This window comes from Klebsiella sp. GG_Kp173 (assembly GCF_040062415.1).
In the GTDB taxonomy this organism is placed as follows: Bacteria; Pseudomonadota; Gammaproteobacteria; order Enterobacterales; family Enterobacteriaceae; genus Klebsiella; species Klebsiella quasipneumoniae.
In genome coordinates, this window is the sequence record NZ_JBEAFZ010000089.1 from 54789 (window position 1) to 111043 (window position 56255).

Consider the following 56255-nt stretch of genomic DNA (forward strand, 5'->3'; position numbering starts at 1 on the left):
CGACGCTGCCCGCTGAACTTCAGCCTGAGCTGGAGGCGATTGCGCTTCACGGTAGCGAAGAACAGTTTTCTACGCTGGATAATCTGACGGCGGATGAATTTATCGCCAGTATCGAGCGTATCACCCCGGCGGCGCTGGCGCTTTACCAGTACTGGATGGCGAATCCGCAGCCGGAGGTGGTCCCGCAGCCGGTAAGAAATGAGACGAAAGTCGGACGTAACGATCCCTGCCCGTGCGGCAGCGGTAAAAAGTATAAGCAGTGTTGCTTAGCGAAATGAAAAAGGGGCCGGCTGGCCCCTTCTTTTATCTATCCCACCGCCGGTAACAGCCCGGCGACGATGCAGAACTGGATCGCCACGATGCCGATCCCGCACAGCAGGACCAGCCACAGCGCCGGGGCGCCGCCGGCCACCCGCCAGGCGGCCTGCGGATGCAGTCGGCGACTCTTCATGACCAGCATGGCCGGTAACATCAGGGCCAGAACGGCCAACGCCACCCCGGCGTAGCCCAGGGCCATGACGAAGCCGCGGGGATAGAACAGGGCGAACGCCAGCGGCGGCAGAAAGGTGATCATCCCGCTCTGCAGACGCCCGCTGACGTTGTTTTTGCGCTGAAACATATCGGCCAGATAATCAAACAGCCCGAGCGAGACGCCGAGGAAGGAGGTCGCCAGCGCAAGGTCGGCAAACAGGTGTACTGCCAGCTCCACGTGCGGTGACGCTACCACTTCGCGGATCGCCTCCAGCAGACCGTTCAGACCGGCATGTTGCGCAAGCAGGGCGGTAAAGGCTGGGGCGTCAATACTGCCCAGCGTCGCCAGCTGCCAGAAAATATAGGCCACCAGCGGAATAAAACTGCCGATAATAAACACCCGACGCAGTTTACGGATATCGCCCCCCAGATAGCTGACGATGCTCGGCACGCTGCCGTGAAAGCCGAAGGAGGTAAAGATCACCGGAATGGCCGACAGAGCCAGGCCTTGCTCAACCGGCAGCGTGAGGAGATTCACCTGATGAATGTGCGGCATCAGCAGGGCCAGCATAATCACCAGGAAGACGATTTTGGCGCTAAACAGGAAGCGATTGAACAGGTCGACCAGCGCGGTGCCAATGCACACCACCGCCCCGCCGAGCAGGGTGAAGATCAGTACGCCTGCGGCCGGCGGCAGCTGCCAGTCCAGCCACTGGTTGAGGCTGGAAGCGAGTAATTCGCCGGCGCCACTAATGTAGGCCGCCGTGAGGGCGTATAACAGAAACAGCATGCACAACCCGGTGATCCACTGTCCGTAACGGCCCAGATAGCGCGCCGCCAGAGAACCGAGCCCCATATCGGCAGGGACATGCTGGTAGACTTCCAGCAGCAAAAGGGCGGTATAGCACATCAATGCCCACAGGGTGAAAAGTAAACCCAGCGTGACGGTAAACCCGACGCCTGCGGCGGCCAATGGCATTGCCAACATTCCTGCACCGATTGTGGTGCCGGCTACGATTAAAATACTGCCCAGAGTGCGGTTCTTCACGCTTTTCGCTATCCCTACAGCAAATCACAATAATTTATGCCGCGCAGAGTAGGGGATATTGCGTCTTTCGTCAAATCAGGGTTACAAGCAGTGTAATCAAAACTTTACGAATTCGAAAGGGCGAAAGCCTGCGCTGGCGCAAGGCGCGGGCCGCCGGTCTGGCCTAAGCTGACGTTTTTTTCCGGAGGGGTTATGTCTTCTATACATGGTCATGAAGTGCTGCAGATGATGCTGGCGTCGGGGGAGTGCTGGACGGCAGCTTCGCTGGAGGCGGCCATACACCGTCGCTTTGGCGCAGAGGCGCGTTTTCACACCTGTTCGGCGGAAAATCTGAGCGCTGCGGAGCTGGTGGCGTTTTTAGAGCAAAAAGGTAAATTTATTGCCAGAGCGACAGGGTTTACCACCGCAGAAAATAAGATTTGCCAGCATTAAAAATGCCGCGACGGAGAAGCGTCGCGGCGCGAGCAATTAATTCTGCGTATCGAGAGTGGCCAGCTCTTTGTCGATAAAGTACAGACCTTCACCGCTTTTCCCGGCGAGGGTCAGTTTGTCAATTACCGATTTAAATAATTTCTCTTCTTCATGCTGTTCGGCGACATACCACTGCAGGAAATTAAAGGTCGGGTAATCCTGACTGGTCATAGCCGCGTGCGCCAGTTCATTAATTTTTTGCGTGATCAGCTGCTCGTGCTCATAGGTCTGGCGGAACAGTTCATCCAGTGACGCATACTCGGCAAACGGGGAGGCGATGGCGTTGATGCGCGGCAGGCTGCCGGTGTCGGTCAGGTAGTCGAACAGGCGCTGCATATGGGTCATCTCTTCCTGGGCATGGCGACGCAGGAAGGCCGCAGCCCCTTCAAAACTATGGTAACTGCACCAGGCGCTCATCTGCTGATAAAGAAGAGAAGAATAAAGTTCAAGATTCATCTGTTCATTCAGTTTGTCGATCATTTCCGTTTTCAGCATCGTCGCGCTCCTGGAATTAAAAAATAGATGTTATCGGCTGCCACTATAATTTGTTATTTAATTATTTGCAAAAAGTAAATTTAAAAATATTTTATTTAAAATGCTAATGGGAATAACACGCATTGGCAATTTAATAATAAATGAGAATAGTTTTAATTTATTATTAGTTTTTTGCGGAAGCGAAACGACGCCCTCTGCGGGTTGCCAGGTGGGGAGCGCCATGCGGAGTCGTCCTGATGAGGGGCGACACGGTAACCTGAGCGGCAGAGGCGGTGAAAGTGTGAAGCGCTGCGTAATTTTTAAAACAACTTTTCATAAAATTTGAAGGTTTGTTTTCCAGGTAGTAGAGTGCAGTCAACGCCAATGACATTCTGCGGGCAGGCCCGCACAGCATTCAGGAGAGTAAACCATGAAGATTGCACTGATGATGGAGAACAGCCAGGCGAACAAAAACGCCATCATCCTCAAGGAGCTTAACGCGGTTGCCGACGAAAAAGGATTTCCGGTCTTTAACGTCGGTATGAGCGATGAGAACGATCATCATCTGACCTATATTCACCTCGGGATCATGGCCAGCATCCTGCTGAATTCGAAGGCGGTTGACTTCGTGGTCACCGGCTGCGGTACCGGCCAGGGAGCGCTGATGTCGCTGAACATCCATCCTGGCGTGGTCTGCGGCTACTGTATCGACCCGGCGGACGCGTTCCTGTTTGCCCAGATCAACAACGGTAACGCGCTGTCGCTGCCGTTTGCCAAAGGTTTCGGGTGGGGTGCCGAGCTGAATGTGCGCTTTATCTTTGAAAAAGCCTTTACCGGTCGTAACGGGGAAGGCTATCCGCCGGAGCGCAAAGAACCGCAGGTGCGTAATGCCGGGATCCTCAACCAGGTCAAAGCGGCGGTAGTCAAAGAAAATTATCTCGACACCCTGCGCGCCATCGATCCGGAGCTGGTGAAAACTGCGGTCTCTGGCCCTCGCTTCCAGCAGTGCTTCTTCGAAAACTGCCAGGATAAAGCGATCGAAGCGTTCGTCCGTCAGATCGTCGGGTAATCGTTATCAGGGCCAGCGCCGCTGGCCCTTCCATCATTCAGGTTTTCTTCGCCGACACGCTGCTGCCTGCCGTTTTAGCCAGATGCAGGCTGTCGATCATCCCCACCAGACAGATCACCGCGATAAACACAAATGCCAGGCGAAAGCTGATCCCCGGAACGGCGGAAAGGTGCAGCCAGTCGCCGACCTGTTCCCCCAGGCGAATGCCGATCGCCCCAAGCGTGATCCCCAGCCCCACCGCCAGCTGCGACGCGGTACTGAACAGGGTATTGGCATCGCTCATCTGCGCGGCGGGGACATCGGCAAAGGCCAGCGTGCTCACGCCTGTGAACTGGACAGAGCGAAACACCCCGCCGAGATAAAGGATCAGCATGATCGCCCAGACCGGGGTTTGCGGCGTGAGCAGCGCGCAGGCCAGCAGCGAACAGACGTTCAGCGCGCCGTTGATCAACAGCAGGCGACGAAAGCCCAGCCAGCGGATCAGCGGCGTGGTGGCGGGTTTAATGGTTAAATTGCCGACAAATACCGCCAGCACCAGCAGGCCGGAGTGAAAGGGATCCATACCGAACCCCACCTGGAACAGCAGGGGGAGCAGAAAGGGCACTGCGCTGATGGAGGCCCGGAACAGCGAGCCGCCGTACATCGTCACCCGGAACGTCGGCACCTGCAGGGCGTCGAGACGAACCATAGGCGCCGCCGCCCGGCGGAAATGACGAATGGAATATAACAGACAACTGAAGCCCAGCGCGGCGAGGGCCAGCGTCGGCCAGATCTGCGGCTGGCGATCGCCGAGCCGTTCCATCGCGGTCACCAGGCTGACCATCGCCACCGCGGTTGTGATAAATCCTGTCATATCGAAGGCGCGCCGCTCCGTTTCGCGGATATCAGGAATGATGCGCAGCGACAGGATAATCGCCGCGACGCCCAGCGGGACATTGATAAAGAAGATCCAGTGCCAGCTGGCGTAGCGGGTAATAAACCCTCCCAAAGGCGGGCCGATAATGGGGGCCACCAGCGCCGGCCAGGTGAGGGTGGCGATGGCTTTAATCAGTAGGTGTTTCGGCGTGGTGCGCAGTACCGCCAGACGGCCGACGGGGACCATCAGCGCGCCGCCGATCCCCTGCAGGATACGCATGGCGACAAAGGTATGCACGTCGCTGGAGAGGCCGCAAAAGATCGAGGCAAGGGTAAAAATGGCCAGAGCGAGGGTGAAGATAGCCCGGGCGCCGAAGCGATCGGCGATCCAGCCGCTGGCCGGGATCAGCACCGCGAGGGTTATCAGATAGGCGCTGATGCCGATATTAAGCTCGACGGCGGTGACGCCAAAATCTCTCGCCATGTCGGGCAGGGCAGTAGCGATCACCGTCCCGTCGAGAAACTCCATAAAAAAGGCGCCAGCCACCAGCAGCGCCGGGGCTGAAAAGGCACGTTCGTTACCGGAAGAGATCGCGGTGTTCATGTTGTCGCTGCCATCAAGGGGATCCTCGGCAAAGCGGCAGCAGAGGCGCCGCCAGCCACTCGGGTGGTGAAAAAAACCTGCCGCGGCAGGTTTTATTATCGTTATCGATTTAGGGTACTATTACGCTCCTGAAAAAAGGAGTAATTAATGTCTCAACATCTTACCGAACACGACGAGCTGGTTTCCGATGTGGTTGCCTGCCAGCTGATTATCAAGCAGATCCTCGACGTGATTGACGTCATCGCGCCGGTGGAAGTGCGTGAAAAAATGACCAGTCAGCTGAAAGCCATCGACTTCGCCAGTCACCCGGCTTCTGCCGACCCGGTGACGCTTCGCGCGGTGCAAAAAGCGATTGCCCTGATTGAGCTGAAGTTTACCCCGCAGGAAGAAACGCATTAATAACCGGCCCCGCGGATTACCGCCGGGGCCTTTTTCTTTAATGAGAAACCACGGTCTGCACTGGCGCAGGCTCAGCGGTTTTAAACAATTTGCTGTTGCCCCAGCACTCTTCGTAGCGATGGCCAACCAGATCCTCTACGATTGCCCGCACCTCCGGCGCAATATCACTGATTTTACCGCCTGCTTTAATCCGCGCGACTTCCTGCAGAACCACCAGATGAGCTTTACGGTCCAGTTTCATCTGCTTACTGAAGACGATGGCGGCCAGGGCTAAGGCGACGACACCGACGCAGAATACCACCGCGATGGCGGTCACGGCGCTTTCCGGTTGGCTGTGCGCTTTTGACTGGAAACCGTAAAAGCTCAGGATGGCTCCCATCGAAAACACCACAATCGAGCGCAGAATTTTCCCTGAGAAGGTCATGGCGCCGGCATAGATGCCTTCCCGGCGGCGTCCGGTGTAGATTTCGTCGACATCGGCGAGGAAGGTGTAAACGGTCCAGGGAATATAGTAAACCCCGCCGGTCCCCAGGCCGAACAGCACGGTAATACCGAACATCAGCACTGTCGCCAGGCCTGACGGCAGATGGAAGAACCACAGCGAGGTATACAGCAGGACTGCGAAAATCACGATCCCCAGCGCGAGGATATAGGGTTTGCTAAAGCCCTTTTTCACACACAGGCCGATAAACAGCGCGGTGGAGATCAGCTGCAGAATCGAGTTCAGGCTGTTCAGCCCGGCCACCATTGCCGGATCGTGCTGCAGAACGAATATCACGAAATAGGTGAAGATGGAGGCAAACAGCCATTCCGCGCCAAACCCGCACAGGTACATACCGAGATGTTTGCGGAACACGCGCAGATAAAAGGTGGAACGCATGTCTTTCGCCAGCGACAGCAGGGTGCTCAGCAGCCCCTTTTTCGCGCTGGTATCCACGGCTTCCGCACGCTCGCGCTCCCAGCTGCACAGCCACAGGCAGGTAATCGCGACGATCAGGATCGCGCCATAGGTCAGCCCGGTGAGGAAGAAAGGGGTGGCGGAATCTTTGCCGTACAGCAGAATGAACTGTCCGGGAATAAACGCGGCGAGGAAGTTGGCCAGCTTGCCGAAGATGGCTTTATAGCCGGTGAGCTTTGAGCGTAGCGAGAAATCATCGGTCATCTCTGTCGCCAGCGTCTCATAGGGCACCATGATGGAGGTATAGATGATCTCAAACACCACATAGGTACACAGGTAGTACCAGAAACTCAGACCCTCTACCCATAGCAGCGGGTAGAACAGCATCAGAGGAATGCCGATCAGCAAAAAGAAGCGCCGACGTCCAAAGCGCTTGCCTAACCGCGTTTTGCCAAAATTATCCGTCAGATAGCCCATCAGCGGGTTGCTGATGGCGTCGATGATGCTGGCGACGGAGAAGATAAATGAGGCCTCGATCAGCGTCAGGCCGCAAAAGGTCGTATAAAAATAGAGTAGCCATGCTCCGCTTATCGCCAGTGCGCCACTCCCTAACAGATTACCGCCGCCGTAGGCTAACTGATGGCGTAACAAGATCGGTCTTCCCTGCAGCCCTTCAGAGGCTGAAGCCGTGTATCTAGCCATAAAAAATAAACCTCGTGTTTTATATTTTTGAAACGCTGTTTTTATATTTCTTTATGACTCAACAAAAAGTGACCGCGCTCACTAATCCCCCCTAAGGGGTAACGGTGACGAGGGAATGGGATCGAGTTAAAACTTTTTTATTCGTTTGAGGAATAAATAGCAGGGGAGAATAGCAAGAACGGATTAATAAACAGGGCGGGGCAGCGCGAACGCGCTCCCCCTGACCGGGCGAGAAAGGCCCGGCGCGTCTGATTAGTGGGGTTTCTGTGACGCTCCGACGAGGGCCATCAGACGGCGATCGGTCTGTTCCATACCTATCCCGGCTTTGTCGGCATTGCGAATTTCCTCGAGCACGCTTTGCAGCAGCAGCCCATCCTGCTGCTGCTCTTCCGCCAGGCGGGTCAGAAAACGCCAGGTGTTGTCATCGCTCTGCGCTTTGGCTTCCTCGGCGAGACCGCTCAGCATACTGCTCCGCTGGCGGTAATCGACCAGGGTTTGGGTAAAGAGATCTTCCAGCGAGGTACATTCGGGATTACAGGCGCGGTCGGGATTGACTATCGGCCAGCTGCCGGCTTTTTTCAGATAGTCAAATACGCGCATGGTGAGGGTGATGCTGCATTGCGCGCGGTTGCGCAGAAATGTCGCGGCGCCGTCGAAGCGATGCCGGGCACACCACTCGCTTAAGTTCAGGTAAACGTTAGAGGCGTGGAACTCAAGGTTCATCTGGGTGTTTAGCTTTTGTGCCATTCCTGGAACTGCCATAAAAATATCCTTATTAACCGGGAAGGGGTTACTGGTGCGCGTCAGCGGTTCCTGGAGCAAACAACAGGATAAAAGAGTGACGCGCTGCACTGTTGCAGAATAATAAAACTCTACACATTCCGTATGAGTCGGGTAATTTTTCCACTTGCCGACAATTTAAGAATACTCGCTGAATGCGATTAAGAAAACTCTCATGATGGATAATTTACGTTTTGTTACACCATTATTCCTGCATGACGACATGCAGTGGGATTGCGGCTCAGGCTGGGGAATGAGTGTGGTGTGTTAGGTATAAGTTATAGATATTTGACTACGAGATTCATCGTATAACTCAAAGCTATAAGTTATTTCAGAGGGCAATGTTTCGTTGTGATGATAATTATTTTTATTTTTTGTTGCAGGCTTTTCTATGCAGCGGGAATATCTTTTATCAATTCGGAATAAATTACGCAAAAGATCCGTTTTATCGCGATATAAAACGGCCGACGCTGGACTGGCGGCGCGCGTCCGTTGCACAACAGCGCCGGTGGGCAGTCGACCGCCGCTGCGACCCCCTTAGTCGCTGATTATAACAGTGCCGTAACCCTCTGTTAAACACCCACTGACATCACAAGGATAAGCCTGCTGGTGGTATAGATGATCCTGCTATTCACTGGCTAAATTGTATGACAATTGAGTCTTTTTTTATGTCTTTTTTTGCTAAATCTATGTACGCAATTACTGTAATTCCGCGATGTGATAATGCTCTCGTATGGAGAAATAATTTCCGGGTATTACTACTCTAACAACGGCAGTAGGGGATGCGATTTTTCTAATGCCTTGTTTTGATGCTGATAAAAAAGTTAATTCCGATTTTTCCCTACATGAAAGCGAATTAAAGCTGGAGTTTACCATGCACAAATTTACTAAAGCGCTGGCGGCCATTGGTCTCGCAGCGGTTATGTCACAATCAGCTATGGCGGAAAACCTTAAATTGGGTTTTCTGGTGAAACAGCCGGAAGAGCCATGGTTCCAGACCGAGTGGAAATTTGCTGATAAAGCAGGAAAAGATTTAGGCTTTGACGTCATTAAAATAGCGGTACCGGATGGTGAGAAAACCCTGAACGCCATCGATAGCCTGGCGGCCAGCGGCGCGAAGGGCTTTGTCATCTGTACCCCCGATCCTAAGCTCGGCTCGGCGATAGTCGCTAAAGCACGCGGCTATGACATGAAGGTGATTACCGTCGATGACCAGTTCGTCAACGCCAAAGGTAAACCGATGGAGAGCGTGCCGCTGGTGATGATGGCGGCCAGCGAAATTGGCGCCCGCCAGGGACAGGAGCTGTATAAAGAAATGCAGAAACGCGGCTGGGATGTCAAAGACACTGCGGTGATGGCCATCACCGCCGATGAGCTGGACACCGCCCGTCGTCGCACCACCGGCTCCATCGATGCCCTGAAGGCGGCCGGCTTCCCGGAAGCGCAAATCTACCGCGTTCCGACAAAATCTAACGATATCCCGGGGGCGTTTGACGCCGGTAACTCAATGCTGGTCCAGCACCCGCAGGTGAAACACTGGCTGATCGTTGGGATGAACGATAACACTGTGCTTGGCGGCGTGCGTGCCACTGAAGGGCAGGGCTTTAAAGCGCCGGATGTGATTGGTATTGGCATCAACGGCGTGGATGCCGTCAACGAACTGTCGAAGGCGCAGCCGACCGGCTTCTATGGCTCCCTGCTGCCAAGCCCGGACATCCATGGCTATAAAACCAGTGAAATGCTCTACAACTGGGTCACCAAGGGCGTTGAGCCGCCGAAGTTCACTGCGGTGACCGATGTGGTGCTGATTACCCGCGATAACTTCAAAGAAGAGCTGGCGAAAAAAGGGCTGTAACAGCCCGGTTGAACTGGCCCCCGCCGCGGCGGGGGCTGAGTGCAGAAGAGCGGAGTCGTTATGCAACAGTCTACCCCTTATCTCTCATTTCGCGGCATCACCATGACGTTCCCTGGCGTAAAGGCCTTGTCCGATATCAGTTTTGACTGCTACCCAGGACAGATCCACGCGCTGATGGGCGAAAATGGCGCAGGCAAATCGACACTGTTGAAAATTCTCAGCGGTAACTACATCCCCACCGCTGGCCACCTGCAGATCGGCGGCCAGCAGATGGCGTTCACTAATACGATGGCGGCGCTCAACGCCGGCGTGGCGATTATCTATCAGGAGCTGCATCTGATCCCGGAGATGACCGTCGCGGAAAATATCTATCTTGGCCAGCTGCCGCACAGAGGCGGCATCGTCAACCGCTCGCTGCTCAACTATGAGGCCCGCCTGCAGCTGGAGCATCTGGGGCTGGATATCGACCCGGAGACGCCGCTGAAGTATCTCTCCATTGGCCAGTGGCAGATGGTGGAGATTGCCAAAGCGCTGACGCGTAACGCCAAGATTATCGCCTTCGATGAACCGACCAGCTCGCTCTCCGCCCGGGAGATCGACAACCTGTTTCGCGTTATCCGCGAGCTACGGGAGGAGGGGCGGGTCATTATCTATGTCTCGCACCGGATGGAAGAAATTTTTGCCCTCAGTGATGCCATCACCGTCTTTAAGGATGGTCGCTACGTCTGCACCTTTGACGATATGTCGAGCGTCAGCCACGACGCGCTGGTCCAGGCGATGGTCGGGCGCAATCTGGGTGATATTTACGGCTGGAAACCTCGTCCCTATGGCGAAGAGCGGCTGCGTCTGGAGGAGGTCAAAGCCCCGGGCGTGCGCACGCCGGTCAGCCTCTCGGTGCGCAGTGGCGAAATCGTCGGCCTGTTCGGGCTGGTGGGCGCCGGGCGCAGCGAACTGATGAAAGGTCTGTTCGGCGGGACGCGGATCACCGGCGGTCAGGTGTATATCGATGGCCAGCCCGTCGACATCCGCAAACCGGCCCAGGCCATCCAGGCCGGGATGATGCTGTGTCCGGAAGATCGTAAAGCGGAGGGGATTATTCCGGTTCACTCCGTGCGCGACAACATCAATATCAGCGCCCGGCGCAAGCATATCCACGCCGGCTGCCTGATCAACAACGCCTGGGAGGCGGACAACGCCGATCAGCATATCCAGTCGCTGAACATTAAAACGCCGGGCCCGGAACAGCTGATCATGAACCTGTCTGGCGGCAACCAGCAGAAAGCGATCCTTGGCCGCTGGCTGTCGGAAGAGATGAAGGTGATCCTGCTTGATGAGCCCACCCGCGGCATCGATGTCGGCGCCAAACATGAAATTTACAACGTGATATATGGCCTCGCCGCCGCCGGTGTCGCCGTGGTATTTGCCTCCAGCGACCTGCCGGAAGTGCTGGGCGTCGCCGACCGCATCGTGGTGATGCGTGAAGGGCAAGTCGCCGGCGAACTGCTGCATGAAGAAGCCAATGAACAGCAGGCGTTAAGCCTTGCGATGCCAAAAGTGAGTCAGGCTGTCGCCTGAGTAAGGAGTAAATGATGTCATCAGTGACTACGTCCGGCGCTACCCGCTCTGCCTTTAGCTTCGCCCGTATCTGGGATCAGTTTGGCATGTTGGTGGTGTTTGCGGTGCTGTTTATCGGCTGCGTAATTTTTGTGCCTAACTTTGCCTCATTCGTCAACATGAAGGGGTTGGGGCTGGCGATCTCGATGTCCGGGATGGTGGCCTGCGGCATGCTCTTCTGCCTGGCCTCCGGCGATTTCGACCTGTCGGTGGCGTCGGTTATCGCCTGTGCCGGGGTCACTACCGCGGTGGTGATTAACCTGAGCGAAAGCCTGTGGCTGGGGATTGCCGCCGGTCTGCTGCTGGGGGCGGTCAGTGGCCTGGTCAACGGCTTTGTCATTGCCCGTCTGAAGATAAACGCCCTGATCACAACGCTGGCCACTATGCAGATTGTCCGCGGCCTGGCCTACATTATCTCCGACGGTAAAGCGGTGGGGATCGAAGATGAGCGCTTCTTCACCCTCGGTTACGCCAACTGGTTTGGTCTGCCGGCGCCGATCTGGCTGACGGTCGCCTGCCTGGTGGTTTTCGGATTATTACTAAACAAAACCACCTTTGGCCGTAATACGCTGGCTATAGGCGGCAATGAAGAGGCGGCGCGTCTGGCCGGTGTTCCGGTGGTGCGCACCAAGATTATTATCTTTGTGCTCTCCGGTCTGGTGTCGGCCGCGGCGGGGATTATCCTGGCGTCGCGAATGACCAGCGGCCAGCCGATGACTTCGATTGGCTATGAGCTGATTGTTATTTCGGCCTGTGTGCTGGGCGGGGTGTCGCTGAAGGGCGGGATCGGCAAGATCTCCTACGTGGTGGCCGGGATCCTGATCCTCGGGACCGTGGAAAATGCGATGAACCTGCTTAACATCTCGCCGTTCTCGCAATACGTCGTGCGCGGGGTCATCCTGCTGGCGGCGGTGATCTTTGACCGTTACAAACAAAAAGCCAAACGTGCGGCCTGATTTCAGGCATAACTTTTAAGTCTACAGAGTAATTGCCGCCAGCGCCCGTTTCGCTGGCGGTATCTATCAAAAATGGCGAGGTTGGTCACACTGTCTATACTTACATGGCTAACATATAATTAACAACCAGCTTCGGCTGGCCATGATAAGGAGGAAACAGGGTGGATAACCAGATATCTGTACCGCCTGCGCTAACCGGAAACTACGCTTTTTTCTTTGACCTCGACGGTACTCTTGCCGATATCCAGCCGCACCCCGATCAGGTGGTGATACCCGACAACACGCTGCAGGCGCTCAACGCGCTGGCCCGGCAGCAGGGCGGGGCGGTGGCATTGATTTCAGGGCGCTCAATGGCTGAACTTGACGCGCTGACCCATCCCTGGCGGCTACCGCTGGCCGGCGTTCACGGGGCCGAGCGCCGTGATATCAATGGTAAAACCTATATTGTCTCTCTGCCGTCGGCCCTGCGGGATGAAATCGCGGCTGAGCTGAGCTCGGCGCTGCAGGCGCTCCCCGGGTGCGAGCTGGAGAGTAAAGAGATGGCCTTCGCGCTGCACTACCGTCAGGCCCCGCAGCAGCAGACCGCGGTGCTGGAGCTGGCGCAGCGCATTGTTCAGCGCTACCCGCTGCTGGCGCTGCAGCTTGGCAAGTGCGTGGTGGAGATTAAACCCCGCGGTGTCAACAAAGGGGAGGCGATCACTGCCTTCATGCAGGAAGCGCCGTTTGCCGGTCGCGAACCGGTTTTTGTTGGCGATGATTTGACCGACGAGGCGGGATTCAGCGTGGTGAATCAACTGCAGGGAATGTCGATAAAAGTTGGCGCCGGGGAAACTCAGGCGCACTGGCGGTTGGCGGATGCCGCCGCCGTAAGGACGTGGTTGCAACATCTGGCGTATGACGCGCAAACCGAAAGGAGGGATGACCATGAGTCGTTTAGTCGTAGTCTCTAACCGTATCGCCTTACCGGACGATAAAAAATCGAGCGCTGGCGGTCTGGCCGTCGGCATCCTGGGGGCACTGAAAGCGGCAGGGGGTCTGTGGTTTGGCTGGAGCGGCGAAATTGGCGATGACCAGCAGCCGCTGAAGCAGGTCTCCCGCGGAAATATTTCATGGGCATCGTTCAACCTTAACGAACGTGACCATGATGAATACTACAACCAGTTCTCTAACGCCGTGCTGTGGCCGGCCTTCCACTATCGTCTTGATCTGGTCAGCTTCCAGCGCGAAGCCTGGGAGGGATATCAGCGAGTTAACGCCATGCTGGCTGACAAGCTTCTACCGCTGATCGAGCCAGATGATACGTTGTGGATCCATGATTACCATCTGCTGCCCTTCGCCAGCGAACTGCGCAAGCGCGGGATCAACAACCGCATCGGCTTCTTCTTGCATATTCCTTTCCCGACGCCGGAGATTTTTAATGCGCTACCGCCGCACGCTGAGCTGCTGGAGCAACTGTGCGACTACGATCTGTTGGGCTTCCAGACTGAAAGCGACAGAACCGCCTTTCTCGACAGCATTGCCATGCAGACCCGACTCTCCGACCTCGGAGACAAACGCTATCAGGCGTGGGGTAAAGCGTTTAGCACCGAGGTTTATCCGATAGGGATCGATCCGGACGAGATTACGCGCAACGCCAAAGGTCCGCTGCCGCCGAAGCTGGTCCAGCTGAAAAACGAGCTCAAAAACGTGAAGAATATCTTCTCGGTGGAGCGCCTTGACTACTCGAAAGGGTTGCCGGAGCGGTTTCTCGCCTACGAGACGCTGCTCGAGAAGTATCCTCAGCATCACGGCAAGATCCGTTATACCCAGATCGCGCCGACGTCCCGCGGCGATGTGCAGGCCTATCAGGATATCCGCCACCAGCTGGAAACCGCAGCCGGACGCATCAATGGCCAGTTCGGCCAGCTTGGCTGGACTCCGCTTTACTATCTGAACCAGCATTTTGACCGTAAACTGCTGATGAAGGTCTTCCGCTACTCTGACGTTGGGCTGGTGACGCCGCTGCGCGATGGTATGAACCTGGTGGCGAAGGAATACGTGGCGGCGCAAGATCCGGATAACCCTGGCGTACTGGTCCTGTCGCAGTTTGCCGGCGCGGCGCAAGAGCTGAACAGCGCCCTGATCGTCAATCCCTACGATCGCGACGAGGTTGCTGCCGCGCTGGATCGCGCCCTAAGCATGCCGCTGGCGGAACGTATTGCCCGTCATTCCGCGATGCTGGATGTGATCAGAGAAAATGATATTCATAACTGGCAGGCGCGCTTTGTCGACGATCTGCAGCATATTTCGCCGCGCAGCGAGGAGAGCCGCCTGCGGGGGAAGATAGCCACGTTCCCTAAACTGGCCTAGTTCAGGAAAAGGGCTAACCGGCGTTAGCCCTTTTCAAGGGAAACCAGCAGGACATCGACGCCGCAGCTGCCGACGATATTTTTCGCCGAGCAGGTGGCGCGCGAAAAAAGGGAATGGTTATGATTGCCGCAGATCACCAGATCGACCTGGTGTGACCGGCAGAAGTCCTTAATATGATGGCCCAGTTCGCCGCAGGCGATGGTCATTTTTTCTATCGGGTAGTCCGCGTGACGCGCCAGCTCGTTGAGAAAATCACGCGTCTCTTCCTGCATCACCTCGCGCAGATTTTCCATCATCGGCGCGGCGAACTGGTTATACAGCTCCGGATCCGTGGCGAGGGTGATAAAGCTCACTTTCGCGTTCACGGGGCGGGCAATTGACACCGCTTTTTTAATTAATACCTGACTCTCCGGCGTTGGCGCGACGGCAACCAGCAGATGTGAATAAGGCATCTGGCCTCCTTGAGATACGCGGAATAACCCTTTCTTTCCTTCTTTACTCCTGTTTACCCGGCTACGCAAGGGCCGCTCCCGTGATTTGCGACGCTCTTCGCCAGTCCGCGTTTTCCCGATAAGATCACATAAATGAACCTGTCTTTTTATTTAAAAGAAATGATGTTTTATAAATGAGTGAAGTTGAGACGTCGTCTCTTTGTCATTTTGCCATCGGCGGTTCTTCCGTGGCAAAAACACAAAGGTAACGTCGTTTCACTGCTTTTAGTGTAGCCAGGTACCCACTCCCTTCCGGTGGCAAATCCGGAAAGATTGTCGGCGTTCTCTTAAAAAAAGACACAGGATCACGGCGATGAAAACACGAAAGATTGGACTGGCTAACTACCTGGCCTACGGCGCGGGCGATTTCCTCGGCGCCGGCACCACGGCGCTAACCGCCGCATGGCTGCTCTACTTTTACACCACCTTCTGCGGACTCTCCCCGATAGAAGCCACGCTTATATTCGCTTCCGCCCGCGTACTGGATGCGGTGGTGAGCCCGCTCATGGGCTTTCTCACCGATAACTTCGGCACCACCTGGCTCGGCAAGCGCTTCGGCCGCAGAAAATTCTTTATTCTGCTCGGCATCCCCTGCGTATTCAGCTACTCGGCGATGTGGGTCGGCGAGATGGGATTCTGGTACTACCTGGTCACCTATCTGCTGTTTGATATGGTCTACACCATGATTCTGGTGCCCTACGAGACGCTGGTGCCGGAGATGACCGATGACTTTAAACAGAAAACCAAATTCTCCGGCGCGCGCATCTCAATGGCGCAAATGTCGGCGATTTTAGCCTCCTTTCTGCCGGGGATCCTCCTTACCTGGCTCGGCAAAGACAATGCCAGCTCGTTCTTTTATGCCAGTCTGGTGTTCTCGGTCCTGTGCGCGGTAATGCTGACCTTCGTCTGGTGTTTCACCTGGGAGCGGCCGCGTGAGGCCTGGTCAGAGGCGGCGCTGCGGGCGGAAGCGGAAAAACAGAACCTCACTCTCGCCCAGAGCCTCAATCGCCTGGTGATTGAGCTGAGCTCTACGCTGCGGATAAAAATTTTCCGCCAGCACCTCGGCATGTATCTGGGGGGGTATATCGCCCAGGACGTCTTCAATGCCGTGTTTACCTATTACGTGGTCTTTGTTCTGATGCAGGAAGCTTCTGTCGCCTCGAATCTGCTGGGGACGATGGCGATTTTCCAGTTTATTGCCGTGATCGCCATGATCCCGCTGTGCATTCGCTTTGGCCCCGCGCCGTCGTACCGCATGGTGGTGGTCCTCTTTGGCCTGAGTTCGCTCTCCTATGCGCTGCTCTATTACGCCGGACTGAGCGACGTCTATTCATTATTGTTGCTCATCTCTGCTGTCGCCGGACTGGGACGCGGCGGGATTAACTACGTGCCGTGGAATACCTACACCTATATTGCCGACGTCGATGAAGCGATCACCGGCCAGCGCCGGGAGGGGATTTTTGCCGGCATCATGACCCTGACCCGCAAAGCCTCGCAGGCGGGGGCGGTGATGCTGGTGGGCATCATTATGCAACTGTCGGGGTTTGTCTCCGGGCAAAAAATACAGCCTGAAGGGGTCAGCCATACCATTCTGCTGATCCTCAGCGTCGGTACATTGGTGGTGTTAGCCTGCGGCTTCCTCGTTTCACTGCGCTTCAAACTCAATCTGCACACCCACAGCGTCCTGCGCAGCGAAACCCTCAGAATGCGCGAAAGCGGTCACGCCCGGCCGGAGCTGACCAGTGCGGAACACCGCGCGGTGGTCGAGATGCTGGCGGGGATGCCCTACGACTGCCTGTGGGGGAATAACAATATTGGCTATCTGAATCGTCATAAACCTGCTGCCCCGGCCCTCACCCAGGGCGGCGCTTTGAATTCGACATATACCCGAGGTTAACAACATGAAAGTTTGGCCGGTCAAACATAGCCCATTACTCTGTCAGCCTGAGCGTTTTATCGCCCGCAGCGAACTGCAGGCGCTGATCCGCAACGTGACGCAAAACCTGGTGAATATTAAGGATGAGAGCGGGCAATTTTTACTGCGCCTGGATGACGGGCGCGTTATCGATACCAAAGGCTGGGCCGGCTGGGAGTGGACCCACGGCGTCGGACTGTACGGCATCTATCAGTATTATCAGCAAACCGGCGATATCGAGATGCGCGATATCATCGACCGCTGGTTTGCCGACCGCTTCGCCGAGGGGGCAACGACCAAAAACGTCAACACCATGGCGCCGTTCCTGACCCTGGCTTATCGCTTTGAAGAGACCGGGTGTAAGGCATATCTGCCGTGGCTGGAGAGCTGGGCGGAGTGGGCGATGCATGAGATGCCGCGTACCGAGCAGGGTGGTATGCAGCACATCACCCTGGCGGAAGAGAACCACCAGCAAATGTGGGATGACACGCTGATGATGACCGTGTTGCCGTTAGCCAAAATAGGCAAGCTGCTTCACCGTCCGCAGTATGTGGAGGAGGCGACCTATCAGTTCCTGCTTCATGTACAAAACCTGATGGACCGGGAAACCGGGCTGTGGTTTCACGGCTGGAGCTATGACGGTCGGCATAACTTTGCCCGGGCGCGCTGGGCACGGGGCAACAGCTGGCTCACCATGGTGATCCCGGATTTTCTTGAGTTAGTGGATCTTCCGGAAGGGAATGCGGTACGGCGCTATCTGACCGAGGTGCTGAACGCGCAAATTGCCGCTTTAGCGAAATGCCAGGATGACAGCGGCCTGTGGCATACCCTGCTGGACGACCCGCACTCTTATCCTGAGGCTTCGGCGACCGCCGGCTTTGCCTACGGCATACTTAAAGCGGTGCGCAAGCGATATGTCGGGCAGCACTATGCCGGGGTGGCAGAAAAAGCGATTCGCGGAATTGTGCAGAATATATCGCCGCAGGGGGAGCTGCTGCAGACTTCCTTTGGCACCGGAATGGGGTCAGACCTCGATTTCTATCGCCAGATCCCACTCACCTCGATGCCCTACGGCCAGGCGATGGCGATCCTCTGTCTGACCGAGTATCTGCGCAAGTATTTCTGAGCAAGAGAGCCCGCTGGCGCGGCGCCTGAAAAAACTAACCCGGCTTTCGCCGGGTTGGTTTTACATACGCTCGACGGTTTCGATACCGAGGGTATCAAGACCCAGCTTGAGGGTTTTCGCCGTCAGCAGCGCCAGCTTCAGGCGGCTGTTGCGGGTCGCTTCGCTCTCCGCGCTGAGGATCGGGCAGTGCTCGTAGAAACCGGAGAACAGGCCCGCCAGATCGTAGAGGTAGGCGCACATCACGTGCGGCGTCCCTTCGCGAGCGACCACGGAGAGGGTCTCTTCAAACTGCAGCAGGCGCGCGGCCAGCTGGGCTTCGCGATCTTCCGCAATTACCACCGGCGCGTCGGTGAGGGCGTTTTCATCAATGCCGGCTTTGCGGAACACGGAGAGCACGCGGGTATAGGCATACTGCATATACGGCGCGGTGTTGCCTTCGAACGCCAGCATATTATCCCAGTCGAAAACGTAGTCGGTGGTGCGGTTTTTCGACAGGTCGGCATATTTCACCGCGCCGATACCCACCACTTTCGCCAGATTTTCCAGCTCATCAGCGGACATCTCCGGGTTCTTCTCGGCCACCAGGCGACGCGCGCGCTCCAGCGCTTCGTCCAGCAGATCCGCCAGCTTAACGGTGCCGCCGGCGCGGGTTTTAAACGGCTTGCCATCTTTACCCAGCATCATGCCGAACATATGGTGCTCCAGCGGCACGGAGTCCGGCACATAGCCTGCCTTGCGCACGATGGTCCACGCCTGCATCAGGTGCTGGTGCTGACGGGAGTCGATGTAGTAGAGCACGCGGTCGGCGTGCAGCGTTTCATAGCGATACTTCGCACAGGCGATATCGGTGGTGGTATAGAGGTAGCCGCCATCCTTTTTCTGGATGATGACGCCCATCGGTTCGCCTTCCTTGTTTTTATACTCATCAAGGAACACCACGGTGGCGCCTTCGCTCTCAACGGCCAGCCCTTTGGCTTTCAGATCGGCGACTATCCCCGGCAGCATCGGGTTGTACAGGCTTTCGCCCATCACGTCATCGCGGGTCAGCGTCACATTCAGGCGATCGTAGGTGATCTGGTTCTGCGACATGGTGATGTCGACCAGCTTACGCCACATCTGCAGGAAGTACTCATCGCCGCCCTGCAGCTTAACCACGTAGCTGCGTGCGCGCTCGGCGAAGGCTTCGTCTTCGTCGTAGTGTTTTTTCGCTTCGCGATAGAAACCTTCGAGGTCGGCCAGGGCCATCTCACCGGCGTTTTCCTGCTGCTGTTTTTCCAGATACGCGATCAGCATGCCGAACTGGGTGCCCCAGTCGCCGACGTGGTTGGCGCGGATCACCTTGTGGCCAAGAAACTCCAGGGTACGGACCGAGGCATCGCCAATGATGGTCGAACGCAGATGGCCGACGTGCATCTCTTTCGCCACGTTCGGCGCCGAGTAGTCGACGACGATGGTCTGTACCTGCGGCGTGGCGACGCCCAGGCGTTCGGACTGCAGCGCGCGGTTGACGTTGTCCGCCAGGAACGCGGGGTCAAGGAAAATATTGATAAAGCCCGGCCCGGCGATTTCAACCTTGCTGGCAATGCCGTTGAGGTCAAGATGAGACAGTACCTGCTCTGCAAGTTGTCGCGGCGCCATGCCCAGTTTTTTGGCGACAGCCATCACGCCGTTGGCCTGATAGTCACCGAACTGAACTTTTGCTGACTGGCGGACCTGAGGTTCGCAATCGGCAGGCGCGCCTGCCGCGATCAGGGCCTGGCTGACTTTTTCTGAGAGAAGAGCCTGAATATTCACCGGAATACCTTACGTGTAATGCGCCAGCCCCCGAGGGAGGCGGCGCCGGAATGTGGACAAATTAGGGCGGGAGTATACTGCATTTGTCCCCGTCCGTCAGCATCGCGCGCGGCCCGGCGGCGTGGGCAATCCATCGCCAGTCAGTCACGCATCGGCAGGGTGGCGGTTGGTCCGCGGCCGGAAACACGGTAGATTAGCCTTTTTATTATTGACGAACCTAATTGACGAGCAAACCCATGGCGAACTGGCAGCAGATTGAACAACTGGCCGATATTACGGCGGATCTCCCGCGATTTTCCGATGCGCTGCAGCGCTTCGCTGCGCGAGTGGGACTGGAGATCGGCGGACTCGACGCCGACCATATCTCCCTGCGCTGTCATCAGAACGCTACCGCGGAGCGCTGGCGCAGCGGTCTGGCGCAGTGCGGCACTCTGCTGTCGGAGAATATAATCAACGGCCGGCCTATCTGCCTGTTTAAACTGGCGGAGCCGGTCTGCGTGGCGCACTGGCGCTTCCATATCGTTGAGCTGCCGTGGCCGGGTGAAAAGCGCTATCCCCATGAAGGCTGGGAGCATATCGAAATTGTCCTGCCCGGCGATCCGGCTACCTTAAATGCCCGCGCTCTGGCGCTGCTGGCCGATGACGGACTCAGCCAGCCGGGGATCGTCGTCAAAACCAGCTCGCCGAAAGGGGAACACGAGCGCCTGCCTAATCCCACCCTGGCGGTCACCGACGGCAGCGTGACGGTCAAATTTCATCCGTGGTCTATTGAACAAATCGTCGCCAGCGAGCAAGCCGATACGTAACAGTGTGAAGCTGCGCGGCGTCTGCCGCGTGAAATCATGACATGCTAAGAAAGTTGTCTGGATCAGGGAGTGAGGAATGGCGGTACTGGAAGTTTGTTGTTACAGCACGGCGTGCGCCAGGGAAGCTGAGCGCTGCGGCGCCGATCGTATTGAACTCTGCGCCGCGCCGCAGGAAGGGGGATTAACCCCCTCTTACGGGGTGCTGGTCTCGGTCCGCGAGGCGATTACTCTCCCGGTGCATCCGATTATCCGCCCGCGTGGCGGCGACTTCTGCTATACCGAAGAGGAGTTCGCCGCGATGCTTAGCGACATCCGCATGGTGCGGGAACTCGGCTTTCCCGGGCTGGTGACCGGCGTACTGAATGTCGATGGTCAGGTCGATATCCCGCGGATGAAAAAAATAATGGCTGCGGCCGGGCCGCTGGCGGTGACCTTTCATCGCGCGTTCGATCTGTGCGCCGACCCGCGTCAGGCCTGGGAGACGCTGGGTGAGCTGGGGGTTAAACGTATCCTGACTTCCGGTCAGCAATCCTCGGCGGAGAAAGGTATTTCATTAATTACGGAACTTATTGCCGCAGGGGATACTCCAATCATTATGGCCGGTGCGGGAGTGCACGCCGCGAACCTGCCGCTGTTTCTGCAGGCGGGGGTGAAAGAGGTTCATAGCTCTGCAGGCCAGTGGTTGCCATCGGAAATGCGCTTTCGTCATCCAGGCGTTTCGATGTCAGCCGATCCCGATGCGGACGAATACAGACGCTACGCCGTGAATGGCGCAGCGGTGGCGGAGATGAAAAAGATAATTTCCGCTAACAGAAGTTAAACGGTTTTTGCTGCACATCATGTCGCCCAATATGATGATTGCCCGTACCAGGCCCCTGCCCATTAAACAGGGGCCTTTTTTTATCTCGCTTTTTTTGCCAGCGACTGCTGGGTTTCCGGTTTAGTGGCAATGATCACAGCCCGTAATGGCGCCGGATAGCCTTCCACGGTTTTGCGCTGATCCCGCGGGTCGAGGAAATCGGCCAGCGATTCGCTGGTCATCCATTCTGTGCGCCGCTGCTCCTCCGTCGAGGTGACGCAGGCGTCGACGATGCGCACATCGATAAATCCGCACTTCTCCAGCCACATTTTCAGGGCCGCCGCCGAGGGGATAAAATAGACGTTGCGCATCTGCGCATAACGGTCGCCCGGAACCAGCACCGTATTTTCATCCCCTTCGACCACCAGCGTCTCCAGCACCAGCTCGCCTCCCGGCGCCAGCTGATCTTTCAGCTGCCATAGATGATCCAGCGGCGAGCGGCGGTGGTAGAGCACGCCCATCGAGAACACGGTGTCGAAGGCCTCCAGCGCCGGCAACTGCTCGATGCCCAGCGGCAGGAGATGCGCCCGCTGGTCGTTGCCGAGGAGCTTACGTACCGCTTCAAACTGACACAGGAACAGCTGGGTGGGATCGATGCCGACCGCCAGATGCGCGCCGGCGCCGATCATCCGCCACATGTGATAGCCGCTGCCGCAGCCCACGTCGAGGACAGTCCGCCCGGTGAGATCGGACAGGTGCGGCAGGACGCGCTCCCATTTCCAGTCGGAACGCCATTCGGTATCGATATTAATGCCGTACAGCGAATAAGGCCCTTTGCGCCATGGCATCAGGTTTTTCAGCAGGTTTTCTATCCGCAGCCGATGACCTTCGCTGAGCGGCGTTTCGCTTTCGGCGGTGACGCTGTGCAGGAGGTCCAGACGCCAGGGCGTTAATTCCGGAAGAAACTCAACGGCGCGCTCCCATTCGCGAAACTTGCCGTGCAGGGCCTCGCGCTGCCAGGCGGCTACCTGGGCAGGCAGCGTCTCCAGCCAGTGAGACAGCGGGCTTTTGGCGATCAGCTGATAGAAGTTACTGAAGTCGATCATGCCTGCTCCCCGGATTTTACTGCCACCAGCGAGCCAAAGTTAAAGCACTGGAACCACAGTTCGGCATGTTCGAACCCAGCCTGACGCAGGCGTTTTTTATGGGTTTCCACAGAGTCGGTCAGCATTACATTTTCCAGCATGCTGCGTTTTTGACTGATCTCCAGCTCGCTGTAGCCGTTCGCGCGCTTAAAGTCATGATGCATATTGAACAGCAGCTCGCCGACGTGGGCGTCTTCGAAGCTAAATTTCTCCGAGAGCACCAGCGCGCCGCCGGGATTCAGCCCCTGATAGACTTTATTGAGGATCGCCTGGCGATCGCCCGGCTCAAGGAACTGAATGGTAAAGTTCAGGATCACCAGCGAGGCGTTTTCAATGGCCACATCGCGGATATCCCCTTCAATCACCTCGACCGGCGTCGGTGCTTTATAGGCTTCAATATGGCGACGGCAGCGCTCCACCATCGCCGGGGAGTTATCGATGGCGATAATGCGGCAGCCCGGGTGGCTAATATTGCGGCGCACGGAAAGAGTGGCGGCGCCCAGCGAACAGCCAAGATCGTAAACCTGGGTGTGGGGCTGAACGAAGCGCTCAGCCAGCATGCCGATCATCGAGATGATATTGGAGTAGCCAGGCACAGAACGCTGGATCATATCGGGGAAGACTTCAGCAACCCGTTCATCAAAGGTCCAGTCGCCGAGGCTGGCAATCGGCGCGGAAAAAAGCGTATCGCGGTGAGACATAACGTTAAACCCGAAAAAACGAAAACGGCGTATTGTGCGCTAACGGAGGGAGAAAACCAACTCCCAGGGCATATACCAGAGATTGGCCAGCACCATCAGCAACAACGCGCACCAGGTGGCGCTCATGCCGGAGCGGCGCCAGTGGTAGACACGGTGATGAAAACCCCAGGAGTGCATCAGTCGTCCGAGGATCAATAAAATGCCGCAAACGTGCACCATCCAGGTCTGGGCGCCGTTCATCTCCATAAATAACAGCAAAATGAGGCCAATCGGCACATATTCGACGGCATTGCCGTGAACGCGGATGGCGACCTGCAGCTCGCTGAAGCCGCCGTCGCCATAGCCTACATGGTATTGGGTGCGCAAACGCACCACGTCAAATGAGAACTTCACTAACAATAACGCACCTAAAACGGCATACAGCGCGCTGACCATACGAAAACTCCCTTTAACTCTGGCAGATGGCTCCGGATATGATAGCAGGATATCAGAAAAGAGAAGATTGCTGCGGAATCGACGGCGCATTTCCTAGCGCCGGCAGGGCAGCGCGCAGATCGCCCCACAGGGTATCCACCAGCGCCGGCGCGTAAGCAATGTCGGGGGTATGGAGGAACAGCCACGGCGTCCCCGACTGATGCCATTTCGGCAGCGTCTGCAGCCAGACGCGAAACAGTTCCCGATTATGGACCATATCGTCGCCGCCAATAAAGCGCACCATTGGCTGCCGGGCGGTCATCACTGCATGCACCGGCACCTTCGGTTTCTTTTGTTGCGCGTCGATCATCGCCGGACTGGTGGCCGCGGCGCTGTGGACCGGGCGGCTGTCGAGGATCACGCGGTTGACGTTGCGCTGGTGCAGCCCGCGGTTGAGCTGCTGTTCCGCTTCCCCTTTGGCGAAGAACTCGGGGTGACGAACTTCGACGCCGTAGGTGAAATCCTTCGGTAGCCCATCGAGAAAGTGCCATAGCGCGGGCAGATCGCGAGGACCAAAGGTCGCCGGCAGCTGCAGCCAGTACTGGCCGATGCGCGAGGCCAGCGGCGCCAGGCGGGTGAAGAATTCACTACTTAACTCGTCGCAATGGCGCAGGGCGGCCTGGTGCGAGATAGTCGCCGGGAATTTAAAGCAGAAGCGGAAGTCATCGTGGGTCTGCTCGTACCAGCGGGCGACAATCTCCGGCTTGGGCAGCGCATACAGGGTGGTGTTGCCCTCCACGCAGTTAAAATGGCGGGCGTACTCTTCAAGGCTGGTGATGCCAAGGCGCACCCATTTCGGGTGCGACCACTGGGGAAGCCCAATATAAATCATAACGCGGCGAGGATCTCCTCGGTGCTGCGCACGCGGCCGATGCGCGGGAAAATATGCGTCATGCTGCCCTGATGCTGCTCGGCGGAGGCGGCGCTGCAGGCATCTTCGGCGATGACCAGGTTAAAGCCCAGCTCCCAGGCGTTGCGGGCGGTGGATTCGACACCGATGTTGGTGGAGATGCCGCAGAGAATAATGGTGTCGATACCGCGGCGGCGCAGCTGAAGCTCAAGGTCGGTGCCATAGAACGCGCCCCACTGGCGTTTGGTCACTTCGATATCGCGCTCTTGTTTACCCAGCGCGGCCGGATAGGCCCACCAGTTCTCAGGCAGCGTATGCGCCCCGGCCTGAGCGTCGACAGGCTGTTTCAGCGCTTCGGCGAAATCGGCCGACCAGCCGACGCGGACCATGATCACCGGTGAACCCTGTTGCCGGCATTTGTCTGCCAGGCGAGCGGCGCGCGCCACCACCTCGTCAGCCCGATGTGGGCCGCCGGCGAAAGGCAGAATGCCTTCCTGCAGATCGATCACCACCAGCGCCGTGTTTTTCGCATTGAGTTCTAACATGGTATCCCCGTATCTTCATCTGTTGTCAGGCGGCTACAATACCTTTGCGGCTTCAGCAAAAGGGTAACAAATTTTGTTAATTTATGTGAGTGTGGACGTTAAGCGCGCAGCAAAGCAGCGTACATCGTGCGTCGGACTTATCGAACGACAGAATTTCCAGTATAATAGCCGCCTTTTTTCATTCAGTTGTGACATCAGCTAAAGCTGCGACCTCGTCGCCTGCAGGGCAGACGACAATCCGCCGACGGCTAAGTTAAGGGATATCTCATGCGTACAGAATATTGCGGACAGCTTCGACAGTCCCACGTTGGGCAGCAGGTGACTCTGTGTGGTTGGGTCAACCGCCGTCGCGATCTCGGTAGCCTCATTTTTATCGATATGCGCGACCGCGAAGGCATCGTTCAGGTGTTTTTCGATCCGGATCGTGCGGATGCGTTGAAGTTAGCCTCTGAACTGCGTAATGAGTTCTGCATTCAGGTCACTGGCACCGTTCGCGCGCGTGAAGAGAAAAACATCAACGCGGACATGGCCACCGGCGCTATCGAAGTGCTGGCTTCCGATCTGACGATCATTAACCGCTCAGAATCGCTGCCGCTGGACTCCAATCACGTCAACACCGAAGAAGCGCGTCTGAAATACCGCTACCTCGACCTGCGTCGTCCGGAAATGGCGCAGCGTCTGAAGACCCGCGCGAAAATCACCAGCTTTGTGCGCCGCTTTATGGATGACCATGGCTTCCTCGACATCGAAACCCCGATGCTGACCAAAGCTACCCCGGAAGGCGCCCGCGATTACCTCGTGCCTTCCCGCGTGCATAAAGGCAAATTCTACGCGCTGCCGCAGTCGCCTCAGCTGTTTAAACAGCTGCTGATGATGTCCGGCTTCGACCGCTACTATCAGATCGTCAAATGCTTCCGCGATGAAGACCTGCGTGCCGACCGTCAGCCTGAATTTACCCAGATCGACGTGGAAACCTCCTTTATGACCGCGCCGCAGGTGCGTGAGATCATGGAAGCGATGGTGCGTCAGCTGTGGCTGGAGATTAAAGGCGTCGACCTGGGCGATTTCCCGATCATGACCTTCGCCGAAGCCGAACGTCGCTACGGTTCCGATAAACCGGATCTGCGTAACCCGATGGAGCTGGTGGACGTCGCCGACCTGCTGAAATCGGTGGAGTTCGCGGTCTTTGCCGGCCCGGCCAACGATCCGAAAGGGCGCGTGGCGGCGCTGCGCGTTCCGGGCGGGGCTTCTCTGACCCGCAAGCTGATTGACGAATACGGCAACTTTGTGAAGATCTACGGCGCGAAGGGGCTGGCCTATATTAAAGTGACCGAGCGTGCCAAAGGCATGGACGGGATCAACAGCCCGGTGGCCAAATTCCTGACCGCTGAAATCGTGGAAGCGATCCTTGACCGCACCGGTGCGCAGGACGGAGACATGATCTTCTTCGGCGCCGATAATAAGAAAGTGGTGGCCGACGCGCTGGGCGCGCTGCGTCTGAAGCTGGGTAAAGACCTGAGCCTGACTGACGAGAGCAAATGGGCGCCGCTGTGGGTGATCGACTTCCCGATGTTCGAAGACGACGGCGAAGGCGGCCTGACGGCGATGCACCATCCGTTCACCTCGCCGAAAGATATGACGGCGGACGAGCTGAAAGCCGCGCCGGAAGAGGCCGTGGCCAACGCCTACGATATGGTGATTAACGGTTATGAAGTCGGCGGCGGTTCGGTGCGTATCCACCGCGGCGACATGCAGCAGACGGTATTTGGTATTCTGGGTATTAACGAGCAAGAGCAGCGTGAGAAATTCGGCTTCCTGCTCGATGCGCTGAAATACGGTACCCCGCCGCATGCGGGCCTGGCGTTCGGTCTTGACCGTCTGACCATGCTGCTGACCGGTACCGATAACATCCGCGACGTTATCGCTTTCCCGAAAACCACCGCGGCCGCCTGCCTGATGACCGAAGCGCCAAGCTTCGCCAATCCGGCGGCGCTCGGTGAACTGGGTATTCAGGTTGTGGAGAAAGAGGCAAAAGCGTCTCTGGAGAACAAGTAATATGTCATTTAAGCTGCCCGTTTCGGTGCTGGTGGTGATTTACGCCGAAGATACGAAACGGGTGCTGATGTTGCAGCGGCGCGACGATCCCGCGTTCTGGCAGTCGGTCACCGGCAGCCTGGAAGCAGGAGAGACCGCGCTGCAGGCTGCCGCGCGTGAAGTAAAGGAAGAGGTCGCCATTGACGTTGCCTGCGAGCAACTGACCTTAATCGACTGTCAGCGCACGGTGGAGTTTGAGATCTTTTCTCATTTGCGTCATCGCTATGCGCCGGGAGTGGAGCGAAATACGGAATTCTGGTTCTGTCTTGCGCTGCCTCATGAGCGGGAAATTACCTTTACCGAACATCTGGCCTACCGCTGGGTCAGCGCGACGGAAGCCGCTGCGCTGACCAAGTCGTGGAGCAACCGGCAGGCGATTGAAGAATTTGTAATTAACGCCGCCTGAAAGGGCGCGCTTTTTGGAGAGTTTTTTATGGCAGGTCATAGTAAATGGGCCAACACCAAACACCGCAAAGCGGCACAGGATGCCAAGCGCGGTAAAATCTTTACGAAAATCATTCGCGAACTGGTTACCGCAGCGCGTCTGGGCGGCGGCGATCCGGCGTCCAACCCGCGTCTGCGTGCGGCGGTGGATAAAGCGCTGTCTAACAACATGACCCGCGACACCCTGAACCGCGCCATCGCGCGCGGCGTCGGCGGCGATGAAGACGCGAACATGGAAACCATCATTTACGAAGGCTATGGCCCTGGCGGCACCGCGGTGATGGTGGAATGTCTGTCCGACAACCGTAACCGTACCGTTGCGGAAGTGCGTCACGCCTTCACTAAAACCGGTGGTAACCTCGGCACCGACGGTTCTGTCTCCTACCTGTTCAGCAAAAAAGGCGTCATCTCCTTCGAGAAAGGCGATGAAGACACTATCATGGAAGCGGCGCTGGAAGCTGGCGCTGAAGACGTGGTGACCTATGACGACGGCGCGATCGACGTCTACACCGCATGGGAAGAGATGGGCGCCGTGCGCGACGCCCTGGAAGCCGCTGGCCTGAAAGCCGACGCTGCTGAAGTCTCGATGATCCCGTCCACCAAAGCGGATATGGATGCCGAGACGGCGCCGAAGCTGCTGCGTCTGATCGATATGCTCGAAGACTGCGACGACGTGCAGGAAGTGTACCATAACGGCGAGATCTCCGACGAGGTCGCAGCCACCCTGTGATGCAGCCGCATCCACGGTTCACCGGAGGCGCGTGATGGCTATTATTCTCGGCATTGACCCGGGGTCGCGCGTTACCGGTTATGGCGTGATCCGTCAGGTCGGCCGGCAGCTGAGCTACCTTGGCAGCGGCTGTATCCGCACCAAAGTGGACGATCTGCCGTCGCGGCTGAAGCTGATCTACGCCGGGGTGACGGAGATCATCACCCAGTTCCAGCCTGACTTTTTCGCCATTGAGCAGGTCTTTATGGCCAAGAATGCCGACTCGGCGTTAAAGCTCGGGCAGGCGCGCGGGGTGGCGATCGTGGCGGCGACCAATCAGTCGCTACCGGTGTTTGAATACGCCGCCCGCCAGGTTAAGCAGACGGTTGTCGGCATTGGCAGCGCTGAAAAGAGTCAGGTCCAGCACATGGTGCGCACTTTGCTCAAGCTGCCTGCCAATCCGCAGGCGGATGCGGCGGATGCGCTGGCGATCGCCATCACCCATTGCCATGTCAGCCAGAATGCCGCTCAGATCAGCGAGACCCGGCTCAATCTGGCGCGAGGGCGCTTACGATAATCGCAAATCAGGCTGGATATCTATCCAGCCTTTTTTTATGATACCGCCAGATACTTAGACCATAACGCAGGAGCCCCACGTGATAGGCAGACTCAGAGGCATCATTCTCGAAAAACAACCCCCGCTGGTGTTGCTGGAAACGGCGGGCGTCGGCTATGAAGTGCACATGCCAATGACCTGCTTTTATGAGCTGCCGGAGGCCGGGCAGGAGGCGATTGTCTTCACCCACTTTGTGGTGCGTGAAGATGCCCAGCTGCTGTATGGGTTTAACAATAAACAGGAGCGTACCCTGTTTAAAGAGTTGATTAAAACCAACGGCGTAGGGCCAAAGCTGGCGCTGGCGATCCTCTCCGGCATGTCGGCGCAGCAGTTCGTCAACGCCGTTGAGCGGGAAGAGGTCGCCTCGCTGGTGAAGCTGCCGGGGATTGGTAAAAAAACCGCTGAACGCCTGATCGTCGAGATGAAAGACCGCTTCAAAGGGCTGCACGGCGATCTGTTCACCCCGGCGGCCGATCTGGTGCTAACCTCGCCGGCAGGCCCGACGGCGGACGATGCCGAGCAGGAAGCGGTTGCCGCGCTGGTCGCGTTGGGCTATAAACCGCAGGAGGCCAGCCGGATGGTCAGCAAGATCGCGCGTCCGGACGCCAACAGTGAAACGCTAATCCGCGAAGCGCTGCGCGCCGCGTTGTGAGGTAAGGGATGATTGAAGCAGACCGGCTGGTATCGGCAGACAGCAGCGGCTTCGAAGAGGCCGCTGACCGCGCCATCCGCCCAAAATTGCTGGCAGAGTATGTCGGCCAGCCGCAGGTGCGTTCGCAGATGGAGATCTTTATCCAGGCGGCGAAGCTGCGCGGCGACGCCCTCGATCACCTGCTGATTTTTGGCCCGCCAGGGTTGGGGAAAACCACCCTGGCCAATATCGTCGCCAATGAAATGGGGGTTAATCTGCGTACCACCTCCGGCCCGGTGCTGGAGAAAGCGGGCGATCTCGCCGCGATGCTCACCAACCTCGAACCGCACGATGTGCTGTTTATCGATGAGATCCATCGCCTCTCGCCGGTGGTGGAAGAGGTGCTCTATCCGGCAATGGAAGACTACCAGCTGGATATCATGATTGGCGAAGGGCCGGCGGCGCGCTCGATTAAAATCGACCTGCCGCCGTTTACCCTGATCGGCGCCACCACCCGGGCCGGTTCGTTGACCTCGCCGCTGCGCGACCGCTTTGGCATCGTGCAGCGTCTGGAGTTCTATCAGATCCCCGATCTGCAGCATATTGTCAGCCGCAGCGCCCGCCATATGGGGCTGGAGATGAGCGACGAGGGCGCGCTGGAAGTGGCCCGCCGTTCACGCGGCACGCCGCGTATTGCCAACCGTCTGCTGCGCCGGGTGCGTGACTTCGCGGAAGTGCGCCACGACGGCACCATTTCCGCCGACATTGCCGCCCAGGCGCTGGATATGCTCAACGTCGATGCGGAAGGGTTCGACTATATGGACCGCAAGCTGCTGCTGGCGGTAATAGATAAGTTCTTCGGCGGGCCGGTGGGGCTGGATAACCTCGCCGCCGCGATTGGCGAAGAGCGGGAAACCATTGAAGATGTGCTGGAGCCCTACTTAATTCAGCAGGGTTTTCTACAGCGTACGCCGCGGGGAAGAATGGCGACGGTGCGCGCCTGGAACCATTTCGGGATTACGCCGCCGGAAATGCCGTAGCGCGTTGTGGTTGAGCCGTTCATGGTGAAGCCCGGTCAGCAGCGCGACCGGGCTTTTTCACTTTTAGCTGGCGGCTTTTTTCGTCATGCTGAGAATAAACAGCACCGCAGCGCACAGCACCACCGACGGCCCGGCCGGCGTGTCGTAGAAAGCTGAGAAAGTTAACCCGCCGGTGACGGCCAGCATGCCCACGCCCACCGCCACGGCGGCCATCTGCTCCGGCGTGCGGGCAAAACGGCGGGCGGTAGCGGCCGGGATAATCAGCAGAGAAGTGATGATCAGCGCCCCGACGAACTTCATCGCCACGCCGATAGTCAGGGCGGTGACCAGCATCAACAGCAGCTTGACCCGCTGCAGCTTCACGCCATCGACAAACGCCAGGTCCGGACTGATGGTCATCGCCAGCAGATTCCGCCACTGCCAGAGAAGAATGCCAATCACAATCACCACGCCAATAGCAATGGCGATCAGATCCTGCGGCGTGACCGCCAGCAGATCGCCGAACAGGTACGCCATCAAATCGACGCGGACGTTAGACATCAGACTGACCACCACCAGCCCAAGGGACAGCGCGCTATGCGCCATGATGCCCAGCAGGGTATCAATCGCCAGATGCGGCCGTTTTTCCAGCCATACCAGCCCGCCGGCCAGCAGCAGGGTCACGGCGATCACCGCATAAAACGGATTGACGTTAAGCAGTAAACCGAAAGCGACGCCGAGTAGCGACGCATGCGCCAGCGTATCGCCGAAATAGGACATGCGGCGCCAGACCACAAAGGAGCCCAGCGGGCCGGCGGCGCAGGCCAGCATCATCCCGGCCAGCCAGCCAGGTAAGAGAAGTTCAATCATTAGCGGCTGTTTCCCCGACGCAATACAATTCGCCCCTGAAGATCGTGGCGGTGATTATGGTGATGGCGGTAGATCCCCAGCTGTTCCGCGCCGCGCGGGCCGAACATGGAGATAAACTCCGGATGCATCGAGACGACTTCCGGTGCGCCAGAGCAGCAGATATGCTGGTTCAGGCACAATACCTCGTCGGTTTTGGCCATCACCAGATGCAGGTCGTGGGAGACCATCAGCACCGCGCAGTCCAGCTCATGGCGCAGCTGGTCGATAAGATCGTAGAGCGCCACCTGGCCATTGACGTCGACGCCCTGGGTCGGTTCATCCAGCACCAGCAGCTGCGGACGATTGAGCAGGGCGCGGGACAGCAGCACGCGCTGGGTTTCGCCGCCGGAAAGTTTTTGCATCGGCGCGTCGATCAGATGCCCGGCCTGCACGCGCTTCAGCGCCGGCAGGATGTCGTCTTTGCGGGTGCCCGGACGTAAACGCAGGAAGCGGCTGACGGTCAGCGGCAGCGTGGCGTCCAGATGCAGTTTCTGCGGTACATAGCCGATCCGCAGGCGTTCTTCGCGCTTGATAACACCCTCTGTCGGTGCTACCAGCCCGAGAACCACCCGCACGAGCGTCGATTTACCGGCGCCGTTGGGCCCCAGCAGGGTTAATATTTTGCCTGGCGTGAGAGCCAGCGAGATGTCAGACAGCACGCGGCGTTGGCCAAAGGCCACCGAGACATTTTCCAGCGTTACAAGGTTTGTCATAATCATTTTGGGGTTGCACAAGCTAGTGAATGTTATAATATCACATCACACTCACTCGTTTCGATGACTAGACGCATTATGTTACATAAAAATACGCTTCTTTGCGCTGGACTTAGCGCTGTTTTTTTGTTCGCACAGGTACCGCAGGCCAGCGCCGCCGTGGTGACTTCCATGAAACCGCTGGGCTTTATCGCAGCAGCCATCGCAGATGGGGTCACCGACACCCAGGTGCTGCTGCCCGATGGTGCCTCTGAGCATGATTATTCCCTGCGTCCTTCCGATGTAAAACGCTTACAGAACGCAGACTTAGTGGTGTGGATCGGTCCGGAAATGGAAGCCTTTATGGATAAGTCGACGCAAAGCATTGCGGCGAATAAAAAGGTGACCATCGCAGAGCTGGATGGGGTCAAACCGCTGCTGATCGCCGGCGCTGACGATGATGACGATCATCATGGTCATGACCATGGCGCAGCGGAAAAAAGTGACGGCGATCACCATCACGGTATCTACAATATGCATCTGTGGTTATCCCCAGAGATAGCGCGGCTTTCGGCGGTTGCAATCCACGATAAATTATTGGAACTTATGCCGCAGAGTCGAGCCAAACTCGACAGCAACCTGCAGCAGTTCGAGGCCGCGCTGGCGGCGACCGACAAGCAGGTTAGCAATGAGCTGGCACCGCTGAAAGGAAAGGGTTATTTCGTTTTTCATGACGCCTACGGTTACTTTGAAAAACACTACGGTTTAACCTCGCTGGGGCATTTTACCGTCAATCCTGAAATACAGCCTGGTGCGCAGCGTTTACACGAAATCAGAACACAACTGGTTGAGCAGAAAGCCACTTGCGTTTTTGCTGAGCCACAGTTCAGGCCAGCGGTTATCGAAGCTGTTGCCCGGGGCACGTCTGTGCGCATGGGGACCCTGGATCCACTGGGTAGCGGAATTAAGCTGGGTAAAGCGAGTTACCCGCAATTCCTCACCCAACTGGCGAATCAGTATTCGAGCTGCCTGAAAGGAGATTAACGAGGAAGTGAATACGTGCAACAGATAGCCCGCGCTGTCACTCAGGCATTTAACAATCTGCCACGACCTCATCGCGTTATGCTGGGGTCGCTTAGCGTTCTTACCTTAGCGGTCGCCGTCTGGCGACCCTACATTTACCACCCGGAATCCGCCCCCATCGTCAGAACCATTGAGCTGGAAAAAAGCGAGATCCGCTCCCTGCTGCCGGAAGCCTCCGAGCCGATCGATCAGGCCCCGCAGGAAGAAGAAGCCATTCCTCAGGATGAACTCGACGAAAAAGCCGATAGCGATGCCGGCGGGCACGAATACGTGGTGTCGACCGGCGATACCCTCAGCAGCATCCTGAATCAGTACGGTATCGATATGGGTGATATCGCCCAGCTCTCCTCCGCCGATAAAGAGCTGCGTAATCTGAAGATTGGCCAGCAGCTCTCCTGGACCCTGACCGCCGACGGCGATCTGCAGAGTCTGACCTGGGAGATGTCCCGCCGCGAAACCCGCACCTACACCCGCGTGGATAACGGCTTTAAAATGAGCAGCGAGCTGCAGAAAGGCGACTGGGTCAACAGCGTGCTGAAGGGCACCGTCGGCGCCAGCTTTGTCTCAAGCGCGCGCGATGCCGGGCTGACCAGCACGGAAATCAGCGCGGTGATCAAGGCCATGCAGTGGCAGATGGATTTCCGTAAGCTGAAGAAAGGCGATGAGTTCTCGGTATTGATGTCCCGCGAAATGCTTGACGGCAAACGCGAGCAAAGCCAGCTGCTCGGCGTGCGTCTGCGCTCCGACGGGAAGGACTACTTTGCCATCCGTGCCGAAGACGGTAAATTTTACGACCGCAACGGGACAGGGCTGGCGAAAGGCTTTATGCGCTTCCCGACGGCGCGTCAGTTCCGCGTCTCCTCTAATTTTAACCCGCGTCGTCTGAATCCGGTCACCGGGCGCGTCGCGCCGCACCGTGGCGTCGATTTTGCGATGCCGCAGGGAACGCCGGTGCTGGCAGTGGGCGATGGCGAAGTGGTGGTGGCCAAGCGCAGCGGCGCCGCCGGGTATTACGTGGCGATCCGCCACGGCCGTACCTATACCACTCGCTACATGCACCTGCGTAAACTGCTGGTGAAGCCGGGGCAGAAAGTGAAGCGCGGCGATCGTATTGCGCTATCGGGGAATACCGGACGCTCTACCGGGCCGCACCTGCACTACGAAGTGTGGATCAACCAGCAGGCGGTCAACCCGCTGACGGCGAAACTGCCGCGTACCGAAGGGCTGAGCGGTTCCGACCGTACCGATTATCTGGCGCAGGTCAAAGAGGTCGTTCCGCAGCTGCGGTTTGACTAACCACCGGTCAGTGGAAAGCCGGTGCCCCAGGGCGCCGGCTTTTTCTTTTGTAGGATACCCAACGTCTCGCTACACTATCCCATTATCTTGATTAAGCAGTCGATCTGCGGATTGGGCATGGAAACGAAAAAAAATAATATTGAGTTTATCCCTAAGTTTGAAAAATCTTTTTTACTGCCGCGCTACTGGGGCGCCTGGCTGGGTGTTTTTGCCTTCGCCGGTATTGCGCTGACGCCGCCATCCTTCCGCGATCCGCTCCTCGGCAAACTCGGTCGTCTGGTCGGGCGTCTGGCGAAAAGCTCGCGCCGCCGGGCGCAGATTAATTTGCTGTATTGCTTCCCGGAAAAAAGTGAGCACGAGCGGGAAGCGATCATCGACGCCATGTACGCCTCGGCGCCGCAGGCGATGGTGATGATGGCCGAGCTGGGTCTGCGCGATCCGCAGAAAATTCTCGCCCGCGTCGACTGGCAGGGTAAAGCGATCATCGACGAGCTGCAGCGCAATAACGAGAAGGTGATTTTCCTCGTCCCGCATGCATGGGGTGTGGATATCCCGGCGATGCTGATGGCCTCCGGTGGGCAGAAGATGGCGGCGATGTTCCACAACCAGGGCAACCCGGTCTTCGATTACGTGTGGAATACCGTGCGTCGTCGTTTTGGCGGACGGATGCACGCGCGCAACGACGGGATCAAACCGTTTATTCAGTCGGTGCGCCAGGGCTACTGGGGCTACTATTTGCCCGATCAGGATCACGGCGCCGAGCACAGCGAGTTTGTGGATTTCTTCGCTACCTATAAGGCCACCCTGCCGGCGATTGGCCGCTTAATGAAGGTATGCCGCGCCCGCGTCGTTCCGCTGTTCCCGGTCTATGATGGCAAGACGCATCGCCTGACGGTGCTGGTGCGCCCGCCGATGGACGATCTGCTGGACGCTGACGATACAACAATCGCCCGGCGGATGAACGAAGAGGTGGAGGTGTTTGTTACGCCGCACACCGAGCAGTACACCTGGATCCTGAAGCTGCTGAAGACTCGCAAACCGGGTGAAATCGAGCCCTACAAACGCAAAGAGCTGTACCCTAAGAAGTAGACTGCAAGCGCGCCAGTGGGCATTCCAGGCTCACTGGCTATATTGCGTCAGCAACATCACGCTCTCGGCCACAAGCCGGTAGCGATACTCCGGGCGGCCGGTGATGCCGTAGTGATTGCTGGTGAAGAGCACGTTGATCTGCTCAAGCCAGATCAGGTATTTGCGGCACGATACTCGGGAGATCTGCAGCGCCGCCGCCAGCTCATTGGTTGAAAAATCCCGCGCCTGATGCGCGATTATCCACCGGCACACCAGGCGAAGCGTTTGCGGCGTCAGCCCTTTCGGCAAGCGGCGGGGACCGTCCTGTTGCAGAACCCCGCGGCGTAGCAGGGTATCGATATCCGCCTGGGCGTAGCAGGATTTCGCTTGCTTCGCATCGCGTTTATTGCGCCAGGTCCGCAGCGCCTCCTCAAAGCGCGAAAACTGAAACGGTTTAATCAGGTAATCAACCACGCCATAGCGCAGTGCCGTCTGGACGGTGAGCGCATCGGCGGCGGACGTCATCATGATGACGTCAATATTCCGCCCCTCAGCGCGAAGCGCCGGTAGCAGGTCCAGGCCACTCTCCTGGTGCATATAGACATCCAGCAGCAGCAGATCGACCTGCGCCAGATGGCTTAGCATCGCTTTGGCGTCGGCGATCGTCGCCGCTACTCCGCAGCAGTGAAAATCAGCTATCCGGCTGATAAATAACTGGTTCAGTTCGGCCACCATGGGATCATCATCGACAATTAGCACATTGAACATGAGCGGTTCCCCCGAGTGGCGGGAAGCCTGCCGGCTTCCCGCGAGATGAGCGATCACAATGACGAACGTTTATACGCGGTGTAGCGCGCTCGCCAGAAGGTTTTATCGATATTCGCCGCCAGTTGCACCTCGTCAATCTGCGGCGCTACGCCGTCCTGCTGAGCCGCGCGGGCGACATCAGCGGCAATGGCCCGGGAAATCATTTCGATCTCTTCTACCGGCGGCAGCAACCCGCCGGTTTCGCGGGTCGCCAGAGGCGAGTGGGCGGCCAGCGTTTTACTGCAGGTGATAAGCATTGCTTCGGTGACGCGCTCGGCTTTACTGGCAAGGATCCCCAGCCCCAGACCGGGGAAAATATAGGCGTTATTGCACTGGGCGATGTCGTAGGTTTTGCCGTCATAGAAGACGGGGTCGAACGGGCTGCCGGTGGCGATAAGCGCGCTACCCCGAGTCCACTCCAGCAGATCCTTCGGCTGGGCCTCGGCCCGGGAGGTGGGGTTAGAGAGCGGCATAATAATCGGACGCGGGCAGTGCCGATGCATCTCTTTCACTATCTCTTCGCTAAACAGCCCCGGCTGGCCTGACACGCCGATCAGCACGGTAGGGTGGACGTTGCGTACGACATCCATCAGCGACAGCTGGGCCGCCTCGGTATCCCAGTGGGCGATACTGGCTCGGGGGGTGACCAGCTCGCGCTGAAAATCGAGCAGATTAGGCATCTCATCAATCAGCAGACCAAAGCGGTCAACCATAAAGATGCGTCGGCGTGCTTCCGTCTCTGAGAGCCCATCATCCACCATCAGCGCAATGATTTTTTCCGCAATGCCGCATCCGGCCGAACCGCCGCCAAGGAAAACCACCCGCTGATCGCGGAGCGGCGTCCCGGCGGCGGCAGCGGCGGCGATCAGCGTCCCCGATGTCACGGCGGCGGTTCCCTGAATATCATCGTTAAAACAACACAGCTGGTGTCGATAGCGGTTGAGCAGTCGCGTGGCATTTTTTTGGGCAAAATCTTCAAACTGGAGCAAGACATTCGGCCAGCGCTGTTGAACGGCATGGACAAACATGTCCATAAACTCCAGGTATTGCTCGTCGCTGATGCGCGGATGTCGCCAGCCCATATACAGCGGATCTTCCAGATGCTGCGGATTGTTGGTACCGACATCTAACATAATGGGCAGCGTTGATGCCGGATGAATACCCCCGCAGGCGGTATATAACGAGAGTTTGCCGATGGGGATCCCCATCCCGCCAATCCCCTGGTCGCCCAGCCCCAGAATACGCTCGCCATCGGTCACCACGATGACTTTGATATCGTTGCGGGAAAATCCCTGCAGCATCTCGTCAATATGGTGACGATTGGGCCAGGAGATGAACAGGCCGCGTCCTCGGCGATATATTTCTGAAAAATGTTCGCATGCTTCACCCACCGTCGGGGTATAAATAATCGGCAGCGTCTCTTTCATATGGCTGCGCAGCAGGTTATAGAATAACGTCTCGTTGGTGTCCTGAATATTTCTTAGATAAATATGGCGCGAAATACTTTTTTTGAACTGGCAAAACTGGCCCCATGCGCGCTCGGTTTGTTCTTCAATGGTTTCCACATTGTGCGGTAACAGTCCCTGAAGATTAAACGCTGTGCGTTCGCTTTCTGTAAACGCGAGGCCTTTATTTAATAACGGGTTTTCCAGCAGGACGGCACCATTATAGGGGGTGTATAAGGTTTCTGTGGCTAACATGACATGACTCCTGAATATAAAATTAAAACATTGCCTGATGTCTAGGTATTTTATTTCCGTGATTACGAAATGAGATAAATCATGACGCCTTCGGTGACCACGCCGATGGCGGTGCCCAGCAAAATAGAAGATGAGGCGGGTTCAATATAGGTATCGCTGCGCAGGGCAAACATCCCTGCCGCGATAGCGGAAGGCGTCGCGCCGATGATAATAACCTGTTGCATCAGGGTATGACTGAGCCCAAAGGCTAGCCCGGCCAGCGCCATCATGGCCGGCTGGATCAGGTTTTTAATACTGATGTTGGTGCAGGTTTGAATATTGACCGTCGGACGTTCACCGTAAAACAGCAGCCCAAGGGCGAAGAGTGACAGACCGCCGGCGATTTTACCCACCATTTCAACGGGTACGCTGAGCAGATGCGGCAGCTGGATCCCGGCCAGGCTGAGCAGTACTCCGGAAATGGGGATCCAGACAATGGGGTTTCTCACGGCTTTCAGCAGGTTTTGCAGGATCAACTGCCCGGCGTGGAGCTGGGGAGCCCCAGCGTCTCCGGGCTGGTCTCCCATGCGGATCAGGATGATGGTCAGAGGGATCATCAACACGCTGGTCACCAGGTTTCCGATAAGCACCCCGAGAAAGCCCTCCGGACCTATCAGCACCGCCAGCACGGGAGCGCCGAAGTAGGCCATATCAGGGAAGGCGCAAACCAGCGACTGAATCGCGCTAGTTTTAATATCATGACGAAAAACATAGCGCGAGATCAGTAGCGTAAGAAAATACGACCCCATCAGACCGATAACCAGCACCGCCATAAAGGTGAAGTTTTTTATTTTATCCGGGCTGGTATGTAATGCGCCGATAAAAAGATGAAAAGGAAGCGCAAAGCGGATAACTACCGTGGCGAGAACGGATGCGTCCTCACGGCGAGTATAGCCGAGTTTGCCGCTAAGCCATCCGAGCAGCATGATAAATACCAACGGGAAAAGAGATTGCAAGAGCAGTGAAGGCATAAAATGTCCTGACATATATTATCGGTTTGTTGTGCTGCCAATCTAACGATCCCCTAATATTTAAAAGGTGATAGCCATCACAGTCATCTGGCTTTAAATAATTTCGCCTTGGCTACTTTAGTTACAAATAGGGAAAAGAGGATTAAATCATGGGGTTGCATTAACATGAATAATTATTTTAGCGGGCGATAACTTTAGCTTCGTGATAATAAATTAAATTACTTAAAATAAACTTTATGGCTCAGTCACAAAGCCGACAGCGTTAATACGGTTGTCGTTTTTAGTTTTAAAGTCCTGTGTTACCGTTTCGGTGTATTTAGTTGATACGGCGTTTAGCGCTTTTGAATTCATAGTGCTGCGCAATTTTAATATTGCATCCTGACCCTACGTGACCTCTTTATTATTCAGGTAAAAATATGAAAAATAATTCACTCAACCAACCGATAGATAAAACATTGCCGAACGGGCAAGCGACTCGACTTTTCACCAATATCGAAGTCGGCGCTGTGCCGTTAACGCTGTTTATCGGTATCGCCGCGATAGTGGCGCTCTCCGCGGGCGCGGGGTTGTTGCCAAAAAACATGATTGGCGGACTGGCGGTCATCATGACCCTGGGGTTCGCGCTGGCGAAAATTGGCCGCATGGTGCCGGTGTTAAAAGATATTGGCGGTCCGGCGATTTTGTGTTTGATGATGCCCTCAGTGCTGGTCTACTTTGGCGTGTTTGAAGCGCATACGCTCGATACCGTGCATTTGCTGATGAAGGAGGCCAATCTCCTCTATTTCGTCATCGCCTGCCTGGTGGTCGGCAGTATCCTGGGAATGAACCGCACGATTCTGATCTAGGGGATGGTGCGCATGTTTGTCCCGCTGGTGGTTGGGACCGGCGGGGCAATCGCCACCGGCCTGCTGGTGGGCAGCTTATTCGGCTACAGTCTGTATCACACCTTCTTCTTTATCATTGTGCCGATTATCGGCGGCGGCATTGGCGAAGGGATCCTGCCGTTGTCGCTGGCTTATTCGGCGATCCTCGGGCAGACGCCTGATGTCTACGTGGCCCAGCTGGCGCCGGCGGCGGTGGTGGGTAACATCTTCGCCATTATCTGCGCCGGCTTTCTGGCCCGCATGGGCGCCCGTCGCCCGGCGCTGTCCGGCAACGGGCTACTGATCCGCAGCCATGAAGATAACAGCGTCTTTGCGCAGAATCAGAGTACGCAGCCGACCGATTTTCAGCTCATGGGCGCCGGGTTGCTGATGATTTGCGCCTTTTTCATTGTCGGCGGCCTGCTGGAGAAGGTGGTGCATATTCCGGGGCCGGTGCTGATGATTCTGGCGGCGGTATTCTGCAAATATACCAAAGTTATCCCGGCGGCGATGGAGCTGGGGGCGCACAGCTGCTACAAGTTCGTCTCCGCCGCGCTGGTGTGGCCGCTGATGATCGGCCTGGGCATGCTGTATGTACCGCTGGAGAGCGTGGTATCGGTCTTCTCCGTTGGCTACGTCGTGGTGTGCGGCTCAATTGTCTTTGCCATGGCGCTGAGCGGGTTCTTTATCGCTTCACGTCTTAATATGTATCCTGTGGAAGCCGCCATTGTCACCAGCTGCCACAGCGGGTTAGGCGGAACGGGGGATGTGGCCATTCTCTCGGCCTCAAACCGCATGGGATTGATGCCGTTTGCACAGATTGCGACGCGTATCGGCGGGGCGTCGACGGTGATCGCCGCGACGCTATTGCTGAGCTGGATGGTGTAGCCTGCCGGAGGGCGAAAAAACCTGCCAGCCGTATCGCTGGCAGGCAGACACCGAGGCTTACTCGACGGTGAGGATACGCGTGGTGTTGGTGCTGCCGATGGTGCTCATCACGTCACCCTGGGTAACAACCACCAGATCGCCGGAGACCAGGTAGCCTTTGTCCCGCAGCAGATTGACGGCATCGTGCGCAGCGGCCACTCCGTCATTCTGGCTGTCGAAGAACACCGGCGTCACCCCGCGGTAGAGGGCGGTCAGGTTCAGGGTGCGCTCGTGGCGGGACAGAGCGAAAATTGGCAGACCGGAGCTGATGCGCGAGGTCATCAGCGCGGTGCGGCCTGATTCGGTCATGGTGATGATAGCCGTGATGCCTTTCAGGTGGTTGGCGGCATACATCGCCGACATGGCAATCGCTTCTTCCACGTTGTCGAACTGGACGTCCAGACGGTGTTTGGAGACGTTGAGGCTCGGGATTTTTTCGGCGCCCAGACACACGCGCGCCATCGCGGCCACGGTTTCCGACGGGTATTGACCGGCAGCGGTTTCCGCGGAGAGCATCACGGCATCGGTACCATCCAGCACGGCGTTGGCCACGTCCATGACTTCCGCACGGGTCGGCATCGGGTTGGTGATCATCGACTCCATCATCTGGGTGGCGGTAATGACGGAACGGTTCAGCTGACGCGCACGACGAATCAGCGCTTTCTGGATGCCCACCAGCTCCGGATCGCCGATTTCGACGCCAAGGTCACCGCGGGCAACCATCACCACATCGGAGGCGAGGATCACGTCGTCCATGGCGTCCTGATCGCAGACGGCTTCCGCACGCTCGACTTTGGCGACGATTTTCGCATCACAGCCGGCATCGCGCGCCAGGCGACGGGCGTAGTTCAGGTCTTCGCCGCAGCGCGGGAAGGAGACGGCGAGATAGTCGACGCCGATTTTAGCGGCGGTGACGATATCGGCCTTGTCTTTGTCGGTCAGCGCTTCGGCAGACAGGCCGCCGCCGAGCTTGTTGATCCCTTTGTTATTGGACAGCGGGCCGCCAACGGTCACTTCAGTGAAGACTTTCATCCCCTGAACTTCGAGGACTTTCAGCTGCACACGACCATCGTCGAGCAGCAGGATATCGCCAGGCACGACGTCCGCCGGCAGACCTTTATAGTCGATTCCGACTTTCTCTTTATCGCCTTCGCCCTTGCCGAGGTTGGCATCGAGCAGGAATTTATCGCCGACGTTGAGGAAAATTTTGCCTTCTTTGAAGGTCGATACGCGAATTTTTGGTCCCTGGAGGTCGCCGAGGATGGCCACGTGACGGCCCAGTTTTGCCGCAATCTCACGCACTTTATCGGCACGGAGCTGATGATCTTCCGGGGTGCCGTGAGAGAAGTTCATACGCACTACGTTTGCGCCCGCGGCGATAACTTTTTCCAGGTTGTTATCGCGGTCAGTTGCCGGGCCTAAGGTAGTAACGATTTTGGTTCTGCGAAGCCTTCTGGACATGTAATACTCCGTTGACTGATACAACTTTGGTGTTGCGTGAACATGGATTCGGTAGCGCCAGCCTGCAACGTCGCACAGCCGGATCGTTATCGAAGGTGTAATGGGGTACTGCTTGTTATCAACTTTTATTGATTATCACTGGGTACGAACGGTTCTTTATCAAAACGCGATTCCTTCAGCGCTTCCTTGACCCTCTTCAAGTTATCTCTGAATTTTGCCCCCCGGCGCAGGGTAAAGCCTGTCGCCAGCACGTCAATGACGGTCAACTGGGCCAGACGCGAGACCATCGGCATATAGATGTCGGTATCTTCCGGCACATCCAGGGTAATGGCCAGCGTGGCCTCCCGGGCCAGCGGCGAGCCGGGGGAGGTGAGAGCGATCACCATGGCATCGTTTTCACGCGCCAGCTGCGCCAGCTCTACCAGGCTCTTGGTTCTTCCGGTATGTGAGATAATCACCACCACATCATCGTCATCGCAATTCATACAACTCATGCGTTGCAGGACAATGTCGTCGGAATAGATGACCGGCACGTTAAAGCGGAAAAATTTGTTCATCGCGTCATGAGCGACCGCCGCCGAGGAGCCGAGGCCGAAAAAGGCGATTTTTTTTGCCTGAGTCAGCAGATCCACCGCACGATTCACCGCCGACATGTCGAGAGAATGATGGACCTGATCTAAACTCGCCATGGCCGATTCAAATATTTTTCCCGTGTATGACTCAACGCTGTCGTCTTCATCAACATTGCGGTTAACATAGAGCGTGCCGTGCGCAAGGCTCTGGGCGAGATGCAGTTTGAAGTCAGGAAAGCCGCGGGTTTCGAGACTACGGCAGAAGCGATTGACGGTCGGTTCGCTCACTCCGGCCTCAAGGGCGAGGGCGGCGATGCTCGAATGAATGGCCTGCGCGGGGGTGGCAAGGATCACTTCCGCCACTTTGCGTTCAGATTTGCTAAGGTGTTCCAGTCGGGACTGGATTTTTTCCAGCATGTTCATTAGTAACAGGGCGCTCATCAATGGAAACGATTTCATTAATGGGTGAAATCATCGGGCGTTTTAGCAAGAATATACCCCTCCGCAAGCGCAAGCGGTGAGGAATGACGGGAAAAAATGTTGTTTTTTTTCATTACATGATCAGAGTCGTATTTTACTGACCTGAAACAGGTACAAACAACGAACAATATCAGCCAGATGCCTAAATCATCGCCGAATGTTTTCACCCTGTGCGGTTTTCCCGCTGCAAACGGAGGGGAAGGCTTTCGGGAAACAGGTAAACACAGTACAGTGCAGTGTAAGAAAATTACAAATATAGCCTGGCAAAAGCACCAGACTATCAACTGAGGAGAATGACATGGCGGTAACGCAAACGGCCCAGGCATGCGACCTGGTCATTTTCGGCGCGAAGGGCGACCTGGCGCGGCGTAAATTGTTGCCTTCCCTGTATCAGCTTGAAAAGGCGGGCCAGATCCACGCCGACACCCGGATCATTGGCGTCGGCCGTGCCGACTGGGATAAAGCGGCTTACACCAAAGTGGTGCGCGAAGCGCTGGAAACCTTCATGAAGGAAAAAATTGATGAAGGTTTGTGGGATTCCCTGAGCGGCCGCCTGGAGTTCTGTAATCTTGACGTCAATGACACCAGCGGCTTCACCCGCCTGGGTGACATGCTGGACCAAAAGAATCGCGTCACCATCAACTATTTCGCCATGCCGCCGAGCACCTTTGGCGCCATCTGTAAAGGTCTGGGCGAAGCGAAGCTCAATGCCAAGCCTGCGCGCGTGGTTATGGAAAAACCGCTGGGCACCTCGCTGGAAACCTCGCGGGAAATCAACGATCAGGTCGGCGAGTTTTTTGAAGAGTGCCAGGTCTACCGTATCGACCACTACCTCGGAAAAGAGACAGTCCTCAACCTGCTGGCGCTGCGCTTTGCCAACTCTCTGTTCGTCAATAACTGGGACTGCCGTACCATCGATCATGTGGAAATCACCGTCGCGGAAGAGGTAGGTATTGAAGGGCGCTGGGGGTACTTCGACCAGGCCGGACAGATGCGCGACATGATCCAGAACCACCTGCTACAGATCCTGTGCATGATTGCCATGTCGCCGCCGTCCGATCTCAGCGCCGACAGCATCCGTGATGAAAAGGTCAAGGTGCTGAAATCCCTGCGCCGTATTGACCGCTCCAATGTGCGCGAGAAAACCGTTCGCGGCCAGTACACCGCCGGCTTTGCCCAGGGCAAAAAAGTGCCAGGCTACCTCGAAGAAGAGGGGGCGAACAAAACCAGCAACACCGAAACCTTCGTGGCGATCCGCGTTGATATCGATAACTGGCGCTGGGCTGGCGTACCGTTCTATCTGCGTACCGGCAAACGTCTGCCAACCAAATGTTCCGAAGTGGTGGTTTACTTCAAAACGCCGGAGCTGAACCTGTTTAAAGAGACCTGGCAGGAGCTGCCGCAGAACAAGCTGACCATTCGTCTGCAGCCGGACGAAGGGGTGGATATCCAGGTCCTGAATAAAGTGCCGGGCCTCGACCATAAGCACAACCTGCAGATCACCAAGCTGGATCTGAGCTACTCCGAAACCTTCAACCAGACGCATCTGGCCGATGCCTATGAACGTCTGCTGCTGGAGACCATGCGCGGTATCCAGGCGCTGTTCGTCCGCCGCGATGAAGTGGAAGAGGCATGGAAGTGGGTGGACTCCATCACCGAAGCCTGGGCGGCCGACCGCGATGCGCCGAAACCGTATCAGGCCGGGACCTGGGGACCGGTGGCCTCGGTGGCCATGATCACCCGCGATGGCCGCTCGTGGAACGAGTTTGAGTAAGCTCGCGATCTTATCCGTCAGGGTTATTTTACCGGTAACATGATCTGACGCAGAAAGTCGCACGCTTTTTAATCTTTTAAGCCCCGTGAGGATTCACCCACGGGGCTTTTTTTATTAGACTGCCTTCAGACATTTTGCCCCTGAGCGCTGGTGTTGGTGGCTTCGGACACCAAAACACGTCATCTCGCAGCGGCCGGACAGATAAAATTTTGAGGAGCCTTTATGAATTCGACAATGTTACGGGTAACAAATCGCATTATCGAACGGTCGCGTGATACCCGCGCGGCTTACCTCGCAAGGATTAACCAGGCCAAAACCGACACCGTGCATCGTGCGCAACTGGCCTGCGGCAATCTGGCTCACGGTTTCGCGGCCTGTCAGGCCGACGACAAAGCCTCTCTGAAAAGCATGTTGCGCAACAACATCGCCATCATCACCTCCTACAACGATATGTTGTCCGCGCACCAGCCCTATGAATACTACCCGGATATCATTCGCAAAGCGCTGCACAGCGCCAATGCGGTCGGTCAGGTGGCCGGCGGCGTGCCGGCGATGTGCGATGGTGTGACCCAGGGACAGGACGGCATGGAGCTCTCTCTCCTGAGTCGCGAAGTGATCGCCATGTCCGCGGCCATCGGCCTGTCGCATAACATGTTCGATGGCGCTCTGTACCTCGGCGTGTGTGATAAAATTGTGCCCGGACTAACCATGGCCGCGCTCTCATTCGGCCACCTGCCGTCGGTCTTTATTCCCTCCGGTCCGATGGCCAGCGGCCTGCCTAATAAAGAAAAGGTTCGTATTCGCCAGCTGTACGCGGAGGGCAAAGTTGACCGCATGGCGCTGCTGGAGTCCGAAGCCGCTTCTTACCACGCGCCGGGAACCTGTACGTTCTACGGTACGGCGAACACCAACCAGATGGTGGTGGAGTTTATGGGCATGCAGTTGCCGGGCTCGTCCTTTGTCCATCCGGATGCTCCGCTGCGGGAAGCGCTGACCGCCGCCGCCGCGCGCCAGGTCACCCGCATGACCGGCAATGGCAACGAGTGGATGCCGTTGGGCAAAATGTTTGACGAAAAAGTGGTGGTCAACGGCATTGTGGCGCTGCTGGCGACCGGCGGCTCCACCAACCACACTATGCACCTGGTGGCGATGGCCCGCGCGGCGGGCATTATCATTAACTGGGATGATTTCTCCGACCTGTCAGACGTGGTACCGCTGCTGGCGCGCCTCTACCCCAACGGTCCGGCGGATATCAACCATTTCCAGGCAGCGGGCGGCGTTCCGGTTCTGGTGCGCGAGCTGCTGAAAGGCGGCCTGCTACATGAGGACGTTCACACCGTCGCTGGCTTCGGTCTGTCGCGCTACACCCTCGAGCCGTGGCTCAACAACGGCGAGCTGGACTGGCGGGAAGGGGCGACGGCGCCGCTTGACGATCAGGTCATCGCGACATTCGAGAAACCGTTCTCCCGTCACGGCGGCACCAAGGTGCTGAGCGGTAACCTGGGACGCGCGGTCATGAAAACCTCGGCAGTCCCGGCTGAGAACCAGGTGATCGAGGCGCCGGCGGTGGTGTTCGAGAGCCAACACGACGTGTTGCCGGCCTTTGAAGCGGGTCTGCTGGACAAAGACTGCGTGGTGGTGGTCCGTCATCAGGGGCCAAAAGCGAACGGGATGCCAGAATTACATAAACTTATGCCGCCACTTGGTGTATTATTGGACCGCCGTTTCAAAATAGCGCTGGTGACCGATGGCCGACTCTCTGGCGCCTCCGGTAAAGTCCCGTCAGCCATCCACGTCACGCCTGAAGCCTATGACGGCGGGTTGCTGGCGAAAGTGCGCGATGGCGACCTTATTCGCGTGAACGGGCAGACGGGGGAACTGACGCTGCTGGTGGACGATGCCGAACTGGCGGCGCGTCAGCCGCATATCCCTGACCTCAGCGCGTCGCGCGTAGGAACCGGTCGGGAGATGTTTGGGGCGCTGCGTGAGAAGCTCTCTGGCGCGGAGCAGGGCGCAACCTGCATCACTTTTTAAGACGATTTAATTTGTAGATCTGGCGAGAGAAAATCCTGATGAAAAACTGGAAAACAACAGCAGAAGCAATCCTCACCTCCGGTCCGGTTGTCCCGGTTATCGTAGTGAAAAAGCTGGAACACGCGGTACCGATGGCGAAAGCGCTGGTCGCGGGCGGCGTGCGCGTCCTGGAAGTGACTCTGCGCACCGAGTGCGCCCTGGAGGCGATCCGCGCGATTGCTAAAGAAGTGCCGGATGCGATTGTCGGCGCGGGCACGGTTACCAACGTCGAGCAGCTGAAAGCGGTAACGGAAGCCGGCGCGCAGTTCGCTATCAGCCCGGGGCTGACTGAATCTCTGCTGAAAGCGGCGACCGAAGACGGCACTATTCCGCTGATCCCAGGGATCAGCACCGTCTCCGAGCTGATGCTGGGCATGCAGTACGGTCTGAAAGAGTTTAAATTCTTCCCGGCGGAAGCCAACGGCGGCGTGAAAGCGCTGCAGGCGATTGCTGGTCCGTTCGGTCACATTCGTTTCTGCCCGACCGGCGGTATCTCCCCGGCTAACTACCGTGATTACCTGGCGCTGAACAGCGTGCTGTGCATCGGGGGCTCCTGGCTGGTGCCGGCCGACGCCCTGGAAGCTGGCGACTACGATCGCATCACCACCCTGGCGCGTGAAGCGGTGGAAGGCGCGAAGTAAACCGCGCCTCAAGGTCAACAACCCGGTTAGCGGCAACGTAACCGGGTTTTTTTGTCTTTACCCTTCGACGATAACCGCCGCGGCGGCGGTTTTAGCCCGCGCCACAGCCTCTTCCACCGAATCGGCGACGGCGAGGGTCACCCCCAGACGACGGGTGCCGTCAATCTCCGGCTTGCCGAACAGACGCAGCTGCAGGCCAGCTCCGACGGCCGACTGCAGCTGGCCGAAGCTGACGTTCTGACTGGTCAGCTGCGGAAGGATCACTGCGGAAGCGGCCGGACCATACTGGCGGATAGCGCCGACGGGCAATCCAAGAAAGGCGCGAACGTGCAGGGCGAATTCCGAGAGATCCTGCGAAATAAGCGTCACCATTCCGGTGTCGTGCGGGCGCGGGGAGACTTCGCTGAAGATCACCTCGTCGCCGCAAACGAACAGCTCCACGCCGAACAGGCCATAACCTCCCAGCGCGAGCACCACCTTGCGGGCGATATCCTGCGCGCGTTCAAGGGCCAGGTGGTTCATCTGCTGCGGCTGCCAGGACTCGCGGTAGTCGCCGTCTTCCTGACGATGGCCGACCGGGGCGCAGAAATGCACGCCATCGACGGCGCTGACGGTGAGCAGGGTGATTTCAAAGTCGAAATTTACCACCCCTTCGACGATCACCCGCCCGGCGCCGGCGCGGCCGCCCTGCTGGGCGTAGCGCCAGGCTTCGCTGAGCTGGTCAGACGAGCGGATAAAGCTCTGGCCTTTACCGGAGGAGCTCATCACCGGCTTGACGATGCACGGCAAGCCGATCTCCGCTACCGCCGCGCGGAAGGCTTCTTCACTGTCGGCGAAACGGTAGCTGGAGGTGGGGAGCTGCAGCTCTTCGGCCGCCAGACGGCGAATGCCTTCGCGGTTCATGGTGAGCTTCGCTGCCCGCGCCGTGGGGACCACTTTCTGCCCGGCCTGCTCCAGTTCGACCAGGGTATCGGTGGCGATAGCTTCGATCTCCGGCACGATGTAATCGGGTTTTTCCTGTTCGATCAGCGCGCGCAGGCTCTCGCCGTGCAGCATATTGATGACGTGTGCGCGGTGGGCGACCTGCATCGCCGGGGCATCGGGGTAGCGGTCGACGGCGATAGTTTCAATGCCCAGACGCTGACATTCGATGGCGACTTCTTTACCCAGCTCGCCGGAGCCTAACAGCATAACTTTGGTGGCTGCCGGGCGCAGCGCAGTGCCTAATACAGTCATAACTCTCTTCCGCAGTAAAAAAAGATGCGGTCGATTATAAACGAAAACGTTTGCGTCTGTCTTTATGCGCGTGAGTTGAGTCCGGAAGGGAAATTTGCTATACTGTATAAAAATACAGTGCTAAGAGGCTGCAGCATGGCGGTTGAAATTAAATATGTAGTGATCCGCGAAGGTGAGGAAAAAATGTCTTTTGCCAGCAAAAAAGAGGCCGACGCTTACGACAAAATGCTCGATCTGGCAGAGGTGCTGAATGACTGGCTGGTAGCATCGCCGCTGGAAATGGACGATGCCCAGCGCGATACCATGGCGATGTGGCTGGCGGAGCGTAAAGAGGCGCTGCAGCATATTCTGCGCGCCGGCAGACTGCCGGAGCAGGATGCGACTGCGCACGATGCGCCCGCGCCGTCAACGGACGCTGAGGCTTCCCCGGCGGAAGAGGCCGCCGCGCCAGCTGCCAAAACGCGGAAAGCCAAAGCGGCCTGATGGCTGGCGGTCAGCCGCTGATGGGCTGATGGGCTGGTCGGTCTGTCGGCTGGGCCCGGTGCCGCCGCCGCGCGCACCTTTGCGCATCTTTAGCCATGTCTAACATTTCCTGACATCGCGTCGTTTAGGCTGATAACAGTGTTTGTCACCTGAGAGGAAAACCATGGCTAACTGGCTAAATCAACTGCAGTCGCTGCTCGGACAGCAGGGCGGGTCGCCGTCCGGCGAGTCGTCAAAAGGGAGCGCCCTGCTGCCCGGCGCCATCGGCGGGCTGGCGGGGCTGCTGGCGGCCAGCAAATCGTCACGCAAGCTGCTGGCGAAATATGGCACCAGCGCGCTGCTGGCTGGCGGTGGGGCGGTGGCGGGTACCGTATTGTGGAACAAGTATCAGCAGAAAATGCGCGCTCAGAACACGCCCGCTCCGACACCCGAGGCGGCTGCGGCGCCGACGGAGGTCGATCCGCGCAGCGTGCGGTTGATCACCGCCCTGGTGTTTGCCGCCAAAAGCGATGGTCATATCGACGATCACGAGCGGGCGAGGATTGAAGCCCAGCTTCGGGAGGCCAATATAGACGTGCAGGCCCGGGTGCTGATTGACCAGGCGCTGGCTCAGCCGCTGGATCCGCAGCGTCTCGCCGAGGGCATCGTTGACCCGCAGGAGGCGCTGGAGATCTACTACGTCAGCTGCGCGGTGATTGATATCGACCACTTTATGGAGCGCAGCTATCTCAACGCCCTGGGTGAGGCTCTGGCGTTGCCAAAAGATGTCCGGGCCGACATCGAACAGGACATCCAGTCACAAAAACAGGCGCTAAGCGTTTAAATTATCACGTTTCGCTTGCATCGCCCGCGTCTTTTGCCACCCTTATAGACACGTCATCATTCAGGCGCCACCCTGCGGCCTGAATGCTCTTGTGTCACGAAAAAGCAGCAGAAGAATAACATGCCACCTAAAGCCAAACGGATCCCTCACGCCATGACCTTGCATGGCGATACACGCATCGATAACTATTACTGGCTGCGCGACGATGAACGCGCGCGGCCTGATGTGCTGGAATATCTGCACGCGGAAAACGCCTACGGCAAGCAAGTGATGGATTCGCAGCTCAGCCTGCAGGAGCGTCTGCTGAAAGAGATTATCGACCGCATTCCGCAGCGGGAAGTCTCTGCCCCCTATAGTAAAAACGGCTTTCGCTACCGGCAGGTGTATGAGCCGGGCTGCGAATACGCTATCTACCAGCGACAGTCGGTGCTGAAAGAAGAGTGGGACGAGTGGGAGATCCTGCTTGATGCCAACCAGCGGGCGGCAAAGAGCGAGTTTTACACCCTGGGCGGGCTGGGCATTGCGCCCAACAACCAGTTGATGGCGGTGGCGGAAGATTATCTCTCCCGTCGCCAGTACGGTCTGCGTTTTTGCGACCTCAGCAACGGCGAGTGGTATCCGGAGACCCTGGAAAATGTCACCTCCGGCTTTGCCTGGAGCAACGATTCACGCTTTGTGTGGTACGTGCGTAAACATCCCACCACGCTGCTTCCTTATCAGGTCTGGCGCCACACCGTCGGGACGCCGGCGCAGAGCGACGTGCTGGTCTACGAGGAAAAAGATGAGACCTTCTACGTCAGCGTGCATAAAACCACATCCCAGCAGTTCGTGGTGATTTATCTCTCCAGCGCCACCACCAGCGAAGTACTGCTGCTCAACGCCGAACTGCCAGACGCCGAGCCGGTCTGCTTCCTGCCGCGGCGTAAAGATCATGAATATAGCCTCGATCACTATCAGCACGCCTTCTATCTGCGATCCAACCGGGACGGGAAGAATTTTGGTCTCTATCGTACCGTGCTACGCGATGAAGATCAGTGGACCACGCTGATCCCGCCGCGTCACGACGTGATGCTTGAAGGATTTACCCTGTTTACCGACTGGCTGGTCGTCGAGGAGCGTCAGCGCGGCCTGACCAGTCTGCGGCAGATTAACCGCAAGACCCGGGAGGTGGTGGGGATCGCCTTTGACGATCCGGCCTATGTCACCTGGCTTGCCTATAATCCGGAACCCGAAACGTCGCGCCTGCGCTACGGCTACTCCTCGATGACGACGCCCGACACCCTGTTTGAACTGGATATGGATACCGGCGAACGACGGGTGATCAAGCAGCAGGAGGTGAAGGGGCTGGACACCCGCTGCTATCAGAGCGAGCACCTGTGGGTGACCGCCCGCGATGGCGTCGAAGTCCCGGTCTCGCTGGTCTACCATCGCGACCATTTTCGTAAAGGGAGCAATCCGCTGCTGGTCTATGGCTATGGCTCGTATGGCGACAGTATCGATGCCGATTTCAGCGCCAGTCGGCTGAGCCTGCTCAACCGCGGCTTTGTCTACGCCATCGCCCACGTCCGCGGCGGCGGCGAGCTGGGTCAGCAGTGGTATGAGGACGGTAAATTCCTGTGTAAGAAAAATACCTTTAACGACTATCTCGACGTCTGCGACGCGCTGCTGGCTCAGGGGTACGGCGACCCGCGGCTCTGCTATGGCATGGGCGGCAGCGCCGGCGGGATGCTGATGGGGGTGGCCGTTAACGAGCGTCCAGAGCTGTTCCACGGCGTGATAGCCCAGGTGCCGTTCGTCGACGTGGTAACCACCATGCTGGATGAGACCATTCCGCTGACGACCGGCGAATTTGAAGAGTGGGGGAACCCGCAGGATGAAACCTATTACCACTACATGAAAAGCTACAGCCCCTACGACGGCGTGAAGGCGCAGGCGTATCCGCATATGCTGGTGACCACCGGGCTGCACGATTCCCAGGTGCAATACTGGGAGCCGGCGAAGTGGGTGGCAAAACTGCGTGAACTGAAAACCGACGATAACCTGCTGCTGCTTTGCACCGATATGGACTCCGGGCATGGCGGAAAATCCGGGCGCTTTAAAAGCTATGAGGGGGTGGCGCTGGAGTACGCCTTTTTCATCGCCCTGGCGCAGGGGACACTGCCGGGGAAAGCGGCAGTGTAGGGGCTATTCCCCGAGGTAATGCTTGAGCGTGAGGCGCAGTTCGGGGCTCATACGGTCGAGATTGTTGAATAACCAGCGCAGATAGCCTGGATCGTTTTCAGCAATCTCGGCGACGGCTTTACCGCGATATTTGCCGAAGGTAAAGGTGGTGAGCAGCGCCGGCCGACCGGTGATATCGGCCATTTCGTCAGGCGTCCAGCCGGAAACGTTGATGATATCCAGCAGCAGCGCAGCGGTGATATAGCAGTCATACAGCGCCCGGTGGTGATGCAGCCCCGGCGGCGTGGCCACGTTCAGCTTGCGTGATTTATAGAGCCCCATATTACTGTATTTGATCCCCGGCCACAGCCGGCGGGCCAGCTTCATCGTACAGATCCACTCGCCATGCATCTCCGGTAGCACCCGACGATCGAAGCTGGCGTTATGCGCGACGTACCACGGGCTGCCATGATAGTGCGGAATAATCTCCTCAATCCACGGCTTATCGGCGACCATCTCTTCGGTAATCCGGTGGATAGCCATCGCCTGCGGGCTGATGGGGCGGTCAGGACGCACCAGATGACTCATGGGATTGGTGATTTGCCCGTCGACAATGTCGACCGAGGCGATTTCAACGATGCCCCCCTGCAGTCCGCAGGTTTCGGTATCAATGACGCGCAGCATGGCTCGCTCCAGAGCAAAACAATAAGCGTAAAGTAATTGGTCGGGCTTGCCAACCGACGGCGAGGGGACAAGTAGGCATTATTTCTGTTTCGGCTCCCAGGGCAGGCGGGACAGTGAAACGGAGGCCAGCCGATGGGCGATCAGCCGTTCGCGGAACCAGTCGCGCAGATGGGCGGGCTGCTCACGCTCGACCAAATCAGCGACCACCGGCATATTATACCGCTCTTTAAAGGCGACGCCGGCGGCGGCGAGATCGACGTTAACTTTATCCATCTCATCTTGCGAAATTTTGGCCAGATTTCTTTCCATCATACACTCCACTCTGCTTGTAAACCCGGTCAGGGCCTGACGCCCGGCTCGACTCTGCCATTATACAGGGTTATTCTCTGTGCTACAGACATAACAAAAGGGAATGACGAATATGCGACTTCTTGCTGGACGCGCATTGCGCCTCTCCGTTGCGTTTGCCGGGCTATTAACCGCGGCGGGCGCGCTCGCCCACGCTCACCTGCAGCAGCAGATCCCCGCCGCCGGGGCGCAGCTGGCGGCCTCCCCGCAGACGTTGACGCTCAGTTTCTCCGAAGGCATTGAACCCGCGTTCAGCGGCGTGACCGTCACCGGTCCACAGCAGCATGCGGTGGCCACCGGCAAACTGACCCGCAGCGCCGACAACCCCGCCCAGGTCACCGTGCCTGTAGCGGAAACCTTGCCGCCGGGAGAATACACGGTGGCTTGGCATGTGGTCTCAGTGGATGGCCATAAAACCAAAGGGCAATACACCTTTAGCGTGAAGTAAGCGATGCTGACCGGGCTCTACATTACTCTGCGCTTTGGGCACTTTATCACCCTGATGCTGGCTTTTGGCTGCGTGCTGTATGGCGCCTGGTGGGCGCCGGTGCCGCTGCGACGCGTACTGATGCTGCGCTTCTATCCGCTGCTGCGCCCGCTGCTGCTGATCGGCGCCCTCTCTACCCTGGCGCTGTATCTGCTGCAGGGGGGATTGATGGGCGACGGCTGGGCAGATGTCTGGCAACCCGCCGTCTGGCAGGCGGTGGCGGGCACCCGCTTCGGCGGGGTGTGGATCTGGCAGATCCTGCTGGCGTGGATCGCCCTCGCCGTAGTGTGGATCCGTCCCCGACATGGCGCTCGCCAGCTGGTGGCCCTGCTGGCGGCCCAGCTGCTGCTTTCCGCTGGGGTAGGGCATGCCGCCATGCATGATGGTTTACTCGGCGCCCTGCAGCGGACTAATCATGCTGTCCACCTCTTCTGCGTTGCCAGCTGGTTCGGCGGCCTGTTGCCCTTTATCTATTGCCTGCGCCTGGCGCAGGGGCGCTGGCGGCAGGCCGCGGTCTATACCATGGCGCGCTTTTCACGTTACGGGCATCTGGCCGTCGCCGGCACCCTTGCCAGTGGGATGATCAATGCGCTGTTGATCCAGGGAGGGATGATTGGCGCATCGCCCTGGGGACGTCTGCTGTTGATCAAATGTGCGCTGGTGGCCGGGATGGTGGTAATTGCGTTAGTGAACAGGTATGTTCTGGTACCGCGCATGTCGGCAAGCGGTTCGCGGGCGGAAAGTCTGATCCTACGAACCACGCAGGCTGAGATAGGGCTGGGCGCGCTGGCGCTGCTGGCCGTCAGTCTGTTTGCCACCTGGGAACCTTATTGAATTAACTGGCAAAATCATGAAAAAAATTGTTCTGACCATGTTGTTACTGGCAAGCTCCGGCGCTGCACTGGCGGCGCCGCAAATTATCACCGTGAGCCGCTTTGAGGTAGGGAAGGAGAGCTGGGCGTTCAACCGTGAAGAGGTGATGTTGACCTGTCGTCCGGGCAATGCCCTTTACGCTATCAACCCGAGCACTCTGGTCCAGTATCCGCTCAATGAGGTAGCTGAGCAGCAGGTCAAAGCCGGCAAAACCACCGCCCAGCCGATCTCAGTGATCCAGATCGACGATCCGCAGCATCCTGGGCAAAAAATGAGCCTCGCGCCGTTTATCGAGCGGGCGCAGAAGCTCTGCTAGATTTTCGCGCTATCTCGCTGTAATAGCATAAAAAAAACCGCCCTGCCGGACAACGGCAGTGGCGGTTTTTTGGCTGGCAGCGCCCACTTTTCCAGGAATTATTCGGCCACATTGGCCGCAGACTGGAAAAGCTGACGCGTTAAACTATTCTTATAGTGCAAGGCGACTTAGCCTGCATTAATGCCAACTTTTAGCGCACGGCTCTCTCCCAAGAGCCATTTCCCTGGACCGAATACAGGAATCGTATTCGGTCTCTTTTTATCTTAATCTGTCTGCTTTCGCGATCACCAGCGACATCCTGTCAGTCAATTCAGTCAATTCAGTCAATTCAGTCAATTCAGTCAATTCAGTCAATTCAGTCAATCACCAGGCTGGCTTCTGGATGTCCCGTTATAGCACACCGTTTTTAGCATACACAATTCATTTACACACAAATTGTATCCTGCGGAAGAACGGTATGGGGAAGGCGGAACCGTAAGCGAGGGGAGAGGAAAAGAAAAAACCTGCACCTAAACAGGCCCGGCGTGCAGGTTAACTGGCGGGCCAACATCGGAAGGCTGCTAGTATACATATTTGTATGATAAATAAAATAAACAAAACCTTATTGATTTGGCAATTCATGCGATTAGCCGTCCGCGCCCCCCGAAATGGCGGGAAATAATATTGAGGGGCGTAGTTTCGGGCGTCCGGTATTATTCCGGAACGCTGAAGGTGGGAAATATCTGACTTTCCAGATAGCAGAGTAAAAGCCAAATTTCATCGCTGAAAATAAACCATATGCTGCC

The 56255-nt window shown here is 57.4% G+C and carries 55 protein-coding genes and 3 pseudogenes (2 of these 58 cut by a window edge); 34 read left to right on the forward strand and 24 right to left on the reverse strand.

The features are described 5' to 3' along the window. Positions 1 to 278, forward strand: the final stretch of a protein-coding gene (locus tag ABLU50_RS24890) for a YecA family protein (protein ID WP_087832160.1). The gene continues 391 nt to the left of window position 1, outside the view; the window shows 278 of its 669 coding nt (coding positions 392-669); its start codon lies beyond the left edge, outside the window; the stop codon is at positions 276 to 278. 29 nt (positions 279 to 307) lie between these two features. Here the strand turns inward: ABLU50_RS24890 and tyrP are convergent, their stop codons facing one another. After that, on the reverse strand, positions 308 to 1519 hold the full coding sequence (tyrP, locus tag ABLU50_RS24895) for a tyrosine transporter TyrP (RefSeq protein ID WP_004203453.1): 1212 nt from the start codon (positions 1517 to 1519) through the stop codon (positions 308 to 310). Positions 1520 to 1711: 192 nt separating this feature from the next. Between tyrP and ABLU50_RS24900 the strand changes: the two genes are divergently transcribed. After that, positions 1712 to 1951, forward strand: coding sequence for a YecH family metal-binding protein (locus tag ABLU50_RS24900; RefSeq protein WP_004203452.1), 240 nt, complete (start codon positions 1712 to 1714; stop codon positions 1949 to 1951). Between the two features lie 36 nt (positions 1952 to 1987). Here ABLU50_RS24900 and ftnA read toward each other — a convergent pair whose 3' ends face one another. Both ftnA and ABLU50_RS24910 read right to left on the reverse strand, forming a co-directional pair. Beyond that, a complete protein-coding gene (ftnA, locus tag ABLU50_RS24905; protein WP_004203451.1) occupies positions 1988 to 2485 on the reverse strand; it encodes a non-heme ferritin in 498 nt (165 codons plus the stop codon). Between the two features lie 57 nt (positions 2486 to 2542). Further along, a pseudogene (locus tag ABLU50_RS24910) lies at positions 2543 to 2650 on the reverse strand (hypothetical protein); the annotation flags it as partial. A gap of 244 nt (positions 2651 to 2894) precedes the next feature. Here ABLU50_RS24910 and ABLU50_RS24915 point away from each other — a divergent pair. Further along, positions 2895 to 3533: an RpiB/LacA/LacB family sugar-phosphate isomerase gene (locus ABLU50_RS24915; protein WP_004203450.1), complete on the forward strand. Its 639-nt coding sequence runs from the start codon at positions 2895 to 2897 to the stop codon at positions 3531 to 3533. Between the two features lie 37 nt (positions 3534 to 3570). Here ABLU50_RS24915 and ABLU50_RS24920 read toward each other — a convergent pair whose 3' ends face one another. Then, positions 3571 to 4992, reverse strand: a complete 1422-nt coding sequence (locus ABLU50_RS24920) for an MFS transporter (protein WP_023318632.1) — start codon at positions 4990 to 4992, stop codon at positions 3571 to 3573. Between the two features lie 147 nt (positions 4993 to 5139). Here ABLU50_RS24920 and ABLU50_RS24925 point away from each other — a divergent pair, with 147 nt between their 5' ends. Next, positions 5140 to 5391 (forward strand): DUF2766 family protein, encoded by a 252-nt coding sequence (locus ABLU50_RS24925; RefSeq protein WP_087832161.1) that lies wholly within the window; start codon positions 5140 to 5142, stop codon positions 5389 to 5391. A gap of 37 nt (positions 5392 to 5428) precedes the next feature. Here the strand turns inward: ABLU50_RS24925 and ABLU50_RS24930 are convergent, their stop codons facing one another. After that, positions 5429 to 6940, reverse strand: coding sequence for an MFS transporter (locus ABLU50_RS24930; RefSeq protein ID WP_004203444.1), 1512 nt, complete (start codon positions 6938 to 6940; stop codon positions 5429 to 5431). Positions 6941 to 7005: 65 nt separating this feature from the next. Between ABLU50_RS24930 and ABLU50_RS24935 the strand changes: the two are divergent. After that, a pseudogene (locus ABLU50_RS24935) lies at positions 7006 to 7140 on the forward strand (succinate dehydrogenase). A 103-nt stretch (positions 7141 to 7243) separates the two neighbouring features. On the opposite strand, the gene ABLU50_RS24940 reads toward ABLU50_RS24935, so the two are convergent. Continuing rightward, positions 7244 to 7753: a non-heme ferritin-like protein gene (locus ABLU50_RS24940; protein ID WP_032453399.1), complete on the reverse strand. Its 510-nt coding sequence runs from the start codon at positions 7751 to 7753 to the stop codon at positions 7244 to 7246. A gap of 892 nt (positions 7754 to 8645) precedes the next feature. Between ABLU50_RS24940 and ABLU50_RS24945 the strand changes: the two genes are divergently transcribed. From ABLU50_RS24945 to otsA, 5 genes are all read left to right on the forward strand, one after another. Next, positions 8646 to 9626, forward strand: a complete 981-nt coding sequence (locus ABLU50_RS24945) for an arabinose ABC transporter substrate-binding protein (protein WP_004203441.1) — start codon at positions 8646 to 8648, stop codon at positions 9624 to 9626. Positions 9627 to 9686: 60 nt separating this feature from the next. Then, positions 9687 to 11201, forward strand: a complete 1515-nt coding sequence (gene araG / locus ABLU50_RS24950; RefSeq protein WP_087832162.1) for an L-arabinose ABC transporter ATP-binding protein AraG — start codon at positions 9687 to 9689, stop codon at positions 11199 to 11201. A gap of 14 nt (positions 11202 to 11215) precedes the next feature. Beyond that, entirely contained in the window at positions 11216 to 12196 is a 981-nt protein-coding gene (gene araH / locus ABLU50_RS24955; protein WP_004203438.1) for an L-arabinose ABC transporter permease AraH, read from the forward strand. A gap of 161 nt (positions 12197 to 12357) precedes the next feature. After that, on the forward strand, positions 12358 to 13146 hold the full coding sequence (gene otsB, locus ABLU50_RS24960; protein WP_004203436.1) for a trehalose-phosphatase: 789 nt from the start codon (positions 12358 to 12360) through the stop codon (positions 13144 to 13146). After that, the gene (gene otsA / locus ABLU50_RS24965) at positions 13121 to 14545 is read left to right on the forward strand and encodes an alpha,alpha-trehalose-phosphate synthase (protein ID WP_060656078.1); all 1425 of its coding nucleotides are present in this window, start codon (positions 13121 to 13123) and stop codon (positions 14543 to 14545) included. Before otsB ends, otsA begins: the two co-directional genes overlap by 26 nt. Positions 14546 to 14568: 23 nt before the next feature. Here the strand turns inward: otsA and uspC are convergent, their stop codons facing one another. Beyond that, positions 14569 to 14997 carry a universal stress protein UspC gene (gene uspC, locus ABLU50_RS24970; protein ID WP_004203433.1) on the reverse strand — a complete coding sequence of 143 codons (429 nt, stop codon included), beginning with the start codon at positions 14995 to 14997 and terminating at the stop codon, positions 14569 to 14571. 352 nt (positions 14998 to 15349) lie between these two features. Between uspC and ABLU50_RS24975 the strand changes: the two genes are divergently transcribed. Beyond that, positions 15350 to 16933, forward strand: coding sequence for an MFS transporter (locus tag ABLU50_RS24975; protein ID WP_017900226.1), 1584 nt, complete (start codon positions 15350 to 15352; stop codon positions 16931 to 16933). Between the two features lie 4 nt (positions 16934 to 16937). Beyond that, the gene (locus tag ABLU50_RS24980; protein WP_087832163.1) at positions 16938 to 18077 is read left to right on the forward strand and encodes a glycoside hydrolase family 105 protein; all 1140 of its coding nucleotides are present in this window, start codon (positions 16938 to 16940) and stop codon (positions 18075 to 18077) included. Between the two features lie 60 nt (positions 18078 to 18137). Here the strand turns inward: ABLU50_RS24980 and argS are convergent, their stop codons facing one another. Next, the gene (gene argS / locus ABLU50_RS24985; protein WP_004203428.1) at positions 18138 to 19871 is read right to left on the reverse strand and encodes an arginine--tRNA ligase; all 1734 of its coding nucleotides are present in this window, start codon (positions 19869 to 19871) and stop codon (positions 18138 to 18140) included. 236 nt (positions 19872 to 20107) lie between these two features. Here argS and ABLU50_RS24990 point away from each other — a divergent pair, with 236 nt between their 5' ends. Together ABLU50_RS24990 and cutC are read left to right on the forward strand one after the other, a co-directional pair. Then, positions 20108 to 20677 (forward strand): VOC family protein, encoded by a 570-nt coding sequence (locus ABLU50_RS24990; RefSeq protein WP_017900224.1) that lies wholly within the window; start codon positions 20108 to 20110, stop codon positions 20675 to 20677. Between the two features lie 76 nt (positions 20678 to 20753). Beyond that, positions 20754 to 21497: a copper homeostasis protein CutC gene (gene cutC, locus ABLU50_RS24995; RefSeq protein ID WP_087832164.1), complete on the forward strand. Its 744-nt coding sequence runs from the start codon at positions 20754 to 20756 to the stop codon at positions 21495 to 21497. Positions 21498 to 21577: 80 nt separating this feature from the next. Here cutC and cmoB read toward each other — a convergent pair whose 3' ends face one another. From cmoB to ABLU50_RS25020, 5 genes are read right to left on the reverse strand one after another with little or no spacing between them, the layout of a single operon-like run. Continuing rightward, entirely contained in the window at positions 21578 to 22582 is a 1005-nt protein-coding gene (gene cmoB / locus ABLU50_RS25000; RefSeq protein WP_087832165.1) for a tRNA 5-methoxyuridine(34)/uridine 5-oxyacetic acid(34) synthase CmoB, read from the reverse strand. Further along, positions 22579 to 23322, reverse strand: coding sequence for a carboxy-S-adenosyl-L-methionine synthase CmoA (gene cmoA / locus ABLU50_RS25005; protein ID WP_087832166.1), 744 nt, complete (start codon positions 23320 to 23322; stop codon positions 22579 to 22581). Before cmoA ends, cmoB begins: the two co-directional genes overlap by 4 nt. A 39-nt stretch (positions 23323 to 23361) precedes the next feature. Next, a complete protein-coding gene (locus ABLU50_RS25010; RefSeq protein ID WP_004203421.1) occupies positions 23362 to 23757 on the reverse strand; it encodes an MAPEG family protein in 396 nt (131 codons plus the stop codon). Positions 23758 to 23809: 52 nt separating this feature from the next. Continuing rightward, positions 23810 to 24628, reverse strand: coding sequence for a DUF72 domain-containing protein (locus tag ABLU50_RS25015; protein ID WP_004203419.1), 819 nt, complete (start codon positions 24626 to 24628; stop codon positions 23810 to 23812). After that, entirely contained in the window at positions 24625 to 25191 is a 567-nt protein-coding gene (locus ABLU50_RS25020; RefSeq protein ID WP_017900220.1) for a hydrolase, read from the reverse strand. The genes ABLU50_RS25015 and ABLU50_RS25020 overlap by 4 nt, the downstream gene beginning before the upstream one ends. 267 nt (positions 25192 to 25458) lie before the next feature. Here ABLU50_RS25020 and aspS point away from each other — a divergent pair, with 267 nt between their 5' ends. From aspS to ruvB, 6 genes are all read left to right on the forward strand, one after another. Further along, the gene (gene aspS, locus ABLU50_RS25025) at positions 25459 to 27246 is read left to right on the forward strand and encodes an aspartate--tRNA ligase (RefSeq protein WP_004203416.1); all 1788 of its coding nucleotides are present in this window, start codon (positions 25459 to 25461) and stop codon (positions 27244 to 27246) included. A 1-nt stretch (position 27247) separates the two neighbouring features. Beyond that, the gene (gene nudB / locus ABLU50_RS25030; RefSeq protein ID WP_002911477.1) at positions 27248 to 27691 is read left to right on the forward strand and encodes a dihydroneopterin triphosphate diphosphatase; all 444 of its coding nucleotides are present in this window, start codon (positions 27248 to 27250) and stop codon (positions 27689 to 27691) included. Between the two features lie 27 nt (positions 27692 to 27718). After that, positions 27719 to 28459 (forward strand): YebC/PmpR family DNA-binding transcriptional regulator, encoded by a 741-nt coding sequence (locus tag ABLU50_RS25035; RefSeq protein WP_002911459.1) that lies wholly within the window; start codon positions 27719 to 27721, stop codon positions 28457 to 28459. Positions 28460 to 28493: 34 nt separating this feature from the next. After that, positions 28494 to 29015 carry a crossover junction endodeoxyribonuclease RuvC gene (ruvC, locus tag ABLU50_RS25040; RefSeq protein WP_004203412.1) on the forward strand — a complete coding sequence of 174 codons (522 nt, stop codon included), beginning with the start codon at positions 28494 to 28496 and terminating at the stop codon, positions 29013 to 29015. 79 nt (positions 29016 to 29094) lie between these two features. Further along, complete coding sequence (ruvA, locus tag ABLU50_RS25045) at positions 29095 to 29706, forward strand: Holliday junction branch migration protein RuvA (protein WP_002911454.1); 612 nt, start codon at positions 29095 to 29097, stop codon at positions 29704 to 29706. An 8-nt stretch (positions 29707 to 29714) separates the two neighbouring features. Then, complete coding sequence (gene ruvB / locus ABLU50_RS25050; RefSeq protein ID WP_004148860.1) at positions 29715 to 30725, forward strand: Holliday junction branch migration DNA helicase RuvB; 1011 nt, start codon at positions 29715 to 29717, stop codon at positions 30723 to 30725. 63 nt (positions 30726 to 30788) lie between these two features. On the opposite strand, the gene znuB is transcribed toward ruvB, so the two are convergent. Together znuB and znuC are read right to left on the reverse strand one after the other, a co-directional pair. Next, entirely contained in the window at positions 30789 to 31574 is a 786-nt protein-coding gene (gene znuB, locus ABLU50_RS25055; RefSeq protein ID WP_004212745.1) for a zinc ABC transporter permease subunit ZnuB, read from the reverse strand. Beyond that, the gene (gene znuC / locus ABLU50_RS25060; RefSeq protein ID WP_087832214.1) at positions 31574 to 32326 is read right to left on the reverse strand and encodes a zinc ABC transporter ATP-binding protein ZnuC; all 753 of its coding nucleotides are present in this window, start codon (positions 32324 to 32326) and stop codon (positions 31574 to 31576) included. Before znuC ends, znuB begins: the two co-directional genes overlap by 1 nt. A gap of 78 nt (positions 32327 to 32404) precedes the next feature. Between znuC and znuA the strand changes: the two genes are divergently transcribed. From znuA to lpxM, 3 genes are all read left to right on the forward strand, one after another. After that, positions 32405 to 33349: a zinc ABC transporter substrate-binding protein ZnuA gene (gene znuA, locus ABLU50_RS25065; protein WP_032431085.1), complete on the forward strand. Its 945-nt coding sequence runs from the start codon at positions 32405 to 32407 to the stop codon at positions 33347 to 33349. 15 nt (positions 33350 to 33364) lie between these two features. Beyond that, positions 33365 to 34684, forward strand: a complete 1320-nt coding sequence (gene mepM / locus ABLU50_RS25070; RefSeq protein WP_004203403.1) for a murein DD-endopeptidase MepM — start codon at positions 33365 to 33367, stop codon at positions 34682 to 34684. A gap of 117 nt (positions 34685 to 34801) precedes the next feature. Next, positions 34802 to 35773: a lauroyl-Kdo(2)-lipid IV(A) myristoyltransferase gene (gene lpxM, locus ABLU50_RS25075; protein ID WP_017900217.1), complete on the forward strand. Its 972-nt coding sequence runs from the start codon at positions 34802 to 34804 to the stop codon at positions 35771 to 35773. Between the two features lie 30 nt (positions 35774 to 35803). Here lpxM and dcuR read toward each other — a convergent pair whose 3' ends face one another. The 3 genes from dcuR to ABLU50_RS25090 form a co-directional block, all read right to left on the reverse strand. Continuing rightward, a complete protein-coding gene (gene dcuR, locus ABLU50_RS25080; RefSeq protein WP_060656073.1) occupies positions 35804 to 36520 on the reverse strand; it encodes a two-component system response regulator DcuR in 717 nt (238 codons plus the stop codon). 53 nt (positions 36521 to 36573) lie between these two features. Beyond that, positions 36574 to 38259, reverse strand: coding sequence for an NAD-dependent malic enzyme (locus tag ABLU50_RS25085; RefSeq protein WP_087832167.1), 1686 nt, complete (start codon positions 38257 to 38259; stop codon positions 36574 to 36576). 62 nt (positions 38260 to 38321) lie between these two features. Next, the gene (locus ABLU50_RS25090) at positions 38322 to 39269 is read right to left on the reverse strand and encodes an AEC family transporter (RefSeq protein WP_004203397.1); all 948 of its coding nucleotides are present in this window, start codon (positions 39267 to 39269) and stop codon (positions 38322 to 38324) included. A gap of 416 nt (positions 39270 to 39685) precedes the next feature. On the opposite strand from ABLU50_RS25090, the pseudogene ABLU50_RS25095 reads away from it, so the two are divergent. Continuing rightward, positions 39686 to 41020 (forward strand): annotated as a pseudogene (locus tag ABLU50_RS25095) (2-hydroxycarboxylate transporter family protein). A 57-nt stretch (positions 41021 to 41077) separates the two neighbouring features. Here the strand turns inward: ABLU50_RS25095 and pyk are convergent. Together pyk and ABLU50_RS25105 are read right to left on the reverse strand one after the other, a co-directional pair. Continuing rightward, positions 41078 to 42520, reverse strand: coding sequence for a pyruvate kinase (gene pyk / locus ABLU50_RS25100; protein ID WP_002911440.1), 1443 nt, complete (start codon positions 42518 to 42520; stop codon positions 41078 to 41080). A 125-nt stretch (positions 42521 to 42645) separates the two neighbouring features. Then, entirely contained in the window at positions 42646 to 43551 is a 906-nt protein-coding gene (locus ABLU50_RS25105; protein WP_072096624.1) for a MurR/RpiR family transcriptional regulator, read from the reverse strand. A 159-nt stretch (positions 43552 to 43710) separates the two neighbouring features. Here ABLU50_RS25105 and ABLU50_RS25110 point away from each other — a divergent pair, with 159 nt between their 5' ends. The 4 genes from ABLU50_RS25110 (at position 43711) to ABLU50_RS25125 (ending at position 48060) form a co-directional block, all read left to right on the forward strand. Beyond that, positions 43711 to 43860 carry a hypothetical protein gene (locus ABLU50_RS25110; RefSeq protein ID WP_032425929.1) on the forward strand — a complete coding sequence of 50 codons (150 nt, stop codon included), beginning with the start codon at positions 43711 to 43713 and terminating at the stop codon, positions 43858 to 43860. A gap of 10 nt (positions 43861 to 43870) precedes the next feature. Further along, positions 43871 to 45346 carry a glucose-6-phosphate dehydrogenase gene (gene zwf, locus ABLU50_RS25115; protein ID WP_004203394.1) on the forward strand — a complete coding sequence of 492 codons (1476 nt, stop codon included), beginning with the start codon at positions 43871 to 43873 and terminating at the stop codon, positions 45344 to 45346. A 222-nt stretch (positions 45347 to 45568) separates the two neighbouring features. After that, a complete protein-coding gene (gene edd / locus ABLU50_RS25120) occupies positions 45569 to 47380 on the forward strand; it encodes a phosphogluconate dehydratase (protein ID WP_087832168.1) in 1812 nt (603 codons plus the stop codon). Between the two features lie 38 nt (positions 47381 to 47418). Continuing rightward, entirely contained in the window at positions 47419 to 48060 is a 642-nt protein-coding gene (locus tag ABLU50_RS25125; protein WP_002911423.1) for a bifunctional 4-hydroxy-2-oxoglutarate aldolase/2-dehydro-3-deoxy-phosphogluconate aldolase, read from the forward strand. A gap of 57 nt (positions 48061 to 48117) precedes the next feature. Here the strand turns inward: ABLU50_RS25125 and purT are convergent, their stop codons facing one another. Further along, a complete protein-coding gene (gene purT / locus ABLU50_RS25130; RefSeq protein ID WP_087832169.1) occupies positions 48118 to 49296 on the reverse strand; it encodes a formate-dependent phosphoribosylglycinamide formyltransferase in 1179 nt (392 codons plus the stop codon). Positions 49297 to 49431: 135 nt separating this feature from the next. Between purT and ABLU50_RS25135 the strand changes: the two genes are divergently transcribed. The 3 genes from ABLU50_RS25135 (at position 49432) to ptrB (ending at position 52783) form a co-directional block, all read left to right on the forward strand. After that, entirely contained in the window at positions 49432 to 49779 is a 348-nt protein-coding gene (locus ABLU50_RS25135) for a YebG family protein (protein WP_004203390.1), read from the forward strand. A gap of 163 nt (positions 49780 to 49942) precedes the next feature. Next, positions 49943 to 50602, forward strand: coding sequence for a tellurite resistance TerB family protein (locus ABLU50_RS25140; protein WP_057216051.1), 660 nt, complete (start codon positions 49943 to 49945; stop codon positions 50600 to 50602). A 120-nt stretch (positions 50603 to 50722) separates the two neighbouring features. Beyond that, a complete protein-coding gene (gene ptrB / locus ABLU50_RS25145; RefSeq protein ID WP_004203388.1) occupies positions 50723 to 52783 on the forward strand; it encodes an oligopeptidase B in 2061 nt (686 codons plus the stop codon). A 3-nt stretch (positions 52784 to 52786) separates the two neighbouring features. On the opposite strand, the gene exoX is transcribed toward ptrB, so the two are convergent. Then, positions 52787 to 53446: an exodeoxyribonuclease X gene (exoX, locus tag ABLU50_RS25150; protein ID WP_004203387.1), complete on the reverse strand. Its 660-nt coding sequence runs from the start codon at positions 53444 to 53446 to the stop codon at positions 52787 to 52789. A gap of 78 nt (positions 53447 to 53524) precedes the next feature. Continuing rightward, complete coding sequence (locus ABLU50_RS25155) at positions 53525 to 53755, reverse strand: DNA polymerase III subunit theta (protein ID WP_002911406.1); 231 nt, start codon at positions 53753 to 53755, stop codon at positions 53525 to 53527. A 112-nt stretch (positions 53756 to 53867) separates the two neighbouring features. Here ABLU50_RS25155 and yobA point away from each other — a divergent pair, with 112 nt between their 5' ends. From yobA to ABLU50_RS25170, 3 genes are read left to right on the forward strand one after another with little or no spacing between them, the layout of a single operon-like run. Further along, positions 53868 to 54242, forward strand: coding sequence for a CopC domain-containing protein YobA (gene yobA / locus ABLU50_RS25160; RefSeq protein WP_004203386.1), 375 nt, complete (start codon positions 53868 to 53870; stop codon positions 54240 to 54242). 3 nt (positions 54243 to 54245) lie between these two features. Next, the gene (gene copD / locus ABLU50_RS25165; RefSeq protein ID WP_057216048.1) at positions 54246 to 55115 is read left to right on the forward strand and encodes a copper homeostasis membrane protein CopD; all 870 of its coding nucleotides are present in this window, start codon (positions 54246 to 54248) and stop codon (positions 55113 to 55115) included. 16 nt (positions 55116 to 55131) lie between these two features. Next, positions 55132 to 55470 (forward strand): YebY family protein, encoded by a 339-nt coding sequence (locus ABLU50_RS25170; protein ID WP_002911404.1) that lies wholly within the window; start codon positions 55132 to 55134, stop codon positions 55468 to 55470. Between the two features lie 692 nt (positions 55471 to 56162). Here the strand turns inward: ABLU50_RS25170 and ABLU50_RS25175 are convergent. Beyond that, on the reverse strand, positions 56163 to 56255 hold the 3' portion of the coding sequence (locus ABLU50_RS25175) for an Ecr family regulatory small membrane protein (RefSeq protein ID WP_032425946.1). The gene runs 51 nt beyond the window's last position; only the last 93 of its 144 coding nucleotides appear in the window; its start codon lies beyond the right edge, outside the window — the gene reads right to left on this strand; it ends in the stop codon at positions 56163 to 56165.

Coding starts and splice junctions, on each gene's coding strand:
- ABLU50_RS24900 (WP_004203452.1), top strand. CDS start 1,712: ATGTCTTCTATACATGGTCATGAAGTGCTGCAGATGATGCTGGCGTCG.
- ftnA (WP_004203451.1), bottom strand. CDS start 2,485: ATGCTGAAAACGGAAATGATCGACAAACTGAATGAACAGATGAATCTT.
- ABLU50_RS24915 (WP_004203450.1), top strand. CDS start 2,895: ATGAAGATTGCACTGATGATGGAGAACAGCCAGGCGAACAAAAACGCC.
- ABLU50_RS24920 (WP_023318632.1), bottom strand. CDS start 4,992: ATGAACACCGCGATCTCTTCCGGTAACGAACGTGCCTTTTCAGCCCCG.
- ABLU50_RS24925 (WP_087832161.1), top strand. CDS start 5,140: ATGTCTCAACATCTTACCGAACACGACGAGCTGGTTTCCGATGTGGTT.
- ABLU50_RS24940 (WP_032453399.1), bottom strand. CDS start 7,753: ATGGCAGTTCCAGGAATGGCACAAAAGCTAAACACCCAGATGAACCTT.
- ABLU50_RS24945 (WP_004203441.1), top strand. CDS start 8,646: ATGCACAAATTTACTAAAGCGCTGGCGGCCATTGGTCTCGCAGCGGTT.
- araG (WP_087832162.1), top strand. CDS start 9,687: ATGCAACAGTCTACCCCTTATCTCTCATTTCGCGGCATCACCATGACG.
- araH (WP_004203438.1), top strand. CDS start 11,216: ATGTCATCAGTGACTACGTCCGGCGCTACCCGCTCTGCCTTTAGCTTC.
- otsA (WP_060656078.1), top strand. CDS start 13,121: ATGAGTCGTTTAGTCGTAGTCTCTAACCGTATCGCCTTACCGGACGAT.
- uspC (WP_004203433.1), bottom strand. CDS start 14,997: ATGCCTTATTCACATCTGCTGGTTGCCGTCGCGCCAACGCCGGAGAGT.
- ABLU50_RS24975 (WP_017900226.1), top strand. CDS start 15,350: ATGAAAACACGAAAGATTGGACTGGCTAACTACCTGGCCTACGGCGCG.
- ABLU50_RS24980 (WP_087832163.1), top strand. CDS start 16,938: ATGAAAGTTTGGCCGGTCAAACATAGCCCATTACTCTGTCAGCCTGAG.
- ABLU50_RS24990 (WP_017900224.1), top strand. CDS start 20,108: ATGGCGAACTGGCAGCAGATTGAACAACTGGCCGATATTACGGCGGAT.
- cutC (WP_087832164.1), top strand. CDS start 20,754: ATGGCGGTACTGGAAGTTTGTTGTTACAGCACGGCGTGCGCCAGGGAA.
- cmoB (WP_087832165.1), bottom strand. CDS start 22,582: ATGATCGACTTCAGTAACTTCTATCAGCTGATCGCCAAAAGCCCGCTG.
- cmoA (WP_087832166.1), bottom strand. CDS start 23,322: ATGTCTCACCGCGATACGCTTTTTTCCGCGCCGATTGCCAGCCTCGGC.
- ABLU50_RS25010 (WP_004203421.1), bottom strand. CDS start 23,757: ATGGTCAGCGCGCTGTATGCCGTTTTAGGTGCGTTATTGTTAGTGAAG.
- ABLU50_RS25015 (WP_004203419.1), bottom strand. CDS start 24,628: ATGATTTATATTGGGCTTCCCCAGTGGTCGCACCCGAAATGGGTGCGC.
- ABLU50_RS25020 (WP_017900220.1), bottom strand. CDS start 25,191: ATGTTAGAACTCAATGCGAAAAACACGGCGCTGGTGGTGATCGATCTG.
- aspS (WP_004203416.1), top strand. CDS start 25,459: ATGCGTACAGAATATTGCGGACAGCTTCGACAGTCCCACGTTGGGCAG.
- nudB (WP_002911477.1), top strand. CDS start 27,248: ATGTCATTTAAGCTGCCCGTTTCGGTGCTGGTGGTGATTTACGCCGAA.
- ABLU50_RS25035 (WP_002911459.1), top strand. CDS start 27,719: ATGGCAGGTCATAGTAAATGGGCCAACACCAAACACCGCAAAGCGGCA.
- ruvC (WP_004203412.1), top strand. CDS start 28,494: ATGGCTATTATTCTCGGCATTGACCCGGGGTCGCGCGTTACCGGTTAT.
- ruvB (WP_004148860.1), top strand. CDS start 29,715: ATGATTGAAGCAGACCGGCTGGTATCGGCAGACAGCAGCGGCTTCGAA.
- znuB (WP_004212745.1), bottom strand. CDS start 31,574: ATGATTGAACTTCTCTTACCTGGCTGGCTGGCCGGGATGATGCTGGCC.
- znuC (WP_087832214.1), bottom strand. CDS start 32,326: ATGACAAACCTTGTAACGCTGGAAAATGTCTCGGTGGCCTTTGGCCAA.
- znuA (WP_032431085.1), top strand. CDS start 32,405: ATGTTACATAAAAATACGCTTCTTTGCGCTGGACTTAGCGCTGTTTTT.
- lpxM (WP_017900217.1), top strand. CDS start 34,802: ATGGAAACGAAAAAAAATAATATTGAGTTTATCCCTAAGTTTGAAAAA.
- dcuR (WP_060656073.1), bottom strand. CDS start 36,520: ATGTTCAATGTGCTAATTGTCGATGATGATCCCATGGTGGCCGAACTG.
- ABLU50_RS25085 (WP_087832167.1), bottom strand. CDS start 38,259: ATGTTAGCCACAGAAACCTTATACACCCCCTATAATGGTGCCGTCCTG.
- ABLU50_RS25090 (WP_004203397.1), bottom strand. CDS start 39,269: ATGCCTTCACTGCTCTTGCAATCTCTTTTCCCGTTGGTATTTATCATG.
- pyk (WP_002911440.1), bottom strand. CDS start 42,520: ATGTCCAGAAGGCTTCGCAGAACCAAAATCGTTACTACCTTAGGCCCG.
- ABLU50_RS25105 (WP_072096624.1), bottom strand. CDS start 43,551: ATGAAATCGTTTCCATTGATGAGCGCCCTGTTACTAATGAACATGCTG.
- ABLU50_RS25110 (WP_032425929.1), top strand. CDS start 43,711: ATGCCTAAATCATCGCCGAATGTTTTCACCCTGTGCGGTTTTCCCGCT.
- zwf (WP_004203394.1), top strand. CDS start 43,871: ATGGCGGTAACGCAAACGGCCCAGGCATGCGACCTGGTCATTTTCGGC.
- edd (WP_087832168.1), top strand. CDS start 45,569: ATGAATTCGACAATGTTACGGGTAACAAATCGCATTATCGAACGGTCG.
- ABLU50_RS25125 (WP_002911423.1), top strand. CDS start 47,419: ATGAAAAACTGGAAAACAACAGCAGAAGCAATCCTCACCTCCGGTCCG.
- purT (WP_087832169.1), bottom strand. CDS start 49,296: ATGACTGTATTAGGCACTGCGCTGCGCCCGGCAGCCACCAAAGTTATG.
- ABLU50_RS25135 (WP_004203390.1), top strand. CDS start 49,432: ATGGCGGTTGAAATTAAATATGTAGTGATCCGCGAAGGTGAGGAAAAA.
- ABLU50_RS25140 (WP_057216051.1), top strand. CDS start 49,943: ATGGCTAACTGGCTAAATCAACTGCAGTCGCTGCTCGGACAGCAGGGC.
- ptrB (WP_004203388.1), top strand. CDS start 50,723: ATGCCACCTAAAGCCAAACGGATCCCTCACGCCATGACCTTGCATGGC.
- exoX (WP_004203387.1), bottom strand. CDS start 53,446: ATGCTGCGCGTCATTGATACCGAAACCTGCGGACTGCAGGGGGGCATC.
- ABLU50_RS25155 (WP_002911406.1), bottom strand. CDS start 53,755: ATGGAAAGAAATCTGGCCAAAATTTCGCAAGATGAGATGGATAAAGTT.
- yobA (WP_004203386.1), top strand. CDS start 53,868: ATGCGACTTCTTGCTGGACGCGCATTGCGCCTCTCCGTTGCGTTTGCC.
- copD (WP_057216048.1), top strand. CDS start 54,246: ATGCTGACCGGGCTCTACATTACTCTGCGCTTTGGGCACTTTATCACC.
- ABLU50_RS25170 (WP_002911404.1), top strand. CDS start 55,132: ATGAAAAAAATTGTTCTGACCATGTTGTTACTGGCAAGCTCCGGCGCT.